This is a genomic window from Pseudomonas sp. NPDC085632 (assembly GCF_044541255.1).
Taxonomy (GTDB): domain Bacteria; phylum Pseudomonadota; class Gammaproteobacteria; order Pseudomonadales; family Pseudomonadaceae; genus Aquipseudomonas.
Window position 1 is genome coordinate 28,385 of the sequence record NZ_JBITSX010000024.1, and the last position, 42,721, is coordinate 71,105.

Here is a 42,721-nt window from a genome sequence, read left to right on the forward strand (position 1 = left end):
AACTTCAGCGCGTTACCACCGGTGGTGGTTTCCGGGCTGCAGAACATCACCCAGATCTTCATGCGGATCTGGTTGATGAAGATCACAAGGCAGTTCGCGATCTTGATGTTACCGGTGATATTACACAGCGCCTGGGACATCAGACGGGCCTGCAGGCCCACGTGCATGTCACCCATTTCGCCTTCGATTTCAGCCTTCGGTACCAGTGCAGCCACGGAGTCGACGATGATCACGTCAACCGCGTTGGAACGCACCAGCATGTCGGTGATTTCCAGCGCCTGTTCACCGGTGTCCGGCTGGGACACCAGCAGGTCGTCGACGTTGACGCCCAGCTTGCCGGCGTACTCAGGGTCGAGGGCGTGTTCGGCGTCGACGAACGCGCATGTCGCGCCGGCTTTTTGTGCCTGGGCGATCACGGACAAGGTCAGTGTGGTTTTACCGGAGGATTCCGGACCGTAGATTTCAACGATACGGCCCTTTGGCAGACCGCCAATGCCGAGTGCGATGTCCAGACCCAGAGAGCCAGTGGAGATAGCCGGGATCGCCTGACGGTCCTGATCGCCCATACGCATCACGGCACCCTTGCCGAATTGACGTTCGATCTGACCCAGGGCCGCAGCCAAGGCTTTCTTCTTGTTGTCGTCCATTAAAGTCCTCACGTAATCAATAAGGCCTGACGGCCAACACCTGTATAAGTAGCCAGTATTATTCCACAGCGTTCGCGGATCGCCTACCCCTGATTTTCGATTTCTCGTGCCGCTAGTCGCAGGAGCCCCTCTAGCGCGGCCTTCACCGTTTGTCGGCGGACTTCATCGCGGTTGCCGGGGAAGTGCTGAACCTCACTGGTGACCGTTTCGCCAACGCCCCAGGCCAGCCACACCGTGCCGACCGGTTTGTTCGGCGAGCCGCCGTCCGGGCCGGCCACGCCGCTCACCGCCACGGCAAATCGCGCCAGGCTTTTGTCCTGCGCACCACGCACCATGGATTCGACCACCTCGGCACTGACCGCGCCCACCGTCTCGAACAAACCGGAAGGCACATTCAGTTGCAGGGTTTTCTGCCGGTTGGAGTACGTCACGTAACCGGCTTCAAACCACGCCGAACTGCCGGGAATCCGTGTGATAGCTTCGGCTATCCCGCCACCGGTACACGACTCGGCGGTGGTGACGTGGGCATTGAGTACTTGCAGGCGTCGGCCAAGTTCAGCAGCCAATTGGGTGATCTCTTTCACGGCGCACTCCGGATCGTGTGGAATGCCTCCACCGTACACGAGCCGGTTGCGCTTTCAATACACAGACTCATTCAAAATGTGCAGGCGCCAGCGCTCTGACATAGGCCTGACACGCCTGCAAGGCAATCAGTCCGCGGTCACCGGTGTCGGTGATGGCGATAATTCGTTGAGCATGCGCCGGGTCAAGTCGGGCGCGTACGGCTGCATGATCCACGCCGCCGGCGCCGGCGGTGGCTGGCACGTTGCAGCCTGGGGCAGCGTCGCTGGCGTCGAGAAGGACTGACAGGCGCACATCAGCAGTGGCAAGACGATCGCGCAGGCGATCCTGATCACGTTGGGCATCGCTCAGCGCTCGGTAGTGGTTTTGTTCACTGGACGCGAGCCGTTGCTCCAGCGCCAGACGCTTATCCTGCTCGGCCTGTTGCGCGGTGGCGGCAGCCTGAGTCAGTTGATTGAGGGCTTCGGCGTTTAACCGGGCCTGGTCGGCCAATTGCCGTTCGAAGCGCCACTCTTGAAACTGCCAGGCCGCGGCAAAAGCACCTGCAGCCAGTAGCAGGACGCCGATCACTCGCCAGGGGATTGGCATAGCACCGCCCTCGCCCGCGCCCAGATTTCCAGGCGATCCTGCAGGCCGTTCAAGCCGCCGTTGATGCGACGGGTAATGGTGTTGAACTCGTCGCGGTCGGCCAGTGCGTTCAAACCTTTCTGCTCCCAGAACCATGCCGCGGACTCGGCGGCCCATTGCGGCTGTTCGAGCAGCTCGGGCAACGACAGCAGACGTTCATCGCCGAACAGACCGAGGCTGCACTGACGGTAATTCGAACGGCCGGTAATCTGAATCAACCCGCGCCCCCGATACTTTTGTCCGTCGCCGTCAGCCTCGGGGGTGTTACCCAGACGTAAGGCCAACGTACCGGTGTCGTATTTGCTCAGGTATTGGTTGTTGCCCAGTTCACGCACATAGCGCAATTGACCCGACTCGTGTCCAACTTGCGCGAGGAACGCCGCGATGCGTTTGGGCGAGTCGATATGGCGGCGAGTCATGGCAGTGTTGAGTGCAGAAACAAAAACGCCCGCTTGGGTGCGGGCGTTGGGCATGATGTCGATAAGGTCTTTTTCAATAATTTGCATAATGCTTGATCCTCCCTGGATATTGCCCTGATTGAATCATGGTTGACGGCCAATACCTGCCAGCCATTTATTTGCCAGAGTTTTCAGGGTGCCCGCTGCCGCCTCAGGTGTTTCGTCCAATGGCAGCACTTGCCCGCCCGATGACAGCCAAGCCTGATACTCAGTCCAGTCGCGATTGGTCGGATCCTGGGGGATGAATGCTGAATCCTCCACGCGCAATACGCCGCACGCTGTCAATTGGTATGTCATGTGTCACTCCTAGATTTCAGCGTCCGCTGTCCATTCAATCTGCAACCCGTTACCAGGCACGCTGTTGGGTGATGTCACCGTGCTAAGCGCGAAAGTACGCTGCGTCACACCGTGCACGAATGTTCCCGTACAGGCTGTTTGTACCGTGTAGTTCCAGACCTGATTACCTGTATTTGCAGGGCAATACAGCACGATGGTAGGTTGCACGCGCTTCAGTATCTGCATGTGGATGGCCAAGCCATATTGGCCAGCGTTGGCACCCGCCGACTGGCTAAACGAAAGAATGCACGTGCTGGTGCCATTGTTCGCCTGAACCGGTAGACGATTGGCGAAAGACTTCTCGAAATATCGCTGGCACAGCATCAACTCTTCAGCAACCGGACGGTATTCGAAAGGCGTGGAAACCGGCCCCTCTTCCAACTGGATCTGCGCCAGATCGACCGTCTGCACGACGTTGAGCGGCAGGTCGAATGCCAGTCTCAGGCAATCGTTCGTGCCAAGCATTTTCCCGGCGATGGTCGGCACCTGAAATGTTGCGCTGTACTGGGTCCAGGCAGTGTTCAGTTGAAAGGCGTCAACCGCTTTCGTCACCGGTTCCGAACCACTTGCGCCAAAAATTTGCGCGAATGCCACTTTCAGTGCGCGCGGAGCATCGGATCGCGCCCAGAAGGTAACGGTGGCTGTTTTACCGGCCAGGGTTCGAACCGACTCGATAGCCTGGGAAATTTTATGCTCCGTTGCACCGACGCCCGCCGTGGTCTGCTGCCAGCGCAGGAAATACGCCGGCTCACCGGCCACCTCGGTCTGCCCCGGAACGAAGCTCTGCCGGCTGATCGCTACAGCCGCATTACCGTTCCAGTCACAGCGAAACCTATCAGCCACGTAACCACCAATATTCGGTGCCTGATTGGTCGTCCCGCGTTGCCAGATATCGAATCCGCCGTTGATCAGCAGATTCTTGCGGTACACCTGCACCGGGAACTGCTGCAACGGATCGGGCTTCGACAACAGCCGAATCGCCTGCGCCAGTTGATTGGTCTGCTGTTCATCCGGAGTCAAACCGGCAGCAGTAATCGCACTGAGAATTTCCTCGGTAACGCTGTTTCCCCACCTGGCCGGGATCAGTGAGCCGGGCTTGCCCACAACCGGGTCTTCATCGACAAACTTGCCGTTCTCCAGGCCGGAGCCGGGAACGCTTTTTGGATAGTCCATGTTGATTCCTCAGCCGTTTGCCCGCAGCAGGCCTTCCAGCCAATCGGGCTCGACCGGACGCGACAGTGCGTTTGGAAAGTCCGGATCATTTGGCCAGTCACGCAGCGCTTGCCGGTAAGCCAGCAACTGCTTGAACTCTTCGGTGCGCAGGGTCGTTCCCTCACCCACTTCAAGCTCTTCAGCGTCGCGGAACACCAACCACTGGGTGTTTTGAAGCACCTGGTTGCGCCATGCGCGTTCACGGTTGGCCAGCTCAATCGGGGAATTGAGAGGATCGGTCAACACAGGCTGGCCAGAGTGACTGGCGCTGATGACTTTGCCGGCAGCTTGTCCCGCAAACAGCTCAGCGTATTGCGCCTGGGTAATTTCCACCGCCCCGTCAGGCACTTCGGGAAGTGCGCTATCGACTCGATCAAAGCCAAGACTTTGTGCATAGAAATAAATCGTCATGATCAATACCCCCAAACCAGAACGCGACACGAAATTCCCGGCTCAGCCTTTACACTTCCAGCCAGCACATTTCGGACCCGCGCAACCACTGTCGTTGTCGTGGAGTTCGCGCCGTCAAATGCCCAAACGGTTACGTTGGAGCTACTCCAGCCTGCCGGATAGCCTTCATTGGCGACACCGCCTAGAACAGCATTGGGAAATCTGATCGGCAACGACACCGTCATGTTGCCATTCGCATCGGAGCCCCCTGTTACCCATTGCACGATCAAACCGCTGGGAAACTTTTGATATCCCGATGTAGCGAACTGCGCGGCGTAATTGGTTGAGTACTTCAACGCAGCAGTGCCATAAACCACCCACACCCCAGACTCTCTGACGAAGTTCGCACTCTCACCATTGTTGATGACGATCGACGCCAGATAAGCCCCTTGCGGACTGATCTGCGCACCGGTTTTACTGGCCACGGTAACGGGCGCGCTATTACGGCAATGCAAGCTGATCGTGGCGCCGTTCGGCACCGAAACGGCATCCGGAAGCGTCACGGTATAAGCCACGTTACCGCCCAGACCGATCGAGCAGCCAACATCGGTCTGGGTCAACTGGGTGGCGGCGGATATACCGCGAGCACTGGCATAACTGCCCAGCGCCCGTTGCACAAACTCGGAAGTTGCTGCCGAGCGTCCGCCATCAAACTGCGGCGCCGTCGTGAACAATGTCGGGCTGCGCAAAGCCGCCAGCAACTGATTGTTCGACGATTCGTTCGGCGTCAGGCCGGCCGCCTGAACGACGTTAAGAATTTCTTGCGTGACGCTGTTGCCCCACGTCGCCGGGATCAGCGAACCGGGTTTTCCGGCAATGGGATCCTCATCGACAAACTGGCCGTTGACCAGGCCGACACTGGGCACATTTTTGGGGTAGTCCAATGTTCATCTCCTTGATTTAAATACAATGGGTGCACAGGCCTCAGCCAATCACACTGGCTAGCCAAAGCGGCGCTGACGGTCGGGAATCCGCTGCCGGAAAAAGCACCGAATCTGGCCAGTCGCGCAGCGCTTGTCGGTACTCGAGCAGTTCCAGATACTGCGCGGCCTTGAGCAAGGTTCCGCGTCCCAGTTCCTGCTCATCGCGATGGCGAGTGACCAGCCATTCGGTCGCTGAAAGGGATGCCTGACGCCAGCTACGTTCCGCTGCCGCAGGTGCTTGATCTGCAACAACCGGCGCCTGGAGGATCACCGGACTTTCCTGCGCAGGCAGTAGTCCGGCAGCTGTCGGCAACTGACTGATCGGCGCGCCGATTTCGACCGCCTGACCATCCGGCACTCGCACCATCGACTCGACAAAAGACGGCGCGAACAGTTGGCTGATTGCGTACTCACCGGTGTCGATTTGTTCGACGACCACGCCGTTCTCGATCCGTGCATAGATGGCCATTATTCGTACTCCCAGATTTCACAGAAGGCGTTGCCACCAGCACCGCTGCCGAATGAACTCGACGGATTTGACGAGCAAGAGCCGCTGCCTCCCGAGCCTCGGACGCCTGCGAAACCAGGATTGTGTACGCCCCTGTACGGGCCGCCACCGTCGAACGGACTCGCCGCTCCGCCTCCGGAGAGCATTCCCCAATTGCCGTTGAACATTGCGTAGCCACCGGTATGACCGCGTGCGTTGGCAAGATTGCCGCCCACGGCGTCTAGACCTCCAGTGCCGCCCTGAACGTAGCCTGAGGATGAGGTGGTTGTATCGATGTTCAGAATCTGTGCGCCACTACCACCTGCAACGCTCATGTAAGAGCCGAAGGAAGCCCCACCGCCAGCCAGGCCCATCGTAGTGCTGGCAGCTCCACCCGCACCCAAGGAAACGGGCACGCCGGCAAGCATCTGGGGCGTCACGTCATACAGACTCTCCGCATAGGCCCCCGATCCGCCGCCGCCACCGAGACGTAGGTTCCCGGAGGCGACAGGTGCACAACCGCCGCCAGATCCACCGGCCCCCACCAGTCGAACACGAATACGTTTGGCCTTGGGGTTAGGCTTGTAAACCGTGATCCCAACCGTTTCGAACTGCCGAACCCCCAGCAACCGCCCCACCGCATCGGTGATGCCGTAGCCACTCAAGGTCGTCGGGGTATTTTTCAGTTTGGTGAAGTCGACCAGTGCACCGATTGCACTGGCCAGTTGATCGGTTCTGGCTTCATCCGGCGTCAATCCGGCGGCCTTGATCGCATTCAGAATTTCTTGTGTGACGCTGTTGCCCCACGCGGCCGGAATCAACGATCCCGGTGTACCGGCAAGGGGGTTTTCATCGACGAAGCCGCCGTTGACCAGCCCCACGCCGGGAATGTTTTTTGGATAGTCCATTGCACTGTTCCCTGTGCTGAAGTCAGTTGGCTACGGCCGTGCCGGGTGCGACCGGCCAGGTAATTTCATCGGGGAAACCGGCCTGTTTTTCGATGCGGTTCAGCTCGACGCTGTAGAGCTTCCACTCGATCAGCAGCAGTTGTTCGTCACGGCTGGCATCGCCGATGTCTTCGGCGTATTGCAGGGGCGCGATGCGCAGCACGGCATCGCGTAGCAGTGCGTCGCGCTGATCGAGGCGTTGCTGTCTAACGCTCGCCAAGCGAGCCTGCTCATCCAATACCCAGGCGTTGTCGCGCCAGATATGGAACTCCCCTGGCCATGGCTCTGTTGTAAGGGTGTCAGGCAACTCTCCCAGTTCGGTCAATATTTGCCTGACGCCATCGTATTTGCGGTAAACCACACCGCGCCGGTCTGTCAGCTCTCGAGGAACATTGTTAACCAGTGTCCACACTCGCCCGCTTTCGGGCGACGGCAGCTCGAATGAAAGTTGAACGGCATTACTCGGCAGCTGAACACCAAGACCGGGGGTGACATCAAACTCGACAGGGCCGGTCAAACATCCCAGATGATCAGTCAGATAATTAAACATGGGCACCTCAGATAAGTTTGATTCGACCCGGATAGGCAATATTTCGAGGACGCGTGATACCGCCGTGGTTCAGCAGTTCTGAATCGGCAATTGGCGTAATCGGCGCAGCAGGTGTGATGTATTTGACGGTGGCGCCGGCGTAATCGGCGTAGTTGCCCATATCGAAACCCAACTGGGCCTTCTGGGAAATGATGTTTGTCGCAAACAAAATGTTGTCGGCGACGCCGTTGTCCCCCTGAACCAATGAACCTTTTTGCCAGGATCCCGCCGCACGACCGGTATCGACCAAACCGCCTTCGGCCAGGACGCGCAAGAATTCACCACGGGCTTCTGGCAGGCGAAAAGTGGTGGTGCCGTCTCCAGGCGTCCACGCACCGCCTCGATCCGCCTCAGAACGCAACATGCCTGACTGCTGCGCGTGATCCCAGAGCCAAGGCCATTCCGAGCGATTCAGTAAGGAACCATTCAGCGCGGCATAACCACCGGGCAATACAGCCAGTGTGGTTTCAAAGGCTATGTAGCCAAGTGAGGATCCATCCAGACGACCGACCGGCCACCAATTGCCCGCTGCATCGCTGCGTAAATGCCACCAGTCACCGGCGCCCATCAACACGAGAAACGGATAGCCCGAAGCATTCAGGTGGGTGTGAAACCTGATCACATCGCCGGTTGAACTTCTCACAACCAAGCGGTTACCGCTGTTATCGACTCGCCGCACAATGACGTCACGCACCCCCAGGCTGGCATTGGCTGGAGGCAGACTGACGGTCAGTGCGCTGGCCCCGGCGTCGATCAGAACCAAGCCCAACTCTTCAATGGTCAATGACCTGGACACTCCAACCAGAGTAATCACCGAACGCATCGGACTGGCATTGCCAACAATCGATTGAATCGCTTTGAACAACTGACCGGTATCGGTTTCGGAAGCCACCAGCCCGCCACGGGTAATTACACTCAGAATCTCCTGAGTCACACTGTTGCCCCACACAGCCGGAATCAACGATCCCGGCGTACCCGCCACCGGGTTTTCATCGACGAAGCGGCCGTCGACCAGGCCGACGCTGGGGACGCTTTTCGGATAATCCATAAGATGTTCGTTCCTTTGAAATGACAAATGACCTGCATCGGCAAAACGTTCTCCGTCTACCTGTCCCAAGGTCCGTTTTCTGAAAATAAAAAGCCCACAACGAAGTGGGCTTGGGTGACGCTGAACGGAGGCTTTTCGGCTTAGCTGGAAAGGCCGCTGGCCAATTCGCGAATGGCGACCAAAGCTTCGTCACCAGCGCTGCGCGCCAGATCCATGTTGCCTTTGGCAGCCTGCGCGCGAATTTGCGCTTTGGCCTTCAGGCGCAGCGTACGCAGCGTCAGCAGATGGTCGGTCAGCTGATCGGCCTTGTTCAGAATCTGCTCGGCGGCCTGTTTGGCGCTGCGCCCTTTGGCAACCCACGCTGCGACCGACAGTGGCACTTCCTTTTTCGGGTAACCGGCGTCCTGATAGGCCTGAGCGTCAGCGGCGGCCTGGGCGTATTCCATGGCTTTGAGCGGGTCGCCGGCCAACACGGTGCGCACGTTGTCGGCGGTGGCGTCGACTTTGGTACACAGACGTTCAGTTTCCTGCTCGTCCAGCACAGCCTGCTTATCGCCGTTCACGACCCACTTCTCACCGTCCCAGTCATGGGCGGCAGAAGGTTGAGGAAGGCGCATTTCGCCGTCGAACTGATGAAGCTCCTGAATCACGATCATCGAATCAACTCCCACTGCAACTGGACGTTCACGGCGTCCCCGAAATTGATCGCGATGCCGACGCTGTAGTCGGTCACCGGATGCGTCTTGATCCCCATGCTGAATAGCAATTCATCACTGTCCGCATTGGATTGACCCAGGTTGTGCTCAGCCTGATAAGACTGCCAGAGCGAGCGCAGATTGGCGTGATCAAAACTGGCAGTCAGCGTCGAGACCGTAACGTCATAAACAATGTTGTTGGTGAATATCACGCACGGTTGCAGAGTCGCCGGGTTCCAGCCTCCCGCATTATTGGAAACGCCCGTCGAAACGGGAGACAGGTAGCTGTAGTTGCCTCCGGTCCATCCAGCCGACGGAAACGCGACACTCGTTACGGCCGCCGATGAGGGCGTCGGATTGCCCACCACCAGCCGCGCCGCGCGCGCATGCGGGTCCAGCGGCAGAAACACTGCACCTGTGCCATTGACGGTCTGCGTCCAAGTCAAACGTGCGCGGTTGTATATCGCACGCATCGTCGGCACCGAGCCAGGCGCGCCGGTGACGACCCAGGCCAGACACATGTCCAACACCGAGCTCTGAAAACCACCGCCGGCAGCGCCGTTGGCCGCTCCTTTCAGAGTCTCGGGTGTCACGTCGTAAATCGTACCGCGCTGGGTATAGAAACTCAGCACACCACCCACCACCTGCGCCCGCAGAAAGTAGCTCGAGCTGGGCAGCAGGTCTGCACTGCTCCAGGCCTGGGTAATGAACGTCCGCGAACGTCCCAACTGACCCGTCACCACTTCCTGACCAATGCTGACGTATACGCCCGCCGGTACGGACACTCGCCCGCCACTGCTCGACACGGCGGCCGGCGTGATGGATAACCGGCCATCCGCCGTGGCAACGGTTGGCAAAGGCAAAGCCGATAGCGGCAACGCCAGATCCTGGTTCCAGCCCTTGGCCGTCACCGACTGAATCGCCTGCAACAACTGATCGTATTTCTTCTCGTCCGGGGTCAGCCCCCCGGCATTGATCACGTTGAGAATTTCCTGCGTAACCCCGTTACCCCAATCCGCCGGAATCAACGACCCCGGCGTCCCGGTCATCGGGTTCTCATCGACAAACTTCCCATTCACCAAGCCGGCGCTGGGCACACTGTTCGGATAATCCATGGCTCATTCCCTCCTAGTCATAATTGATGTGCACCTTGGTATGCGCCGGCGCACTGCGGTGGATCAGGCACTCCAGTGCCGAACCCGGGTTGACGCCAAAACGCTCACCCCAATAGCTCGCGCCGAAACGCCGACCCAGCAACAAGCGCCCGCCGGTGTTGAGCGTCCACATGAACTGCGCTTCCCAGGTGCCCCAATGCGCCGAGCCGAACCGCGAGCGGCCCATGCGCGGGGCTTCGAGTTCGGTGATGGTGGCGTTGGGATAGCCCTGGCTTTTGGCGATGTCGAGGTAATAGCCGATGGCCTGGCTACCGACCGCGAGCAAGCGTCGGCGTACGGCGAGGCGACGGTCGTCGAACAGCGGCGTGGTGCCCAGGCAGGGGTCGGGCAGGTTCATCACCCGCTCCCAGTCCGGCACCAGTTCGCTGACGCCGGCCGGGTCCATTTCGTTGAGCAGGTCGGCGGCGCGGGCATCGAGGCGGGCCAGTTCGACGGCGACGCCTTGCAGCACTTCTTCGAGTTCCGGCACGCGTTCCGGGTCCCACGCCGGGCCACTGGGCAGCAAAGCGCGCAGTTGCGCCTGATATTGCGCGGCGGTTCTTATGCCCCCCATACACAACCTCCGAAGGTCAGCAGTTCGCTGTCGTTGGCCGTGACGTTGGCGATGGGGGCTGTCAGCACGTGGTCGGTTTCACCGGCGGCGCTGCTGATGGCTTCGCGAATATGGCTGATCAGCAGATCCTCGCCGAGATCGGCTTCGCGGTTGTGCAAGTCGCGCAGTTGGGTCTCGACCGCAGCGCGCACGGCGCTGGTGTCGGGGGTCAACTTCAGGCGATAGGTAATGGGCACTTGAATCGGCGCACGCACATGCACTTCAGCCGTCACCGGACGCAAGGGTTCGATATAAGCCTGAACCTCGGCCAGTTGTTCGTCGTTCGGCACCGGTTGCGGGTCGTCGTCACGCATGATGTACACGCCGACGGTGCCCGGGCCAAGCAAGCCGCCACGGCACCACGCGCGGGTCACGCCCGGCACTTCCAGCGCCCAGGTCTCGTAGTCGCTGGCCGAGCCGCCATGGGGAATGACGCGGTAGGAACGAATCACCCGCGAGCGCAGCGATTCCAGACTTTCCCGGGCCACGCCGCCGCTGAGCCCCGGCGCAAGCACGACAAAACTGTTGCCGACCACACCGGCAATCGGCTGCACCGGCGTCAGCGCCAGCCCGGCGTCGGCATTGCCCAGACTGCCGGCATCGAGCGCGGCGATCGTGGTGGTGTTGCTGCCATTGACGGTGGTGCGTGCGGCGGTGACTTTGTAGGTGCGGCCGTCATTGGTTTGCAGCAGCGTATCGGCGTCGAGCACCGCGCCGGCAGTGGCGGTAAAACTCACCGTGCCGGTGGCCACTTGTGCCGGTTTGCGCGGTTGGTTCAGACGCAGAGCGGCGATGCGCTCCAGGGTCGATTCATCGGCCTTGTCAGGCAGGATCTGCTCGGCAATCCAGTCGAGATAACCGTACAGACCATAAGCTGCGCCACCGAGGGTACGAGCCAGCACTTGCGCATCGGACTGGCGCAGCGAATCGCCGGCCAGGTCGCTTTGGGTGCGCTTGATCAGCACCGGCAGCGAAGGGGTTTCAAACGGCATAGATCACCTGCCAACTGTTATCGGGGTTGATGTCCAGACGTTCGCCGTCGGCCAGGGTCAGGACCGTGCGCAGGTTCAGGCGCTGAGCGTCGAGGCGTTCGCTGATGATGTCGATGGCGCTGCAGTGGCCGTCGTCGATCAGCCACTGCAAGGCTTCGCGGGCATAGAACTCGGCGTCCATCTGTGTTTGTCGGGTCAGCTTGACCCGGCGCAGCAGCCACAGCCTCGAGCCGATTCGGTCGTCGGCGACGGTGGGAAAACTGTCGCCCCACCAGCCGAAACGCTCTTCGTCGTCGAGGGCGTCGTCATCGGCGGCGCGGCGCCAGGTGAACAGGCTGATGAGCACGGCGCGTGTCAGCGCGGTATGGAGGTTGGGGCTGATCAGCATCACTTGCCTCCTGCCGGCGCGCCGGTCTGGCCGTTGCCGGCCTGTACGCCGACATGTACGTGTTTGATCTGGCTGATGCCGCCGGCCAGCTGATCGCCGGTGGAAACGATCTTGCCGGTCTGATTGATCACCGGCGTGTCGAAGTTCACCGCGCTGCTGGCGCGGATGTTCAGCGTGGCGGTTTCAATGTCGATGATCCGCCCGCGCTTGAAGTGAATTTTGTCGCCTTCGTCGGTGTAGATCGCCACTTCGCCCGACGCCAGCGATTGCAGGCGGTAACGGCGATCGGCAATGACCAGGGCGATGGCGTGGGAACGGTCGCCGCCGATGAACGCGACGACACCTTCGGCACCGGCCAGTGGATGGCTGGTGAAACCGTAAGGTTCAAAGTGCTCCATGTCGTCGTTCACTTCACCGGCGGTGAGGCGCATTTGCAGCGATTGCAGCTTGGATGCCGAATTGGCGAGCACGACAGTGCCGCGCGCCAGCAGGCGTGTCAGTAGGCTCATGAATTGTCCTCAAGACTTTGCCAACACAAAACCTGTGGGAGCGGGCTTGCCCGCGATGGCGGTGTGTCAGGCAAAGAAGTGTTTGCGGTAACCACCGCTATCGCGGGCAAGCCCGCTCCCACAGGGGCAGGTAATGGCAGTCAGGTTTGGTGTCAGGCCGGGGTTTTTTTCGGGGGCGTTGGATCAGGATCGAAGGTATGCGGCGGCGCCACTTGCAGCGTGGTCACCGAACCTTGTGCCGACAACGAATACGTGACCTTGGAGATCAGCATGTCGCCATCAAACCCAAGCACCGGATCCGTGACTTTGACCAGCGTGTTGTGCCGCCAAAGATCACCGTTGGCCTGGCGCCAACCCTGCACCTGATACGTGGTGGTCTGCGCCCGCCCCATACGGGTGGCGCACTCCCACTGGGCGCGTTGCTGGGCCAGTTCGAACGTCAGCGCGGTGCCCTCGTTGATGATGGTGGTGCGTCGACGTTTGAAGCTCAGATCGGTCGCGCTGGATTCAACCTCGCTGACTGCCGCCCCGCTCTTCTTGTCCGAACCTTTCTGCTGGCCGATCACCCGGTATTCGGAGAACACCTGACTCTGATCCATGGGGGCGTTGGCCGACAGGATATTCTTGCCCAGTTCCAGCGCATCGCTGGCCCGACCACCGCTGCCGGGTTTGGCCAGCACCAGCCGGCCCTGCTCGTCATCGGTGGAAAACACCCGCAGCAACGAGAGCAAACGGTCGATCGACTGGAACACGGTTTCACCCGGCACGATCGTGTGCTTGGTCAGCCGTGCAGTCTCGGGGATTTCATTGACCACCATCAGCCCGTACTCCATCGCCAGCGCCTGGACGATGCTCAGCAACGGTTGCTCCTGCCACTGGTTCGGCTGGTTTCTGGCGGCGCAATCGACCAGATCCTGGGTCTTGGAACTGCCCTCAATGCTCAGGCTGATCTGGCGTCCGTCATAGCTGATCGGCGCCTTGAACACATAGCCGGTGAGCACCAGGTCCTGGCCGATTTTCACTTCGCAGGGGTCACCCGGCTTGATCCGCTGGTCCACCGTCTGCCCCGGCCACTGCCAGGTGATGTCAAGTTTGAACGTGCGGAACTGGCGCTCCAGATCGGCCGTGATCTCCACGCTTTTCCAGCCGCCGTATTCCATGTTGTTGACGGTCAACGTGACGCGGTTATCCATCTCGCTCATGGCTCACTCCCCGGAGACTTTCACATCGTTGGGCGAGAAACCTGGATGGTTCATCCCGTTGCGCTGGGTGATTTCAGTGACCCGTGTGGCATCGCCCAGATACTTGTAGGCCACCACCACCGCCGGAGCGCTTTCCTGGAAGGTTTTAGTGACCAAGCGCACACCGGACGACGCGACCGACTTGAGGTGCGCGACCGCCGCATCCTGCAGATCACTGATCAGTTGGTGGTGCGCAGGGCCGGCCTTGGTCTTCACCAGATTCAGGGTCTCGATCAGCGTCTTCTGAATCGCCTGCACATCATCGATGGCGGGCACGTCCGGACGATTGATCGGCTGGTTCGCCTGCTGATCGACGGAAGGTGTCGACGGCAATTTCACCGGTTTGGTGGCCACCGGCATGGATGCGATCCACTGCGCCGCTTTCACGATCAGCGTGTCCTGCACCAGATCGGCCATGGCCTGCGCCGCGGCGTTGGTGTCCTTGCCTGTGGTGATCTTCGGCGCATCAGCCTTGCGGATTGCTTCGAGTTGTTGCGACACGTCGGCAATCACGCCACGGTAGCCCTCCTTCGCGAATTCCTTGAGTTCCTTGATATCGCCGAGCAGGCCTTTGAACTCCGCCGCCACTTCCTTGGGTAACTCCTTGACCGCTTTGACCAGTTCGGTGATCTGCCGATATTGCTCGATCAGCGGTTTGAGCTGTTCTTTGATCACCTCATAAACGCCGGTCAGGCTGTTACGCAGATTGGCAATGCCGATCCGCGCGGCCTTGATCAGCGTCATCGCCTGTTCGAAACGTGCCACTGCCGACCCCAGCAACGTGTCTGCCTTGACCAGCAGCACTTTCTGCGTGCTGACGCTGGCAGTCGGGAACGGCAACGGCTGATCGGGATAGAACTTCAGGGTAAAGGTCACCAACCCGCCGTCCTGGCGGGTGTGGGTCATGTCGCATTCGCCGACCTTGACTTGCAGTCGTCCAAGCCATGGATGCACCAGTTCACCGCTGCCCGCCTCCAATGCCTTGAGCAGCTTGTCACGCTGTTCCAGGCAATCGGCGCCGATGATAAACGCCGTGACATCGTGAATCCTGGCCTGCTGGCCGAGGTCTTCGAAGTACGGCAGGTCACGTTGCGGATACTCGTGCAACTGACCTTTGCGACCGACCGGGGTTTTCGCCTGATCGATCCAGAAACCGACACCACGAAAGGATGCCGGCAACAAACGGTCACGCCAGTTCATTGGAACCTCCCATCGACAGCGAGCGATAGCCGATGCGCGAAGACAGCGCCAGGCCGGGTTGATTGGTTTGCGGTTGATCGGTGCGCAATCCGGCCGGCGCATTTTCGAAGCGCACGGTCAGGCCGCCTTCGAGTTGGGTGCGGTTGTTGATAGCGCTTTGTTGAATCAGCGCACCGGAAGTTTGTGGCAGCGTGCTGCTCATTCCTGGCGCCCCGGCAGGCGCCGCAGCGCTGCTGCCGGTGATCGTGGCGAAGAACCCGGAGAAATTGCCACCGAGCAGTTCTTTGACCTGTCCGAACATCCCTTGGAGTCTTGCCCACATATCACTGAACCAGTCGAGAACGGGCTGCCACTTCTGCTGGATAGATTCCAGCGGCGACTGACTGAACAGATCACCCAAGGTTGCTTTCACCGATTGTGCGTCCGTGTTCAGCGTTGCCCACAAACCGGAGAAATATTCAGTAACGCCATTCCACTTCGCCATGACCGCTTCCACGGGAGTGTTGCCAAACAAGTTCTGAAACTCGCTTTTCAATGGCTGGGCACCCGCCCGGAGAACGTCCCACAGCGCTGAAAAAACCGGTGCCAAGGGTTGCCAGGCGCTTTCGACCATAGCGGTCGGAGACCAGGAGAACGTCGATTTGAGTTGCTCCCAACCGTTCGCCGCCACACTTTGCATGTTGCCAACCGCATCGAAGACCGTGCTTTGCGCCGAACGCCAGACCGTCGACATGTTGGTTGTCAGCGTGCCGTCGAACAGCGATGTGATGCTCGACCAACCGGTTGCAACGCTGTTGCTCATATCGTCGATGGCCGTGAAGACCGCGCTTTGTGCGGAATCCCAAACGCCTGACATTTTTGCTGTCAGTGTGCCGTCGAACGCTGACTTGACCGACTCCCATCCGGCCAGTGTCGCCGCATAGGTACGATTCCAGTACTGGCTGACGACGTCATCAGCGGAGTTCCACAACGCAGTCATTTTTTCCAGTGGCGAGGTGTACAACCGGGCCTTGAGGCTTTGCAATCCAGCCGCAGTGCTGGCAGCTGCACTGTCCCAGTAAGCGCCGACGGAGGCGCGAGCCGAATCCCAGGTTTGTTCGATAAAAGCGCCGAATGCCTGCAGACCTTCGGACGCACCCGCCGCAAGACGGCTGGCACCGGCAATGGCGTCAGCGCGCATCTCCTGCCACTTCAGCGAAGCTGTGGCACTCATCGAGTCGAACCGTTGCCTTGCGCCCGTGACCATCTCATCCCAGCCCTGGCTTACGTCGTCGATGCCGCGACGTGTCGCATCGCTGATCGATTGCCAGTTCCGGCTGAAGAAGCCCGAAATCGCCCCCCAGTTGTTGGTGATCAAGCGCGCGCCGATGACAATGATCGCCACCGCCGCCGCAATCGCGGCGGCAATCAAACCGATCGGTGAGGTCAAAATACCCAACACACCCACCAGCCCCATCGCACCCACGGTGACCACCGTGAATGCGACAGCTGCTGCCGCCAGCCCTTCAACAAGAGAAGGATTGTTCGCCACAAACTGGCCAATCGAAGTAATCACTGGCGTGATTGCAGTGACGATGCCGTTCACCGCCGGCAGTAACGCGTTGCCAATGTTCAGCGAGATCTTGTCCAGCGCTTCGTTAAACTTTGCCAGGTTGGCCGAGGTTTCCCCCTGCACCACTTTGGGCAGTTTCAGGCCCTTGTTCGCCATGACCTTTTTTGCCAGCGCATCCTGCGCTTCGATGGCTTTCTTGATGCCGTCCTGAAACGGCTTGAGCAAGCCACCTTCGGAGATGAACCCGGCGACGTCCAGCGGCTCGAGACCGCTGTCCTCCATGCTTTTCTTGAATGCTGCGACCTTGCCGCGCAGCCCTTTCATTTCGGCTTCCATCTTCTCGGCGCCCTTGAGCACCACGAGCATGTTGACCGTGACAGGAAAGGTCTGCGGAATCAGGCTCAAATTTGTATTCGCCATCACTGCACCTGCTGCATCGCATTGATCCGTTGCGCGTGCTCCAGCGATTCGCGGAGCACATCCAGTGGCCTGGCCATCATCTGTTCGGGGTCAACCTTCCAGAACCAGGCCAGGTCATAGGCGACGGCGATCAGGTCGGTGATGGCGCCGACGCCGCACTCATGAAAAAACTCGCAACGGCCCAGCTCAACGCGTTGAGGTCAGCCAGGTCGAGCTGGTTGACCGACGACGGCGGAATGCCGGCGCACACGGCGATGTATTTGGCCGCCACGTCCATGTCGAGGCTGACTTCTTCGCTCTTGTCGATCTTGTACGGCAGCGCCTTGTTCGCTAGCACTTCCTGCACCGTCTGACGGCGCTGGACGATTTCGGTCTGGTGCTCGCCGTGAGCTTCGATCGCAACCTGAAGCTTCACGGCGCCGCTCATTGCCAGGTCCCCTTGATGCCTTCGAATTTCAGTTCGATGGTGGCGTCATCGCCTTTGGAGACCGGTTCTTCAACCAGATACGCACCGGCCAGCACGTAGACTTTGCCGTTGCTGAATTCGCAAGTGACGGTGATATCGGTGCCTTCAATCAGCTTCTTCAGCGGGAAGTCGGCGGTGTGCAGCGCGGTCACTTTGAACGACGGCGCGATGTCGGTTTCCTTGTAGAAACCCGGTACGACGGTTTCGCGTTTGACCGCCATCAGCGGGGCTTCGCAGCCGCCATTGATGGTCAGTTGTGCGCCGTCGACTTTGACGTAGCAGGTACCTGCAATCAGTTGACCCATGGTGTTACTCCCTTGCATAAAAAAGCCCACGCGAGGTGGGCTGAAAACTTGCCGTCAAACGCGCTGATCAAGCCGCGTCGTCGTACTGCAGACGGAACTGGTTGAGCAGTGCGAACACGCGCAGACCGTTGATGTAATCCGGCGGGAACAGCACGTTCACGCGGCTCGGGTCCTGCACGTCGCGCTCGACGATCAGGTGTTCGGCGAACAGCTCGGCGTTCTCCACGTGACCTTCCAGTTCGAGCTTGGCGTACTGAGCGATCAACTCACCGCGAATGGTCGCAGGCGTCACGATTGGCTGGCCGGCGCCGAAACGGGTGCCGTCGGAGGCCAGTTTGTGCCGACCGTATTTGCTGGTGATCACGCTTTGCAGACGACGCACGATGAACGCCGACTGGTGCATGGTTTCGCTGTCCAGATACGAATTGTCGGCTTGGCCGTAAGCGTTTTTCTGGTAAGTGGTGATCGAGCGCTGGATGCGCACGTAACCGCCCTCGTAGTAGGCGGTGGCGATGCCGTAGTTGAGCAGCGACTGACGCTCGGTCAGGGTGAAGCGCTCACTCGCCGGCGCCGGATCAACGCCCGGCAGGCTGCCGCTTTGCGTTGGACGGCTGGCGTCGGCGGAGATGAACACCGCGGTGCGTGCAGCCAGTGCGGCAGCTTGTACCCAGAACGGTTGCGGAACGCCCGCCTCCAGCGCCTGAATGGTCATGTGCTGATCGTTGCGTGCCTGGCCCGCAGCGACCAGCGTACCGACGGTGCCGCGTTTGGCGCTGTAGACGTGACCGAACAATTGCTTGGCCCACGACCAGCGACCGGTGCTGTCATCCATGACCGCTTGCCAGGTGTTGAGGGTCGACAGATCGGACCATGGCAGTGCGATGAATTCGAACGGCTCGTCACCCAGTGCGGCGATGGCTTCAACCTGATCCGGCACACCGGCGCCGCCGGTCATGGCGGTGATCGCAGTGGTCAGGCCGGCCGGGGTGTCTTCGCCATTGCTCTTGCCCAGGCGATTGAATTGCAGGCTGATGTCGTTGCCGCTGTCGCCAGTCCATTTGGCGTTCAGGGTGACCACACCTTCGGCAGCCGCAGCGCTCACCGGCAGATCGGCCGTGGCGTTGATTTTCTGCGCCAGTGCGGTGGCCGCTTGTGCGGCAGTAGCGCCGTTGACCACGGTGGCTTGCACACGTACGCCGCCAATATACAGATTGAGCACGCCGGCCTGAGTGGCGGTGCCGGTCAAGGTCAGCACGCCTTTGGCGATGGCGCCTTCGGTGTTGTGCAGCGGCAGGCACCAGATCTCGCCGATCGGGTCGGCCTTGCGGAAGGTCTCGTACATCGAGGCGAGCATCGAGCCTTGGCCGCCGATGCTCTTGGCCAGCGCAACGCTGGAGACCAGCACCAGTTTGCCGACTTCAGTCGGGGCAATGTTGTCGTTGACCTGAGCGACGATCAACCGACGCAGGGTCGAACTTGCGCTATTGGCAGCCGAGTTGTCCATTTCGGCATAGAACAGCGGTACACGAATGTCCGCAGGGATGTTGCTGAATCCGATCGCCATTATTTGGCTCCCTTTTGTTTGGCTGGTGCAGTTTTGAGGGTGATATCGCCGTCGGCCAGACGCCGGCGCCACCAGGCGCTGTCCAGCACTTCACGGCCTTCGACCGGCAGCAGATCGCCCGCCTCCGGGTCAGGTACGACGCGGCCGGCGGCCGGCAGTACGGTGATGCGATTGCTCATGGGGTTACGTCTCCAGAGAAAGTCATTTCCACGCGCCCATCGGGGCCCGGGCGTTTCAGGTTGGGGTCGGCCGGGTCGATCGCATCGACCCGCACGGTGGCCCCGGTAAAGGACGACAAACCGTCCAGTTCGCGTTCGTGCCAACTCTCCGCAGGCTGACTCGGCAGATTGCGGCCGAGTTGGAACTCGGCAAAAAAGCGCAGCCGGTAGAAGGCGCGGCTGCTGTTGATCGAGACCAATTCGCCGCCGTCGTAAACGATGGCGCTGTAGTCTTTGTCGGGCTTGAACCCCACCACTGCACGCCACAGTTCGGCGCGCAGGTCGTGCAACAGGTCCAGCGCTTTTGTCGCGTCGCTGGCGTCAAGCGCCAGCACGATTTCGAAGCGGTCACGGATCGGTTGGGTGGTGAGGTTTTGGGTGGTGCTTTCACTCGCCAAGTCGGCCAGTGGCAGCACATGGGCCGAGGGTGTCGGCAGATCGGCATTGCCTTGCAGCAACGCCAGATCGACGCCCACCGAAATATCATTGGCAAGGCTTGGGCATTGCCCACGCAATTGCGTGAGGATCGGGGTGATCTTCATGGGGTGTTCCAGAATGGAGTGAAATGCGGTTTGCAGGACACTGCAAAAACCTGTGGGAGCGGCGGTGCTGTGGCTAACGGTGAATCAGTCTTTGGCTTCGGCCTTGGGGTCGAGGCTGGTCGCCTCGATCAGGCAGCGATAGCTTTCCTCGCGCTTGCCGCTGGCGGTGACTTTCTCGATCGACCAGCGACCGCGCATGAAGTCTGGCCAGGTGTCATCGAGCATCAACAGGCCTTCGGCAGCCAGCAGCGGATCGCCCGGACAGGTGACCTTCAACTTGTATTTCTCGCGCAGCATCTTGCGCACTTCGGCTTCGCCGATGGCTTTGGCTTCTTCTTCACTGGCGTGTTTCTGGCGAATGACCTTGTAGGGCTCGGAACCGGTTACCACCTCTCGCAGTTTGGCAGCCGCGATGTCCCAGAAGCAGGTCTTGCAACCCTGGTTCTGGGTGCGAGCGGTCTCTTCCAGCGTGGCGCTGATGAAGGCGTGATCACCCGGTCGATTGTTGCTGGTCACCGACAGCCTGACGTCCGGTATGACCTGGCCCGACAGGTTTTTGAGCTGCGCCGGTTTGGCCAGGACGTAGAGGTCGTTAAACGGTTTGGCTACCGCGTCGTACTTGAGCGCCAGTCGCGTGATGAAGCTCATGTCGGTTTCGTTCGATTGATCAACATGAGCAATCCGAATCAGCGCCAGTTCGGGATCGACGCGCGGCGAAAAACCGTGCCGCGAGACCAGCTCGCGAAACAGTCCGCCAAGGGTTGTGGGGCCATGACTGGCCGTGCGCCGTTCCTTGAATCGGGTCTGATCATTGCCGCTGAAAGGCGCTGCGGTAGCGACCAGCGTCAGGCGCAACGGGAACAGCGTCGGGGTCAGTCGAGTCACCTTGAAATGGCCCTTTTCGACCAGCCCGGACTCCAGATAGCCAACCCGCAGACCGATTATTCCACCCAACGTTGGCAAGCCTTCGAGGCCTTCCAGGTCGAGCACCAGCGTCAGTTGATCAGACTCCATCCCGGCAGCATCAATATGCTCCCAACTGATCAGGCGCTGATTCAGCAATGCCTTGTTGGCCCCGTAGATTTCGATCGCCGGTGTAAATCCCTGTGCCATGCAACCTCCTTAGTCCCAGGCCAAAACCGGCTTGATCGCGGCGGGTCTGCTGTCGATTTCCGGCAGTGTCACCCAGACACCCGCCGGCAGAACCGGGCCGTACTCGGCCAGGGTCGCATTGAGTTTCCACAATGCTTCTTCGGCCTGATCGTCTGACCGACCCGACTCGCGGTAGAGCAGTAAATTGACGGAATCACCGGCCACGCTTCGGACCTTACGCATTGTTGAACTCCGCTAATTCGAGTACCCACTTGATCACCATTGCGGTGCCATCATCGATGACCTCGCTCTGGTTTTCCTGAACGCTGTTGATCCGCCACATACCCCAGTTGCGACCGATGCCGTCGATCAACGGCAGTGGTGCTCTCAAGGCTTGCAGCGCTCGCAGTTCATCGAGCCGTTCCATGGCCACGGCGTACATCGCGGTGCCACCGATGGTCAGGGTTTCGGGCTTCTGCCCGGTCTGATGGGACTTGGGTTTGCTGGTGAGGATCTGCAGATCAGTCCAGCCACCATCGGATTTGCGTGCCAGCGTGCTGTAGGCAAATTCGCGGGACAGGCTGAAGATAAAACTGCCCAGTGCCATTTGTTGTTTCATCAGGCGACTCCATCGGTCAGGGCTGCGTCACGGCGGGTGGCGAGGGGGTTGCTGGTCATCAGCGGTGTGAATTGGCTGTCGAACTGGCTTCGCAGGTGCTGTGTCACCAGCAGTCCGATGTTTTCCGAACTGCCCGGATCACTGCAGTACACCTGAACCGAAGGTGCGTAGGTGACATGCTGGTTGGCGGCCTGGGCGCTCGCCAGATCCTTGCTGACCTGGCCGGGCGCGGAGAGTGTGTCGGGAGCGAAGAACACGAGCCGATCACTCAATGCGGCTCCCGCATCTCTGTCCGAAGCCGGAGCAACCTGGGCAATGGTTTCCATGGCAACGCTCGGAGGCCCCAGGCGCGGCGTATTGAGCAAGGAGGAGGGTTCGCCGATGTCCATTTCCCTGGCAGTCGCGGGCGCCAGACTGGCGATCTCCACCACGGGCGCATCCGTTGGAAGCTGCACTGCAGAATCGCCGGTAGATGAAAGATCGGGAGGATTGCCCGGTGCGCCACCGGGTATCCGTTTGCCCAACCGCTCTTTCCCCTCCTCGACAGCGGTGTCCAACAACACATCGAATATCTTTTTCAAGGCTGTTCCGACAGTGATGATCACCGCAGCCGTCGTCGGATGGGCCTCGGCGAATTCACTCATCCTGTCGAGGCTGGCACCGGCAACACTCAGCGCTTCTGGAGAAGGCGCTACAGCATTGGCGCTGGCGATGGTCAATCGATCGCTTCGCGCATTCTGAGCGTTCCACTGTCCTTGCGGGGTATTGGAGAGCGCCAGTGCAGACTGGCGCACCGAACTCTGATCACCGACCTTCGACGTCGCGTATTGGTCTTTGTCCTCCACTTGCGAGAAGGCCTGATTGACGTCCCCAAGGTTCTGCGACAGCAACTGCACCGCATTACCGCCATCGGCAAAGAGTGTCTGCGCCAACTGGGCGCGTTGCTCGGCTGGTTGGGCGTTCAGCGCAGCCAGCACTGACAGTACCGCTCCCTGTGCACTTTGCTGGTCCGGGTCATGCATCGCCGCGGTCACGGCCGCGGGATCCAGCCCCAGTTGCTTCCAGGCGCCACGCTCGGTGGCGGACGCGTTGTCCCCCTTGTCCAGCGCGTGGGCAATGCGCTTCAACGCCTCGCCGGCATCGTCTTTTTTCGTCCCGCTGTTGAGCAAGGCTGCGGACAGCGCGGCGGCTTGCTCGGGTTGCAGGCCCGCCGCAATGGCCGCATCACCCGACTGTTTGAGAACGGCACCGACGTCTGCCGGTTTGGCACCACCCGGTATTTTGCCGAGCTGGTTTGTCGCATCCGCAAGGTCAAACGCCTGGTCGCGAGTGAGCTTCAGCGAAGTGCGCCACACTGCCATCATTTCGGCGACTTCCACAGCCGGGACTTTGAAGGCTGATGCAACGATCGCAGCGTCGCCAGCAAAGTTGAGCAATTCAAAGGGTTTGTCCGCCGCATTCGTCAGCTCATTGCCAACCCCTGCGTCAGCCGCCAGCGTAGCGGCCTTGAGCAACTCTTGACCGCTGGTGCCGCCCGCGGCCACCAATGGCTTAGTGGCTATGATCAGGCTCGACAGCGCCATTTCGTTGGTCTGCTTTGGCGGCAGTTGCGCGGCGATGCCCAACTCGGCAGCAGCCGTGTACAAGTCAATCGCTGGCTTGAGACTCTCAGGCACCTTGGCCCGCTCACTGGCCTCACCCGGCGTAGTAGGTTCGCGGGTCGACTCGCTCTTCGCATTGTTGTTCAGCGAAATCGAACGCAGGCTGGACAACGCCAGCCTCAATGAGTCGATCGCGGCCGTCAGCGAGCCGATCTTGATACTCGCGGTGATGAGCGCCTGACTCAGGCTGGAAATCTGCTCGCGGCCGATCGCTCCTGTACCGGAGCTCACCGCTGCCATGTTCAAACTGATATTGCCGGCCGCCGCAACGCCGCTTTCACCGGCATTTATCGGAGCATATTTGCTCTCTGCCATTGCCGCTCTACTCCTGTTTTACGCCAAGGCGAGTGATCGCTATGTCGTAGCGGCGCAACGCCTTTTCGGCGTCCCATTCCAGAATCTCCGCTTCACTTACCGGGTAAATGAGCGGGACGATATCGAGGATTACTTCGATGTCGCGTTCCGAAAGTAGGCCGCCGGCTGGTTTAAAAAATCGTCTATGCGCACCTGCAATTGCGTCCAGTCCGGGACGGTCATCAGGGCCAGATCGGGGATCATCAGGCCGGTGCAATGGGCGGTGATGAACTCGGCGCGTTCCTTGGCCGTTTTCAGTTTCTTCATCACTTTGGTCGCGCGCAGTGCCGGCATTTCCAGCGACAGCGAGGTCACGGTGCGGCCAGTCACAGCGAGCGGTTGCAGCAGCTGGACCTGATCGGGATCAGCGGATTTTTCCGCGTCTTCCACCTGCTCCAGAAAGTACGACGCGGGGCGTGTCGACATCTCGTGCACGTACTGGGCGATGCTCACGTAGTCCGGGCGTTTGAGCTGGTCGAGTTCCTTGACCGAGAGGCCGGTGGCGAGCAGCGCCAGCTCGAAGAACTGATCGTCTTCGTCATCGCCGGCGCGCTCCAGCGCTTCTTTTTGCGCGGCGTAGAACAGTGGCTTGAGCTGGATCTGGTTGATCTGCGAACCGTCGTCGCCGGTGATCGGCGACAGCAGGTCATGCTGGGGTGGCATCCACGACATGTATGAATTCCTTGGTGATTCTTGGGGGTTACTCAATTTCTGCCAGTCACACTGGCCCACTGTGGGAGCGAGCCTGCTCGCGAAAGCGGTGGTTCAGTCACATTGATGTTGAATGTGCCAAAGGCTTCGCGAGCAGGCTCGCTCCCACAGGTTTTGCGGTGTAACGGATTACGGCATCAACACCGCACGCCGGGCATCACCAAGGATGTCGACGCCGTTGAGCACGAATTTCTGGGTGCGCACGTCGATGTCGATCACCGGCACGCCGTTTTCCAGGCGGTTGTAGGTGCGGCAGGACAGCTCCAGATTGGTCTTGGGTTTTTCACCCATTTTCACGGCGGTTTCTTCCAGGGATTTCAGCTTGCCGCCGACGGTGTGGTAGGTGAACCAGGTGTTGCCATCCTGATCCTGACCGGCTTCACGCACGTTCAGCAGGATGTCGTCGCCCAGCTTCACACCCAGAGCGAGCATCACTTCGGCGCCGAGGCCTTGCAGGGTCAGCTTGGCGTTGAGCGCTTTGCCGCCCTTGGCCATTTCTTCGACGATGAAGCGGCCGCCACGCATCTCTTCCACATCGAATTCGATTTTCGGTGGGGTGAATTCTTCAACGGTCGCCGACAGCGGCAGGCCTTGCAGGGTGGCCGCGATGGCCTGTCTTACACGGTTGGTAAACATTAGAGAACGTCCTCCAGGAACTGCTCGATGATTTCATCGCGGGCGTTGAGTTGATAAACCATGTGTTCGTTCGGCGCGTAGCGGCCGTAGTCGATGACCACGTACCAGGTGCCGTTCTTGTACTTCTCGACGCTGTTCAGTTCCGGGTGCAGATACACGCTGCCGCCAGGAATGGTTTCATCGGCGACCAGGGTTTGCAGCCAGTCGTTGATGCGCTTGACCTCTTGATCCATGAACGACTTGGTGAGGTTTTTGGCCATGGCTTTCTGGCCGGCCTTGACCAGCTTGCGGCTGATCGCATCTTCGAGGCCGACGTAGCTGATGAACTTGCCGGTGATCGAGCGGTTGCCCAGCAACGAAAAGCCGCCGAGCACGGTGCGGGCGTAGTAGCTGACGCCGTAACGGTTGAGCAGATCGCCCTCGGTGGAGGTATCGAGAATGTTGTATTCAACGACCCGCGACACGTCTTCGGCGTAGGTCACCTGGTTGCCCGGGCTAGCCCACTGCTTGACCTTGGCCAGTGCGGCAATCGCCAGGCTGGACGGCGACAGGAAGACGTTTTTCTTCGCCGCTTTCGAATACACGGCCGGCATGTTGTGCACCACCAGGCAACGGTCGAAACCGAGATCGGCACCGCCCAGTTCCTGGCTGTACAACACTTGATCGGCGACCGAGGCGTCCTTGCCGTCCAGCACCACACGGGCCTTGATGCGCTTGCCGAACGAGGCGAACTCGCTGGCCACTGCTTTGGTGCCGGTGAAGCCCGGAGCACCGATGATGGTCAGGTCTTCCGGGACACTGCCCAGCGCGGCCAGACCGAGCTTGCGGCCGGTCAGTGGATCGACGCCGCCGATCACGTTGTTGACGGTGTCGGCCGGGGTCGCGCCCGCTTCGACGATGACCACGTAGACCGGCACCTTGACCACTTTGAGGATCTGGTAAACCGCGTGGTACAGCGTGCCCTCTTCGGAACCGGTCGGATCGAGCAGCGCGTGGGTGGTGAAGCTGTTGATGCGGAACGGTGCGTTACGCGGAATCAGCGGATCAGCTTTCGGCGCGGTACCGACCAGACCGATGACGTTGTCACCCAGGCCACCCATGGCCTCGGGGGATTCGGTGGCATTGACAGTAATGCCGTTGTGCTCGAAGTTCAGAACCTCAGCCATATTCAGTCAGCCTTCTTGGCAGCGGCCTTTTTGGCCTGGGTGGAGGGTGTTTTCAGTTCCAGTCGACCGGCGAAGTACAAGGCACTGGCCTCGACGTCGAGCAGATCAAGGTCTTGGCCGATGCTCGACCAGTGCCCACCGCCGGTGGGGAATGGGACGAGCACGGTGTAGGTTTGGCGGTTTGCCATTTTTCGTTTCTCCATAAACGGCCAAGCCCCTCTACGGGAGGGGCTTGGGGGGACAAGAAAACGCCCCGTCAGTGCGGGGCGTTTTTATTCAGGCAGGCTGGCGAGCCATTCCGGCGCAGCCGGGCGGTGTTCGCTCAAGGGCAACTCGCCCCCGACCGGCCAGATGCGCAGCACGTGGCGGTAGGTCTGCAACTCGATGTACTGCGCCGGGGTCAGCTGGGTCGGCCAACGGTCCACCTCGTCGCGATGACGGTTGACCACGGGATCAGTGAGCGCGATCTGCTGTTTGCGCCAGTAGCGTTCAATGCTCTCAAGTTCCGCAGGTGTTGGCCCCGGCAGATCAACCAGTACCGGATAGTTATCTTCATTCATGACAATCATCTTGCCGGTAGACAGCCCGTTCAATAACTCGCGCCAGTACTCACGCGAGATTTCAACAGCATCGCTTGGAATTTCTGTATGGATGGCGGGATCGTAAAAACCGCCCGTGGAGGGTGCATAAAACATAGGTTCTTCCTTGTTTGATTAACGACGACTCTAAAACCACCCTCGTGAGTTGTCAGATATGAAAACGCCCCACGGTGTGGGGCGTTTATTGAAGTGCTGAGGTGGGTGTAACTGGGGGCTTGTCTGGCCAACCGTCCTTGAGCATGGCATCGGTGTAGGTGCCGGCAACAACGCTTTCCGACAGAGCCCTTTCCCGGTCAAAGCAAGTCTGAACATGAGATCGAACAGCCGTTGCTACAGCAAGAATTTGCGAAGCAGTCAGTTCGACAAAGCCGTCCACAGCCTTGTAACTGCATTGATAAGCAGGATTCAACATCGCAGAAACGGCCATTCCAGCAATCAGCGACTGGCTGTCTCGGGAAGTATCGATAGCCACACCCTCGACCACGATTCCCGAACCTTCTCGGCGGAATCGTTCTGCAGTAATCAAGGTCAACTGGCGGCTTTTTACCAATTCGCCAGAAGCGAATCCAAATGCGTCTTCCAGTTCTTTTTCAGAGGGTTCATGGTCAAAAAGAATTTCGCCCTCTGCCAATGGCCAGTCAGTGGCAACACCTCGAAAGGCCGTTCCCTCTTTTGAGTACGCTCTCAACATGGGTATCCCCTAAAACGTGTATTGGGAAATATGGACGGAATTGGCTCGGGACAAAATTGAGTCCAATATGTAGTGAATCGTTTGTGGCGTGGTCATTACCAGGTCGGAGAATGAACCGAGAACACCCAACCCCAGCATCCCGCCAATACCGACAGTTTTTAATCCAGTCCCCACCGCATCAGATGCAAGTCCCAGATAACCACCCCCAGCGCTTTCAGCACTGCTGATGTAGTGAACATACCCGCCGACGGATTTTGCGTTTTTCGGAACAATCGACGCCAGGGAAACAGGCGTCCATGTCAAAGACGCCCCGTTAGACAAGACTTGCGCTCTGGGGATGGATATCGATCGTTGATGCTGAACACCGGTAACCATCAATCGATTGGTGTCGGTTTGCCAAACGCTGACCAGCGCGCTCGCGGTGTATCCGGCCGGCATGTAAGCACCGGAATAAACCTCAGGAATCAACGTCGAGGACGCATTGACGCCGAGTAGCTTGGCAATACGCAGCACAGGGTTATAGATAACGTAAATCCCGACACTGCCGAGCGCCGGGGCAACTCCGACATCCATCCCGCCAGCACCAATGGTCGTCAAATCTATAGATAGATTGACGCTCGACAGTTTGTATTGACCGGTACCGGGTTGCTCAACAATCAACTGATCAGCAGTCAGTGTCGCAACCGATGCCGCACTTGGAAGCGATACTCGCAAATTACGAGTTGCTCCGACCTCGGAACCGTTGAGCCGCCAACTTTTAATGTCTGCAGCCAACGCAGCGATATCGATACTTCCCTGATTGATCGGTGCATTCCAGGCTTTGATGCACCACATGACGGCGATGTTGCGGGGGCGGGTTTCAGCGCCTCCGGTACTGGCAATGTAGCTTTGAGGGCCGCCGCTGGACGCATATTGCGCACCAGTTCCCACCCTGTCACCGGCCGCCGAGTTGGTGATCCCCAGAACGGAGCCAGCGCCTACTGGACCTGTCGCGAACAGGGCATCGTGATAGTGGGATTTTACTTCGTCTCCCTGATAAATTCCGATCTGCCGCCCCGCATCCACACCGCGCCCATGATCCCAGCCGCGCAGGAACTCACCGCGTGATTCCGGCAATCGGAAGTTACCTGCGCCCTCATTGCCTTTGTTGTACGTGGTACCGAGATAGGCGGCCAGATCCGGATAAGTCGCAATGCTCTGCACACTGCCGTCCAGCTCCAGATAACCGGGTGCGACAATACCCGTCGGGAATGCCAGAACAGCGCCAATCGGAACGGCGGATTTGAGCCGTTCGACTTCCTTGGCCAGCGCGGCGACATCGATGGTTCCCTGATTGACCGGGGCGTTCCAGGCTTTGATGCACCACATGACGGCGATGTTACGCGGCCTCACAACTCCGCCATCCGCCAGTATCGATGAGGTAACAACCCCCGAAGTCGTGTACGTCCTGGCTACCCCAGGATAATCAGTGGATACGAATACATCGGCCTGTGCAGCCGCCACCGATGCCTGCACAACCTCGACCGTGAGGTTCGGATTCGGGTTGCTGTCGAAAGTAGTTACCGTACCCTTTTGGGTCGAGCCAACCACACGGCTAGCGTCTACGCCTCGCCCATGATCCCAACCACGCAAGAATTCCCCACGCGCCTCCGGCAAGCGGAAATTCCCAACGCCCTCATCACCCTTGTTGAACTTTCCGCCCAGATAAGCGCTCAGGTCGGGATACGTCGCACTGCTCTTGACGCTGTTATCCAGCTCCAGAAAACCCGGCGGCGGCGAATCAACCGGAAACGCGACAATCGACCCCACCGGCAACGCCGACGCCTTGGCAATCAACGCTTCAACTTCAGCCTTGGTGTACGAATCCTTGATGCCAAACCCGGCCAACGTTTCAGGGTTCGCACCGGCAGTCGCGCGGCCATATTCATCAACCGTCAGACTTTTGTATGTCCCGGCCGCAATCCCGGTACGCCCCGCCAGCATCTTGAACGTCAGCGCTGTGGTACCCAAAGTGATCGGCGCGTTAGTCGTGAGATGCCACAACGAATCACCGTTCGCCGTGCCCTCCTCGACCATGACCGTCAGGCCCGGCGTCACCTTGGCGCTGCTGTTGGCATCGGTCGCCCGCACCCAGTCACCATTGGCGACAATCCACAGGCCGTTGTCCTTGGCCAGCGTCTGATTCGCAACCAGCACGCGGTCACCAGCGATCACTGCGACACCGTCAATTTGCTGCGCACCGCTCAACACGATGTTGGTGGATGCCGCAACACGCGCCGACTGCTTACCATCCAGCTTGCCGAGTTCTTCGGCGAGGTAACTCATGACCCAGGCACGCGTGGCTTTAACCACGGTGTCATCAATCAACAACGTCACCAGCGACGCATTACTCGTCTCGAAAATCGAGCGAATGTAGAACTCTTTCCCCGAACCCGACGTGGCCAGAACCGGTTTGAACGACTCCGGATATTTGACGATGGCGTAGAGAACGCCAGTGTCAGTCCACAACCCGGCTTCACGCACATACCAGCCGCCAACATCCGGCGGAATGGTCACTTCGGCGAGCAGCCAGCTCGGATTTTTCTCGTCCTGGAACAGCGCATTGAGCGGCCCGCGCCAGACTTCGCGTTTCAGCGCAGTGGCGGTCGCGGCCGGGTTGTAGACCGAGCCGCCGCCGTCGCCGACAGAAATCTGCGTCAACTTGATCGGCGTGCCCGCGGCCTTGCACGCCGTTTCGTAGGCAATCCCTGCGTTGGTAAGCAGGGTGTAATAGTCAGCCATTCAGGCCCCCTGAGGATAAATAGTGGATGTTTCGACGGTGTACATGCCGGCGGCCATGAACGCCTCTCCCGAGGTTTCGAGCCCTTCGATGAACACTGGATAAACCGTGGTCAGCTCGCCGCAAAATGTCGCAGCGGCAACCGAGTGACTGCCGAATGCACTCAGGCCCACCGACACCGACAACACATCGCGCTCGCTCTTGGCGTCAGCCAGGCGTCGGTCGAGACGGGCATCGATTTCTTCGCTGTAGGGTTGGTCGCTGAAGGCGCGAACGGAAAAGCTGTACGGCGCGCCGGGCGGAGTCTGTTCGTACCAGGCACGGATTTCCGGGCGCAGTTGCAAACCCTTGGCGGCGTTTTCCAGCGCCTTGCGAGTGCCGGCCTGGCGCGCGGTGGGCCAGGCCAGTTCGACGGTCAGGCGTTTTTCCGCTTCCGGCGCGGCGGTGCTCCATTCGGCAACACCGCGATCCGCTGCCAGATACGGAAGAAACGCGACCGGCGTTTCGCTCGGGTTCATCAGTTCGGGGAACGGCGGCGCGATGCGATCGAGCAGCGCGCCGAAACCCAGATCCAGTCCACGTTCAAGTGCCGAGCTGTTTGCAGGCAGCAGCGTCGGACGCTGAGTTTGCTCACTCATAGCGTCAGCACCTCGACGTCGACTGCGGTGCAGTAAGGCGCTTGAAACGCCGTCGTCACGATCGGCGCCAGCGGTTCGAGAATCTGCAATTGCACGGCGCCGGCGCTGTGCAGCGTGTAGTCGATCCAGCTCGGATCGACCCGGCCTTCAAGACGATGGCAACTGTCGGCGTAGGCCTGTAATTGTTGTTGCGCGGCGACTTTGGTCAGGCCCGAGTCGGGGCCGGAATTGATCTTGGCGACCACGCGGATCTTGTAGCGCTGAATGTCGGCAGCCTTGACGGTGACAAGGTCGGTTTCCGGTCGTACATCCGCTCGTGCAAAGTGCTGACGTACGCCTTCAAGCAATGCCTGGGAAGGCGTGCCATCGCCATCGCGGGACAGCACAGTAACCTGCACTTCGCCCGGCGCGGTACGCCGACCATTGCCATCCTTGACCTGCGCGGCGAAGCCGTCCGGGTTGAAGGTGTAAGTGACATTCACCACACCCGCCTCGGTGGATTCGACCTGCACCGTCGGACGCTCGCCAAGAGTGAACACCTCACGGCGATACTGCATCCGCGACCCTGCTGCCGGGGCATGTGGCGCCAGGTAATAACGCAAACGCGCGTCGTCGTCGCTTTCATAAATCGCTGGCACCGGCGGGAATGCCGCCGGGTCGCCAGGGTCGAGCAATTGTCGCTCCAGGCCCATGTCCGCCAGCCGCGCATCAAGGTTGCTGCCCGTCGCCCACCACGCCAGCATCTGCTTGATGCGGGCATTGTATTTGCGCTCGTGGGTTTGCAACCGGACGCAGAAAGCTTCCAGCGCCAGGGTCAGCAGTTCGCTTTCGTTTTCCAGGCTGTTCTTGAGTTTTGCGGCACTGTCCGGCGAGCGCGCTCCGACGTATTCGATGACGAAAGCCTTGAATTCGGTAAGCAGGTCTTCGAAGGCTTCAACGGTGATCAGCGCGGGTTCGGCCAATTGGTTCTGGCCGGGGATCAACATGCTCATGTCACGACCTCGAAAGTTTGTTGACGGTTTTTCCAGGTGCCGGCGAAGCGCAACAACAGACCGGCGCCCTGACGGCTGGCGACGATCACTTGCGGCTGAAAATCGTCGATGCCGTTTTGCTTGTTGTAGAACGCTTGTGCGGCATGGCTCTGCGCCAGAAGCAGCACGTCGTCACCGAGGTTTTGCCCCAGCAACGTGGGTATCAGCGATCCGTACAAAGGCCGTTTTTGCCGGGTGCCCAGCGGCGTGGTCAGGGCCCGGGTCGCGCGCTGCACAAACTGCAGCCAGTCGTCGACCGTGGTTCCGTTGTCTCTATCGATTCCGATCATGGGAGGCTCCTGAATCAGGGACTGATGACGCGGCCCTGGTGATCGACCAATGGGCCACTGAAGTGCACGCCCGAGGCGTCGATGTTCAAGCCGACGGCGCCTAGTTGCAGGGTGATCAACTGTGGAGTCATCGCCAGTCGTGCCGGGCCGATGCTCAGTTCGAGCGATTCGCGTGAGCCGCTGAATGCTGCCGGGCCGTTCTGCCAGTGCAGGGTATGCGAGGCATCGTCGTAACCGCTTTCGCTGCCGTCCTGATGCACCCGACGGGTCAGCGTCGGCACGGTTGAGGCAGGTGGAAAACGGTCGCTGTTCAAACCAAACAACGCCACGCTCTGTGCGCCGCTTTCGCCGCTGCCATAGTTGAACAGCAGACATTGTTCGCCCACCGTCGGAATCCGCGATTCGCTTTGTGCACCTGCACTCGGGTTGAAGAACTTTATGGCCGGCGTGAGCAACCCTCCGTGGCTGACCTGGCAGGTATTGCTCGCAGCGTCTACGGTCTGGCAAATGCCGATGCGGCAGAAGCTTTCGGCGCGGCGGTGCAGGTCTTCGATTTCCGCTTCCATCTCGGCCAGGCGTTCGATGATCGGCCCCAGTTGCATGCGCAGTAATGCGTCGAACATGGGTCAGGCCTCCAGCGCGGTGTACTGGTCGGGGTCGTCAATGTTGCTGACTTCCCAGGTGCGAGCGAATTTCGGCGTACCCAGCGGGTCGTCAAGCAACGTCGGGCCGAGGTAGAGGGTCTGATCGAACGTCAGTGTCCAGGTCTTGTATGGCGGGTCGGCACGGACCAGCAGCGACGGCAAGCCATCAATGTTGATCGGCAGATCGCATTGACCGGCGGGCAGGCCCCAGCGGTTGTCGGTGATCAGGTTCTTCAGCACAGCAATCAGATCGCATGCTGCAAATGCACTGGCGGAAAGGGCCGGGATGACTTGCAGGGACAACGTCATGACATGAGCAATTCGCCCGTCAGCGGCGCGCACTCCCGACCCGTTCCGGTCGAAGTCGATCAACACCCAGGCCTGTTCACCCGGTGCAGTGAAATCGGCGTGATTGCCGACATTGAGGCCGAGACCGGCAGTGTTGCGCAGTGTTGTCGCGATGGCCGTGAACAGGTGCGACGGCTGCTGGATCGGTGTGGGCATACATGACCTCCTTTTCAATCGTCCACGCGCAGCCCTGCCGCCGAAATGGCGGCACGGAGAAACAGTCAGGGTTAAGGCTGGTCGCGGGGTGGAACTTCGCAGACGCCGATGCGCTTGGCGGCCCAGCGCTCATACAGACCGATGGCCACATCGGCCCCGGCCATAGCGGTCAGGCAACCGAACGCGCCAGCGGCCCAGATCGACATGCCAGCGGCATACAGCAGCATGATCGCCGACACGCCGCAGATCATGCAGGCGCCGGAGCGCAGGGCCAGGCGCCGCAGCAATGACCAGCCGCGTGCACCCTCCTTGTCGGCACGCCACATTTCGCCGGACACCCCGCCGACGACGGCAAGGAGGATGACCAGCCAGATCGGCATGTCTGCCAACGCTTGTTGCTCGTTTGTCATGTCACGCCTCCTGGTGTGATGGATGAATGGTGTGTGTTGGGTTCAATCGGTTTCTCTTGAGGTAGGCATTCCGAAAAGCCCGGCAGAAGCCGCCCGGGCTTTTCAGTAATGCACTCTCATTGACTTCAACTAGAAGGGAGCCACAGGCCAATTGATCGTGGATGGATACCCAGACTGATTGCGGACTTCGCTGACGTCGATCCAGTACTGCTTGTACAGCGCTAACGTCTCTACTTCTGCTGGCGCCGCGACACCAAGATCAACCTTGTATTGCAAGGGGTTGAAAACGATCCACTGCGCGGCGACGTCGAACCGTTCCTGCATCCGGGCATTGGTCATCTTGCGATGCTCTTGCTCAGTCGGTTCGACAAAGAGCAAACCTTCCGCATCCAGGTCAAAAACCTTCCATCCGACATAAGCGGTTGTATATCCGGTGATGTCATACCACCACCCATCCGACACGCCGTCCGGGAGTGTGGTGGGCATAGCGTCTTCCGTTTCCAGAATTTGCAGAGCTACTTGATAACCGGTTTTGTAAACAGTCCCGACCAAAACATATCGATTCATTGTCCTTGCCTCCGATTATTTCGAGTGTTCGAAGCGTCCGTTGCCTATCTCTTGAACGGCCACCAGGCAGTACATAAAGCCGGGCAACTTGCCGGGCATATAGAGATTCATTTGAAACGCCTCAATGTGTTGTCATTTCAGGTGGGTGCTGTGATGAAACCTGGCAGGCATTCCAAAAAGCCCGGCAATCCGCCGGGCTTTTCAGTAATGCGCTCCTTCGCCTTCCTTCCAATCCTGTGTTCAAGAAGGAAGCTGACTTTTCGGCGCTACTGGCGCGGTACGAGTCCGTTCAAATTGTTTTTCCGACCGCGGTCCCTGCCCGCCGGATAACTGCTTCTGGTGCTTTACGCTGCACACCCGGGTCAGTTGCCAACCCTCTGAACCGTTGAGGCCGGTTCATCGCTGCCTGTTCTTGTGGAACTAAAGAGCTTTCTTGCCAGCCGCTTTGTCGAGCGGCTTGGTGGCAAGGATATGCATGTATGCATACCCAGTCAATGCGCAAATGCATTTATCTATGCATGAAAAATGCGCAGATGCATGAAAGCCCCCGCAACTCAAGGGTTTGGCGGTTTCATCAAGGCGAAAAAAAACCCGCCAATGGGCGGGTTTTTCTGAAGAGGGTCGGGTTAGCGGGCGTACATGCCCCACCAGAAGACATGACCGAGGATGACAATCTGCTCTTCCTGGATTTCCTGGAAGCTGTAGTCCTCGTCCGGATGCTCATCGCGATTGAAGCTGCGCAGACGAATGCCCGTAGGCAAGCGATAAAGCTGCTTCACGCGCAACTGGCCGTTGTGATTGATCGCGTACAGGTCGCCATCAATGATGTCGCCGATGCCGCACTTGCCGGCGTTGACGCCGACGGTGGCGCCATCACGCAAGACCGGCAACATGCTGTTGCCACGTACGGTCACACATTTGGCCTGATCGAACTGCACACCGTTATGGCGCAGGCTACGCTTGCCGAAGCGCAGGCTAGAGCGCTCGCTCTCTTCGATGACGAATCTTCCTGATCCAGCAGCCAATTCAACCTCGCGAAGGAACGGCACAGACACTTCGTCATCATCGACAGGCGTATCGTCGTCCCACAGCATTATGTCCTTGAGTTCCGCGTGTACGTCATCACGCACGGCACCGGCCGACGGCACGACATCGGCGCGCCCGCGCAATTGATCGGTGCTCACGGCGAAGTACTCGGCGATCTTCGAGATGTGTTTATCCGAAGGATCGACGATCTTCCCGCTGAGAATCCGCGAGAGAGTGGATTGAGGCACGCCGGTGCGACGGTGGAGCTCCGTGGGGGAGATCCCGTGCTGGTCGAGCAGTGCTCTTAAGACGGAGGCTACGTTGCGTTTTTGCATAACGCGCATAGTGCTTGAAGTTATTCGCGAAGACAAATGCTGATTTGCATAATTAACGCATAAATATGAATACTGCCTCAAAATGATATTGCCGAGCCATCATCTTGAATGGAAAAACGACCCGGTTATAACTTGCGGTCAGCCTTTGACGCGACGGGCGGCAGCGTTGGCTTTTTTAAGTCGATCGGTTCTGGCCTTCCTGTCGTAATCGTCCTTGGCCCCCATGATTCCACCGGCAGCATGCACCCAGTCAGTGGCGGTACAACCAGAGATCAACACAGCAGAAGTGAAGACCGAAGCAAAGATAAGGATGTTTTTCATAGTCGATTTCCCGGTGGCACTGATGAGCACGTTGAATTGCAGAGTTGAAAAAAGAAACCCTGCTGCGGTTCGTTGGCGGTGGTTGATCCCTTACTCATCCATGAGCTTTTGCAGTTTTGTCTGAGCTCGTTCGAGCCTGGCCTCCTGTTGCCTGATGACTTTCACATCGCCGTACTGACGTGCGGCCTCCAGATAGTTCTGTCTGCGTCGCACTTCGGCTTCGGCCTTTTGCATGGCGCTTGAACGGTCATCTTGAGCGGAGGGTTCTTGGCAATAACGCTCGACGTTAGCAAGCGCCTGCTCTAAACCGGACTGGCGATAAACATTGTCCGCCGCCTCAGCGCGCTCAATCTGGAACACAAGTTCGGCGCGGCGCTGTGCGCAACTTTCTCGCGCGCCAGCCGATGAAATATCGATGATCAAAACGCTACCAATCAGCAGGGACAGATTGCAAAACAGACTCGGCCTCATGAGACAAACCCCAGATATTTTTTTTCTCCAGCGTGTCCACGGAAGTGGCTCACCCGAGACCACGCCTCACGGCTACATAGTGTTTCTTGTATACCAAAAAGTGCCGCCATCATCATGTCGTAACAGTGCGACCTGCACATCGGAAAGTTTTCGACCACCCACGCCACTGGTACGTAAACATGATCGAAACACAGCAGAACGGGAGTGCGATCACACAATGTGGAAACACTTACATCCTTTTCTTTTCCAGCAATCACCGCTGGCACAAACACAATACCTTCCCGGTTAATTGCAATTGAACGCTTCCAGGCGGGAGACTTAGTTCCATGAGAACTGCGCACGCAAAACCAGAGCATCTATAACGTTCCTCAACAGCCTAAACATCGTCATGTTATTCAAGGCAACTAAACAGCCGCACGGCGCTGACTCTCCGGCAGTCGCAGGGGCTGTTGGCTTGACTCGAATCAGATTAACAACGAAGGGCCGTCGAGGCCTTACTGGCGTCTTACTCAGTCTTACTTAGTCGCCCGGAGGCCTTTCAACCCGGGGGTTTGCGCTAGCGAGGGACGTGGCATACGCCATTGATCAGGTTATTGATGTTGTAGTAGTACTCGGCATCGGAGAAGTAATTGAACGTCACCATACCGCCTTGAAAGCCTCTTTCCATGAACGGAAGTTCATCGCCTGCGGTGTCCGCGTCAAACCTTACAATCGAACGCGTCTTGAACAGAAACCTCGAAGTGTCCAAATGAGTGAGAACAATGTCGAACTTTCGATCATAAGTATAGACTTTCCCCTCGGGCGTTTTGACAACGTAGTACACATAGAGAACGCCCTCCTTTGGATCGATCGTCATATCACCAACACCGTGCCAGCGAACGGTATGATCATGCGTATGGACAAAATCGATAGATGCAAAACACGGTGCGCGGGGAATATCTCGATTGATCAAATAAAAATGCTTAATAACCAGAACACCGAAGATGCATATGGACGAGACACCAAACAATGCGATTATTTTTTTCCAACGAGCTGGTAGTTCACGCATATGGCCTCCCCCTTACTTTCTGGCTTGATGCACTTGACCAGCAACTGGGAGAGTGGCTTTCGTACATAGTAGTTAATATCGGACAATACAATCGGTGGTTCGAATTCGCTGAGTGCTTTGACAATATCGTCCTTGGACATTTTTTCGCTTTCTTCTACATACAACTTCGCTTCGCCTTCTTGCCAGATGAGTTTCCACTCCTCCAGATCAGCGGGCTTTTTAAACACCAGATAAGCGTAAAAGACCGGAAGAGCAATCGCCGACACCAGGATTGCAGGCAAAAGGAAGCGCCAGTAACGACTGAATGGCTTTTTCACCGTGGGAGCGTCGACGATGGACGGTTCAGCATCGTTTACCAACGCAGGCGACGACTCAGAGGCTTGAGTCTGTGCGCTGACCAACCGGATTTCACACAACAGCACCACGCCACGGCGAGGCAAGGTCTTGAGACTGTCCCGAGGCAACCCGACGTCAGCGAAATGCGTGCGGAGCATGTGCAGGGTCTTGTAGTAGCTGCTGTCGGAAATCACCAGCCCCCGCTCCCCCCAGACCCTGGAGATGAGCTGTTCCTTATCGGTCACGCCGGCTATCAACGCCAGCAGCAGGTCGCTTTCATTGCTGCCCAGCAACGTTGACTGCTGCGCCCGGCTGAGGGTCATTTTTTCCGCATCGTAGTAACAATCGCTCGCTGACGCTTGTGAGCCGATGCCCTCTGACTGTTCCAAGCTGCGTCCTCAACTGATATGCAATCCTCGAATTCCGATCATTCGATAGCTTTTCGGCACTATAGGACACAATGCCAACCCCAGCGGCGGCGCGTTGCTGCATCCACCTCAAAAAAACTTCATACTCAGCCCCACTGAATCATCCCTCGGGCCGCATCGCTGGCAAACACTCGCCATTTTGAAGATGCGAACGACCCCGTTTTTTGTCTTGTCACTTTTTCCGGTATAGCTAAACCCCTGATGAATAAAGCCATTTCAGACCTGTCCTCCCACACACCGATGATGCAGCAGTACTGGCGCCTGAAGAATCAGCACCCGGACCAGCTGATGTTCTACCGCATGGGCGACTTCTACGAGATCTTCTACGAAGACGCGAAGAAGGCGGCCAAGTTGCTCGACATCACCCTGACCGCGCGCGGGCAGTCGGCTGGGCAGGCTATTCCGATGTGTGGCATTCCTTACCACGCGGCGGAAGGCTATCTGGCGAAACTGGTCAAGCTTGGCGAGTCGGTGGTGATCTGCGAGCAGGTCGGTGACCCGGCGACCAGCAAAGGCCCGGTGGAACGTCAGGTGGTGCGGATCCTCACGCCGGGGACGGTCAGTGACGAGGCGCTGCTCGACGAGCGCCGCGACAACCTGATTGCAGCCCTGCTGGGTGACGAACGTCTGTTCGGCCTTGCCGTGCTGGACATCACCAGCGGCAACTTCAGCGTCTCGGAAATCAAAGGCTGGGAAAACCTGCTGGCGGAACTGGAGCGGATCAACCCGGTGGAGTTGCTGATCCCGGATGACTGGCCAAGGGACCTGCCAGCGGAAAAACGCCGTGGTGTCAGTCGTCGTGCACCGTGGGATTTCGAGCGCGACTCGGCGCTGAAAAGCCTTTGCCAGCAGTTCTCCACCCAGGACCTGAAGGGCTTTGGCTGCGAGAACCTGACCCTGGCCATCGGCGCCGCCGGTTGCCTGTTGGCGTACGCCAAGGAAACTCAGCGCACCGCCCTGCCCCACCTGCGCAGCCTGCGCCACGAGCGTCTCGACGACACCGTGGTGCTGGACGGTGCGAGCCGCCGCAACCTTGAACTCGACACCAACCTGGCCGGTGGCCGCGACAACACACTGCAATCGGTGGTCGATCGCTGCCAGACCGCCATGGGCAGCCGTTTGCTGACCCGTTGGTTGAATCGCCCGCTGCGCGATCTGACCGTGCTGCTGGCACGCCAGACCTCGATCACTTGCCTGCTCGACGGTTACCGCTTTGAAAAGCTGCAACCGCAGCTCAAGGAAATCGGCGACATCGAGCGGATTCTCGCGCGGATCGGCCTGCGCAACGCGCGTCCTCGTGACCTTGCCCGGCTGCGTGACGCCCTTGGCGCACTGCCAGAACTGCAAGTGGCAATGACCGACCTGGAAGCGCCGCACCTGCAAAGTCTGGCGACCACCACCAGCACCTATCCGGAACTGGCGGCACTGCTGGAAAAAGCCATCATTGATAATCCGCCAGCGGTGATTCGCGATGGCGGCGTGTTGAAAACCGGTTACGACAGCGAACTCGATGAACTGCAATCGCTGAGCGAAAACGCCGGCCAGTTCCTCATCGACCTGGAAGCCCGAGAGAAGGCGCGCACCGGCCTCAGCCACCTGAAAGTCGGCTACAACCGCATTCACGGCTACTTCATCGAATTGCCGAGCAAGCAGGCCGAATCAGCCCCAGCGGATTACATCCGTCGCCAGACGTTGAAAGGCGCCGAGCGTTTCATCACGCCCGAGCTGAAAGAGTTCGAAGACAAGGCGCTGTCGGCCAAGAGCCGCGCCCTCGCCCGCGAGAAGATGCTTTACGAAGCGCTGCTGGAAGATCTGATCAGCCAGTTGCCACCGCTGCAGGACACCGCTGGCGCACTGGCCGAACTCGACGTGTTGAGCAACCTCGCCGAGCGTGCGCTGAACCTCGACCTGAACTGCCCGCGTTTCGTCAGCGAGCCGTGCATGCGTATCACCCAAGGTCGTCACCCGGTGGTCGAGCAAGTGCTGACCACGCCGTTCGTGGCCAACGACCTCAATCTGGATGACAACACGCGCATGCTGGTGATCACCGGCCCGAACATGGGCGGTAAATCCACCTACATGCGCCAAACCGCATTGATCGTGCTGCTGGCGCATATCGGCAGCTTCGTGCCGGCAGCCAGTTGCGAACTGTCGCTGGTCGACCGCATCTTCACCCGCATCGGCTCCAGTGATGATCTGGCTGGTGGCCGTTCGACCTTCATGGTCGAAATGAGCGAAACCGCCAACATCCTGCACAACGCCACCGAGCGCAGCCTGGTGTTGATGGACGAAGTTGGCCGTGGCACCAGCACCTTCGACGGCCTGTCGCTGGCATGGGCGGCGGCGGAGCGTCTGGCTCATTTGCGCGCCTATACACTGTTCGCTACGCACTACTTCGAACTGACCGTGTTGCCGGAAGCCGAGCCATTGGTGGCCAACGTCCACCTCAACGCCACCGAGCACAACGAACGCATCGTGTTCCTGCACCATGTTCTGCCGGGTCCTGCCAGCCAGAGTTATGGCCTTGCAGTGGCGCAGTTGGCCGGCGTGCCAAGCGAAGTGATCGTGCGTGCCCGCGAGCACTTGAGCCGACTGGAAGACACTGCATTGCCGCATGAAGCGCCGAAACCTGCGGCCAAGGGCAAACCAGCGACGCCACAGCAAAGCGACATGTTCGCCAGCCTGCCGCACCCGGTGCTGGATGAGTTGGCTAAACTGGATCTGGATGACCTGACCCCGCGTCGTGCGCTCGAAATGCTCTATGCACTGAAAAACCGGATATAAGCACTGAAGAAGCGGATATAACGCAAACGGCTTCAAGCTGTTAGAATCTCGCGCGGTTTGGGATGCTGCTGGCTAATAGCCTGGCCAGCAGGTATCGCTCCCGAACCTGGCGACCCCAACCGTGAAGGGGCAACGCTGCCGCCGCCTGAGGTGAAAATTAGAAAGGACCTTCGTCGTCACCGACAACTGCATCAAGTGCAAGTACACCGACTGCGTAGAAGTCTGTCCGGTGGACTGCTTTTACGAAGGCCCGAACTTCCTGGTGATTCACCCGGATGAGTGCATCGACTGCGCCCTGTGCGAACCGGAATGCCCGGCTGTAGCAATCTTCTCCGAGGACGAAGTTCCGGAAGAGATGCAGGAGTTCATTCAACTGAACGTTGATCTGGCTGAAATCTGGCCAAACATCACCGAGAAGAAAGAATCGCTGCCGGATGCCGAAGAGTGGGATGGCGTCAAGGGCAAGATCAAAGATCTCGAACGCTGATCTGTCGCGCGCTCGAATGAAAAGGCCCCTCGCGGGCCTTTTTGCTTTTCTGTGTTTTGCTTTTCTGCGGGCAAAAAAAGGGGCGGTATGACCCGCCCACATTTTTTCCCTATTCCCTGTATTCCTTTTCATCGTCCTGATGAATCGCGTCCTGCGATGTCCGTTCCCCTCTTCCTTGAAGGGCGTGTCTGTCCGTCGACACAACCCAGATACTAGAGAATTCCCCGACGAGAGCAATCGACCCCGAGACCGCAAAAGCGCTGTAATAAGCACTTCATATTAAAAAATAAATATATAAATCAATAAGTTAAATAATCATACCGAGGATAATCGACGTCTGCCGTCCTGTAAAAATAGTGAACACTTACGAAAGAGTAAGCCAAGGCTTACACCGCGAGACTACAAACGATGGAATTGCCAACCGTACGTCCGGCAATGAACAGGGATGCGAGGGATAGCCTAAAAATCCAGGCCAACAAAAAGCCCCGAACCAGTCGGGGCTTTCTGCGGGCGGACGTGAGAGGCGCTTACTGAAACAGCGACTCGCTCGACAGGCCATTCTTCTCGAGGATTTCACGAAGGCGCTTGAGGCCTTCTACCTGGATCTGCCGCACCCGTTCCCGGGTCAGACCGATCTCCAGGCCTACGTCTTCCAGCGTACTGCTCTCGTGACCGCGCAGGCCGAAGCGGCGTACAACCACCTCGCGCTGCTTGTCGGTCAGTTCCGACAGCCACTGATCAATGCTCTGCGACAGGTCGTCATCCTGCAGCAGTTCGCACGGATCGGTCGGACGATCATCAGTGAGGGTGTCCAGCAGGGTTTTATCCGAATCCGGACCCAGCGAGACGTCGACCGAAGAAACCCGCTCGTTCAGGCCCAGCATGCGCTTGACCTCGCCATAATTCCAGTAAAAGTAACTCAGACCAT

At 59.0% G+C, this 42,721-nt stretch carries 51 protein-coding genes and 2 pseudogenes; 2 read left to right on the forward strand and 51 right to left on the reverse strand.

The features are described from left to right. The 50 genes from recA to ACIF4X_RS16810 all read right to left on the reverse strand — a co-directional run. Positions 1 to 647, reverse strand: a 647-nt coding sequence (gene recA, locus ACIF4X_RS16565) for a recombinase RecA (RefSeq protein WP_397482956.1), incomplete at its 3' end; no start/stop codon positions are given. An 83-nt stretch (positions 648 to 730) separates the two neighbouring features. Further along, positions 731 to 1,231 carry a CinA family protein gene (locus tag ACIF4X_RS16570; RefSeq protein ID WP_397482957.1) on the reverse strand — a complete coding sequence of 167 codons (501 nt, stop codon included), beginning with the start codon at positions 1,229 to 1,231 and terminating at the stop codon, positions 731 to 733. A gap of 67 nt (positions 1,232 to 1,298) precedes the next feature. Next, the gene (locus tag ACIF4X_RS16575; RefSeq protein ID WP_397482958.1) at positions 1,299 to 1,817 is read right to left on the reverse strand and encodes a lysis system i-spanin subunit Rz; all 519 of its coding nucleotides are present in this window, start codon (positions 1,815 to 1,817) and stop codon (positions 1,299 to 1,301) included. Beyond that, complete coding sequence (locus ACIF4X_RS16580) at positions 1,796 to 2,362, reverse strand: glycoside hydrolase family 19 protein (protein WP_397482959.1); 567 nt, start codon at positions 2,360 to 2,362, stop codon at positions 1,796 to 1,798. Before ACIF4X_RS16580 ends, ACIF4X_RS16575 begins: the two co-directional genes overlap by 22 nt. A 36-nt stretch (positions 2,363 to 2,398) precedes the next feature. Further along, entirely contained in the window at positions 2,399 to 2,611 is a 213-nt protein-coding gene (locus ACIF4X_RS16585; RefSeq protein ID WP_242204818.1) for a hypothetical protein, read from the reverse strand. Between the two features lie 9 nt (positions 2,612 to 2,620). Next, on the reverse strand, positions 2,621 to 3,823 hold the full coding sequence (locus ACIF4X_RS16590; RefSeq protein ID WP_397482960.1) for a carbohydrate-binding protein CenC: 1,203 nt from the start codon (positions 3,821 to 3,823) through the stop codon (positions 2,621 to 2,623). Between the two features lie 9 nt (positions 3,824 to 3,832). After that, complete coding sequence (locus ACIF4X_RS16595; RefSeq protein WP_397482961.1) at positions 3,833 to 4,273, reverse strand: phage tail assembly chaperone; 441 nt, start codon at positions 4,271 to 4,273, stop codon at positions 3,833 to 3,835. A gap of 2 nt (positions 4,274 to 4,275) precedes the next feature. Continuing rightward, entirely contained in the window at positions 4,276 to 5,196 is a 921-nt protein-coding gene (locus ACIF4X_RS16600) for a phage tail protein (protein ID WP_397482962.1), read from the reverse strand. A 40-nt stretch (positions 5,197 to 5,236) separates the two neighbouring features. Further along, positions 5,237 to 5,704, reverse strand: a complete 468-nt coding sequence (locus ACIF4X_RS16605) for a phage tail assembly chaperone (RefSeq protein ID WP_397482963.1) — start codon at positions 5,702 to 5,704, stop codon at positions 5,237 to 5,239. Next, on the reverse strand, positions 5,704 to 6,630 hold the full coding sequence (locus tag ACIF4X_RS16610) for a hypothetical protein (RefSeq protein ID WP_397482964.1): 927 nt from the start codon (positions 6,628 to 6,630) through the stop codon (positions 5,704 to 5,706). The genes ACIF4X_RS16605 and ACIF4X_RS16610 overlap by 1 nt, the downstream gene beginning before the upstream one ends. Before the next feature lie 22 nt (positions 6,631 to 6,652). Then, the gene (locus tag ACIF4X_RS16615) at positions 6,653 to 7,219 is read right to left on the reverse strand and encodes a tail fiber assembly protein (RefSeq protein ID WP_397482965.1); all 567 of its coding nucleotides are present in this window, start codon (positions 7,217 to 7,219) and stop codon (positions 6,653 to 6,655) included. Between the two features lie 7 nt (positions 7,220 to 7,226). Beyond that, a complete protein-coding gene (locus ACIF4X_RS16620; RefSeq protein ID WP_397482966.1) occupies positions 7,227 to 8,306 on the reverse strand; it encodes a phage tail protein in 1,080 nt (359 codons plus the stop codon). A gap of 140 nt (positions 8,307 to 8,446) precedes the next feature. Further along, positions 8,447 to 8,962, reverse strand: coding sequence for a phage tail protein (locus tag ACIF4X_RS16625; RefSeq protein ID WP_397482967.1), 516 nt, complete (start codon positions 8,960 to 8,962; stop codon positions 8,447 to 8,449). Further along, positions 8,959 to 10,116: a phage tail protein gene (locus tag ACIF4X_RS16630; protein WP_397482968.1), complete on the reverse strand. Its 1,158-nt coding sequence runs from the start codon at positions 10,114 to 10,116 to the stop codon at positions 8,959 to 8,961. Before ACIF4X_RS16630 ends, ACIF4X_RS16625 begins: the two co-directional genes overlap by 4 nt. A 13-nt stretch (positions 10,117 to 10,129) precedes the next feature. Next, positions 10,130 to 10,729, reverse strand: coding sequence for a YmfQ family protein (locus tag ACIF4X_RS16635; RefSeq protein ID WP_397482969.1), 600 nt, complete (start codon positions 10,727 to 10,729; stop codon positions 10,130 to 10,132). Next, a complete protein-coding gene (locus ACIF4X_RS16640; protein ID WP_397482970.1) occupies positions 10,717 to 11,760 on the reverse strand; it encodes a baseplate J/gp47 family protein in 1,044 nt (347 codons plus the stop codon). The genes ACIF4X_RS16635 and ACIF4X_RS16640 overlap by 13 nt, the downstream gene beginning before the upstream one ends. Further along, positions 11,750 to 12,148: a phage GP46 family protein gene (locus tag ACIF4X_RS16645; RefSeq protein ID WP_397482971.1), complete on the reverse strand. Its 399-nt coding sequence runs from the start codon at positions 12,146 to 12,148 to the stop codon at positions 11,750 to 11,752. The genes ACIF4X_RS16640 and ACIF4X_RS16645 overlap by 11 nt, the downstream gene beginning before the upstream one ends. Continuing rightward, positions 12,148 to 12,657 carry a phage baseplate assembly protein V gene (locus tag ACIF4X_RS16650; RefSeq protein WP_397482972.1) on the reverse strand — a complete coding sequence of 170 codons (510 nt, stop codon included), beginning with the start codon at positions 12,655 to 12,657 and terminating at the stop codon, positions 12,148 to 12,150. The genes ACIF4X_RS16645 and ACIF4X_RS16650 overlap by 1 nt, the downstream gene beginning before the upstream one ends. A gap of 152 nt (positions 12,658 to 12,809) precedes the next feature. Beyond that, positions 12,810 to 13,859 (reverse strand): phage baseplate assembly protein, encoded by a 1,050-nt coding sequence (locus ACIF4X_RS16655; protein WP_397482973.1) that lies wholly within the window; start codon positions 13,857 to 13,859, stop codon positions 12,810 to 12,812. A 3-nt stretch (positions 13,860 to 13,862) separates the two neighbouring features. Beyond that, entirely contained in the window at positions 13,863 to 15,098 is a 1,236-nt protein-coding gene (locus ACIF4X_RS16660) for a DNA circularization protein (protein WP_397482974.1), read from the reverse strand. Then, positions 15,085 to 17,070, reverse strand: a complete 1,986-nt coding sequence (locus ACIF4X_RS16665; RefSeq protein WP_397482975.1) for a hypothetical protein — start codon at positions 17,068 to 17,070, stop codon at positions 15,085 to 15,087. The genes ACIF4X_RS16660 and ACIF4X_RS16665 overlap by 14 nt, the downstream gene beginning before the upstream one ends. 130 nt (positions 17,071 to 17,200) lie before the next feature. Further along, positions 17,201 to 17,497 carry a phage tail assembly protein gene (locus tag ACIF4X_RS16670; RefSeq protein ID WP_397482976.1) on the reverse strand — a complete coding sequence of 99 codons (297 nt, stop codon included), beginning with the start codon at positions 17,495 to 17,497 and terminating at the stop codon, positions 17,201 to 17,203. Then, a complete protein-coding gene (locus ACIF4X_RS16675) occupies positions 17,494 to 17,841 on the reverse strand; it encodes a phage tail tube protein (RefSeq protein ID WP_007908779.1) in 348 nt (115 codons plus the stop codon). Before ACIF4X_RS16675 ends, ACIF4X_RS16670 begins: the two co-directional genes overlap by 4 nt. A gap of 67 nt (positions 17,842 to 17,908) precedes the next feature. After that, positions 17,909 to 19,405 carry a phage tail sheath subtilisin-like domain-containing protein gene (locus ACIF4X_RS16680; protein WP_397482977.1) on the reverse strand — a complete coding sequence of 499 codons (1,497 nt, stop codon included), beginning with the start codon at positions 19,403 to 19,405 and terminating at the stop codon, positions 17,909 to 17,911. Beyond that, the gene (locus tag ACIF4X_RS16685; RefSeq protein ID WP_102902639.1) at positions 19,405 to 19,584 is read right to left on the reverse strand and encodes a DUF2635 domain-containing protein; all 180 of its coding nucleotides are present in this window, start codon (positions 19,582 to 19,584) and stop codon (positions 19,405 to 19,407) included. Before ACIF4X_RS16685 ends, ACIF4X_RS16680 begins: the two co-directional genes overlap by 1 nt. Beyond that, complete coding sequence (locus tag ACIF4X_RS16690; RefSeq protein WP_397482978.1) at positions 19,581 to 20,165, reverse strand: hypothetical protein; 585 nt, start codon at positions 20,163 to 20,165, stop codon at positions 19,581 to 19,583. The genes ACIF4X_RS16685 and ACIF4X_RS16690 overlap by 4 nt, the downstream gene beginning before the upstream one ends. A gap of 84 nt (positions 20,166 to 20,249) precedes the next feature. Next, positions 20,250 to 21,278, reverse strand: coding sequence for a phage late control D family protein (locus ACIF4X_RS16695; protein WP_397482979.1), 1,029 nt, complete (start codon positions 21,276 to 21,278; stop codon positions 20,250 to 20,252). Positions 21,279 to 21,287: 9 nt separating this feature from the next. Beyond that, positions 21,288 to 21,500 carry a tail protein X gene (locus ACIF4X_RS16700; RefSeq protein WP_397482980.1) on the reverse strand — a complete coding sequence of 71 codons (213 nt, stop codon included), beginning with the start codon at positions 21,498 to 21,500 and terminating at the stop codon, positions 21,288 to 21,290. Then, a complete protein-coding gene (locus tag ACIF4X_RS16705; protein WP_397482981.1) occupies positions 21,493 to 21,876 on the reverse strand; it encodes a phage tail protein in 384 nt (127 codons plus the stop codon). The genes ACIF4X_RS16700 and ACIF4X_RS16705 overlap by 8 nt, the downstream gene beginning before the upstream one ends. Continuing rightward, the gene (locus ACIF4X_RS16710) at positions 21,876 to 23,852 is read right to left on the reverse strand and encodes a phage tail tape measure protein (RefSeq protein ID WP_397482982.1); all 1,977 of its coding nucleotides are present in this window, start codon (positions 23,850 to 23,852) and stop codon (positions 21,876 to 21,878) included. Before ACIF4X_RS16710 ends, ACIF4X_RS16705 begins: the two co-directional genes overlap by 1 nt. A gap of 129 nt (positions 23,853 to 23,981) precedes the next feature. Then, entirely contained in the window at positions 23,982 to 24,563 is a 582-nt protein-coding gene (locus ACIF4X_RS16715) for a phage tail assembly protein (protein ID WP_150792499.1), read from the reverse strand. A gap of 168 nt (positions 24,564 to 24,731) precedes the next feature. Next, positions 24,732 to 25,238, reverse strand: a complete 507-nt coding sequence (locus tag ACIF4X_RS16720) for a phage major tail tube protein (RefSeq protein ID WP_016985055.1) — start codon at positions 25,236 to 25,238, stop codon at positions 24,732 to 24,734. Then, entirely contained in the window at positions 25,238 to 26,404 is a 1,167-nt protein-coding gene (locus tag ACIF4X_RS16725) for a phage tail protein (protein WP_397482983.1), read from the reverse strand. Before ACIF4X_RS16725 ends, ACIF4X_RS16720 begins: the two co-directional genes overlap by 1 nt. 2 nt (positions 26,405 to 26,406) lie before the next feature. Beyond that, positions 26,407 to 26,592: a hypothetical protein gene (locus ACIF4X_RS16730; protein ID WP_397482984.1), complete on the reverse strand. Its 186-nt coding sequence runs from the start codon at positions 26,590 to 26,592 to the stop codon at positions 26,407 to 26,409. Positions 26,593 to 26,676: 84 nt separating this feature from the next. Next, on the reverse strand, positions 26,677 to 27,099 hold the full coding sequence (locus ACIF4X_RS16735) for a phage tail protein (RefSeq protein WP_397482985.1): 423 nt from the start codon (positions 27,097 to 27,099) through the stop codon (positions 26,677 to 26,679). Positions 27,100 to 27,184: 85 nt separating this feature from the next. Next, positions 27,185 to 27,694: a DUF4376 domain-containing protein gene (locus ACIF4X_RS16740; protein WP_397482986.1), complete on the reverse strand. Its 510-nt coding sequence runs from the start codon at positions 27,692 to 27,694 to the stop codon at positions 27,185 to 27,187. A 9-nt stretch (positions 27,695 to 27,703) separates the two neighbouring features. After that, the gene (locus ACIF4X_RS16745) at positions 27,704 to 30,475 is read right to left on the reverse strand and encodes a phage tail protein (protein WP_397482987.1); all 2,772 of its coding nucleotides are present in this window, start codon (positions 30,473 to 30,475) and stop codon (positions 27,704 to 27,706) included. Then, entirely contained in the window at positions 30,476 to 31,111 is a 636-nt protein-coding gene (locus ACIF4X_RS16750; protein ID WP_397482988.1) for a phage tail protein I, read from the reverse strand. Further along, positions 31,108 to 32,103 carry a baseplate J/gp47 family protein gene (locus tag ACIF4X_RS16755; protein ID WP_397482989.1) on the reverse strand — a complete coding sequence of 332 codons (996 nt, stop codon included), beginning with the start codon at positions 32,101 to 32,103 and terminating at the stop codon, positions 31,108 to 31,110. Before ACIF4X_RS16755 ends, ACIF4X_RS16750 begins: the two co-directional genes overlap by 4 nt. Next, positions 32,100 to 32,432: a phage baseplate protein gene (locus ACIF4X_RS16760; protein WP_322846087.1), complete on the reverse strand. Its 333-nt coding sequence runs from the start codon at positions 32,430 to 32,432 to the stop codon at positions 32,100 to 32,102. Before ACIF4X_RS16760 ends, ACIF4X_RS16755 begins: the two co-directional genes overlap by 4 nt. Positions 32,433 to 32,446: 14 nt before the next feature. Further along, a complete protein-coding gene (locus tag ACIF4X_RS16765; RefSeq protein ID WP_397482990.1) occupies positions 32,447 to 33,055 on the reverse strand; it encodes a phage baseplate assembly protein V in 609 nt (202 codons plus the stop codon). Positions 33,056 to 33,058: 3 nt separating this feature from the next. Continuing rightward, positions 33,059 to 33,580, reverse strand: coding sequence for a hypothetical protein (locus ACIF4X_RS16770; protein WP_397482991.1), 522 nt, complete (start codon positions 33,578 to 33,580; stop codon positions 33,059 to 33,061). Positions 33,581 to 33,651: 71 nt separating this feature from the next. Beyond that, positions 33,652 to 33,990 (reverse strand): phage holin family protein, encoded by a 339-nt coding sequence (locus tag ACIF4X_RS16775; protein WP_007908817.1) that lies wholly within the window; start codon positions 33,988 to 33,990, stop codon positions 33,652 to 33,654. Between the two features lie 129 nt (positions 33,991 to 34,119). After that, on the reverse strand, positions 34,120 to 34,557 hold the full coding sequence (locus ACIF4X_RS16780; RefSeq protein ID WP_397482992.1) for a tail fiber assembly protein: 438 nt from the start codon (positions 34,555 to 34,557) through the stop codon (positions 34,120 to 34,122). A 626-nt stretch (positions 34,558 to 35,183) separates the two neighbouring features. Next, positions 35,184 to 35,918, reverse strand: coding sequence for a helix-turn-helix transcriptional regulator (locus ACIF4X_RS16785; RefSeq protein ID WP_397482993.1), 735 nt, complete (start codon positions 35,916 to 35,918; stop codon positions 35,184 to 35,186). 138 nt (positions 35,919 to 36,056) lie between these two features. Next, a complete protein-coding gene (locus tag ACIF4X_RS16790; RefSeq protein ID WP_007908822.1) occupies positions 36,057 to 36,239 on the reverse strand; it encodes a hypothetical protein in 183 nt (60 codons plus the stop codon). A gap of 90 nt (positions 36,240 to 36,329) precedes the next feature. After that, positions 36,330 to 36,710: a DUF1090 domain-containing protein gene (locus ACIF4X_RS16795; RefSeq protein WP_397482994.1), complete on the reverse strand. Its 381-nt coding sequence runs from the start codon at positions 36,708 to 36,710 to the stop codon at positions 36,330 to 36,332. Beyond that, positions 36,707 to 37,066 (reverse strand): hypothetical protein, encoded by a 360-nt coding sequence (locus ACIF4X_RS16800; protein WP_397482995.1) that lies wholly within the window; start codon positions 37,064 to 37,066, stop codon positions 36,707 to 36,709. The genes ACIF4X_RS16795 and ACIF4X_RS16800 overlap by 4 nt, the downstream gene beginning before the upstream one ends. A 200-nt stretch (positions 37,067 to 37,266) precedes the next feature. Then, positions 37,267 to 37,758 carry a hypothetical protein gene (locus tag ACIF4X_RS16805; RefSeq protein WP_397482996.1) on the reverse strand — a complete coding sequence of 164 codons (492 nt, stop codon included), beginning with the start codon at positions 37,756 to 37,758 and terminating at the stop codon, positions 37,267 to 37,269. Continuing rightward, positions 37,725 to 38,483 (reverse strand): transcriptional regulator, encoded by a 759-nt coding sequence (locus tag ACIF4X_RS16810; RefSeq protein WP_397482997.1) that lies wholly within the window; start codon positions 38,481 to 38,483, stop codon positions 37,725 to 37,727. Before ACIF4X_RS16810 ends, ACIF4X_RS16805 begins: the two co-directional genes overlap by 34 nt. Before the next feature lie 252 nt (positions 38,484 to 38,735). On the opposite strand from ACIF4X_RS16810, the gene mutS reads away from it, so the two are divergent. After that, complete coding sequence (gene mutS / locus ACIF4X_RS16815) at positions 38,736 to 41,306, forward strand: DNA mismatch repair protein MutS (protein WP_397483009.1); 2,571 nt, start codon at positions 38,736 to 38,738, stop codon at positions 41,304 to 41,306. Between the two features lie 166 nt (positions 41,307 to 41,472). Continuing rightward, positions 41,473 to 41,793 (forward strand): annotated as a pseudogene (gene fdxA / locus ACIF4X_RS16820) (ferredoxin FdxA); the annotation flags it as partial. A gap of 527 nt (positions 41,794 to 42,320) precedes the next feature. On the opposite strand, the pseudogene ACIF4X_RS16825 reads toward fdxA, so the two are convergent. Then, a pseudogene (locus tag ACIF4X_RS16825) lies at positions 42,321 to 42,721 on the reverse strand (sigma factor-like helix-turn-helix DNA-binding protein); the annotation flags it as partial.

Bases quoted from the DNA above. Each gene is read 5' to 3' on its own strand.
- ACIF4X_RS16685 (WP_102902639.1), bottom strand. From the start codon at position 19,584: ATGAGCAATCGCATCACCGTACTGCCGGCCGCCGGCCGCGTCGTACCT.
- ACIF4X_RS16795 (WP_397482994.1), bottom strand. From the start codon at position 36,710: ATGAGGCCGAGTCTGTTTTGCAATCTGTCCCTGCTGATTGGTAGCGTT.
- ACIF4X_RS16665 (WP_397482975.1), bottom strand. From the start codon at position 17,070: ATGGCGAATACAAATTTGAGCCTGATTCCGCAGACCTTTCCTGTCACG.
- ACIF4X_RS16805 (WP_397482996.1), bottom strand. From the start codon at position 37,758: ATGCGTGAACTACCAGCTCGTTGGAAAAAAATAATCGCATTGTTTGGT.
- ACIF4X_RS16660 (WP_397482974.1), bottom strand. From the start codon at position 15,098: ATGAACTGGCGTGACCGTTTGTTGCCGGCATCCTTTCGTGGTGTCGGT.
- ACIF4X_RS16675 (WP_007908779.1), bottom strand. From the start codon at position 17,841: ATGGGTCAACTGATTGCAGGTACCTGCTACGTCAAAGTCGACGGCGCA.
- ACIF4X_RS16645 (WP_397482971.1), bottom strand. From the start codon at position 12,148: ATGCTGATCAGCCCCAACCTCCATACCGCGCTGACACGCGCCGTGCTC.
- ACIF4X_RS16745 (WP_397482987.1), bottom strand. From the start codon at position 30,475: ATGGCTGACTATTACACCCTGCTTACCAACGCAGGGATTGCCTACGAA.
- ACIF4X_RS16725 (WP_397482983.1), bottom strand. From the start codon at position 26,404: ATGGCTGAGGTTCTGAACTTCGAGCACAACGGCATTACTGTCAATGCC.
- ACIF4X_RS16595 (WP_397482961.1), bottom strand. From the start codon at position 4,273: ATGACGATTTATTTCTATGCACAAAGTCTTGGCTTTGATCGAGTCGAT.
- ACIF4X_RS16730 (WP_397482984.1), bottom strand. From the start codon at position 26,592: ATGGCAAACCGCCAAACCTACACCGTGCTCGTCCCATTCCCCACCGGC.
- ACIF4X_RS16720 (WP_016985055.1), bottom strand. From the start codon at position 25,238: ATGTTTACCAACCGTGTAAGACAGGCCATCGCGGCCACCCTGCAAGGC.
- ACIF4X_RS16635 (WP_397482969.1), bottom strand. From the start codon at position 10,729: ATGGGGGGCATAAGAACCGCCGCGCAATATCAGGCGCAACTGCGCGCT.
- ACIF4X_RS16755 (WP_397482989.1), bottom strand. From the start codon at position 32,103: ATGAGCATGTTGATCCCCGGCCAGAACCAATTGGCCGAACCCGCGCTG.
- ACIF4X_RS16790 (WP_007908822.1), bottom strand. From the start codon at position 36,239: ATGAAAAACATCCTTATCTTTGCTTCGGTCTTCACTTCTGCTGTGTTG.
- ACIF4X_RS16785 (WP_397482993.1), bottom strand. From the start codon at position 35,918: ATGCAAAAACGCAACGTAGCCTCCGTCTTAAGAGCACTGCTCGACCAG.
- ACIF4X_RS16670 (WP_397482976.1), bottom strand. From the start codon at position 17,497: ATGAGCGGCGCCGTGAAGCTTCAGGTTGCGATCGAAGCTCACGGCGAG.
- ACIF4X_RS16640 (WP_397482970.1), bottom strand. From the start codon at position 11,760: ATGCCGTTTGAAACCCCTTCGCTGCCGGTGCTGATCAAGCGCACCCAA.
- ACIF4X_RS16760 (WP_322846087.1), bottom strand. From the start codon at position 32,432: ATGATCGGAATCGATAGAGACAACGGAACCACGGTCGACGACTGGCTG.
- ACIF4X_RS16780 (WP_397482992.1), bottom strand. From the start codon at position 34,557: ATGAATCGATATGTTTTGGTCGGGACTGTTTACAAAACCGGTTATCAA.
- ACIF4X_RS16695 (WP_397482979.1), bottom strand. From the start codon at position 21,278: ATGGCACAGGGATTTACACCGGCGATCGAAATCTACGGGGCCAACAAG.
- ACIF4X_RS16615 (WP_397482965.1), bottom strand. From the start codon at position 7,219: ATGTTTAATTATCTGACTGATCATCTGGGATGTTTGACCGGCCCTGTC.
- ACIF4X_RS16765 (WP_397482990.1), bottom strand. From the start codon at position 33,055: ATGTTCGACGCATTACTGCGCATGCAACTGGGGCCGATCATCGAACGC.
- ACIF4X_RS16800 (WP_397482995.1), bottom strand. From the start codon at position 37,066: ATGCTCTGGTTTTGCGTGCGCAGTTCTCATGGAACTAAGTCTCCCGCC.
- ACIF4X_RS16585 (WP_242204818.1), bottom strand. From the start codon at position 2,611: ATGACATACCAATTGACAGCGTGCGGCGTATTGCGCGTGGAGGATTCA.
- ACIF4X_RS16705 (WP_397482981.1), bottom strand. From the start codon at position 21,876: ATGAAACAACAAATGGCACTGGGCAGTTTTATCTTCAGCCTGTCCCGC.
- ACIF4X_RS16605 (WP_397482963.1), bottom strand. From the start codon at position 5,704: ATGGCCATCTATGCACGGATCGAGAACGGCGTGGTCGTCGAACAAATC.
- ACIF4X_RS16580 (WP_397482959.1), bottom strand. From the start codon at position 2,362: ATGCAAATTATTGAAAAAGACCTTATCGACATCATGCCCAACGCCCGC.
- ACIF4X_RS16775 (WP_007908817.1), bottom strand. From the start codon at position 33,990: ATGACAAACGAGCAACAAGCGTTGGCAGACATGCCGATCTGGCTGGTC.
- ACIF4X_RS16630 (WP_397482968.1), bottom strand. From the start codon at position 10,116: ATGGATTATCCGAACAGTGTGCCCAGCGCCGGCTTGGTGAATGGGAAG.
- ACIF4X_RS16740 (WP_397482986.1), bottom strand. From the start codon at position 27,694: ATGTTGAGAGCGTACTCAAAAGAGGGAACGGCCTTTCGAGGTGTTGCC.
- ACIF4X_RS16575 (WP_397482958.1), bottom strand. From the start codon at position 1,817: ATGCCAATCCCCTGGCGAGTGATCGGCGTCCTGCTACTGGCTGCAGGT.
- ACIF4X_RS16680 (WP_397482977.1), bottom strand. From the start codon at position 19,405: ATGGCGATCGGATTCAGCAACATCCCTGCGGACATTCGTGTACCGCTG.
- ACIF4X_RS16750 (WP_397482988.1), bottom strand. From the start codon at position 31,111: ATGAGTGAGCAAACTCAGCGTCCGACGCTGCTGCCTGCAAACAGCTCG.
- ACIF4X_RS16700 (WP_397482980.1), bottom strand. From the start codon at position 21,500: ATGCGTAAGGTCCGAAGCGTGGCCGGTGATTCCGTCAATTTACTGCTC.
- ACIF4X_RS16625 (WP_397482967.1), bottom strand. From the start codon at position 8,962: ATGATCGTGATTCAGGAGCTTCATCAGTTCGACGGCGAAATGCGCCTT.
- ACIF4X_RS16620 (WP_397482966.1), bottom strand. From the start codon at position 8,306: ATGGATTATCCGAAAAGCGTCCCCAGCGTCGGCCTGGTCGACGGCCGC.
- ACIF4X_RS16715 (WP_150792499.1), bottom strand. From the start codon at position 24,563: ATGTCGTGGATGCCACCCCAGCATGACCTGCTGTCGCCGATCACCGGC.
- ACIF4X_RS16735 (WP_397482985.1), bottom strand. From the start codon at position 27,099: ATGTTTTATGCACCCTCCACGGGCGGTTTTTACGATCCCGCCATCCAT.
- ACIF4X_RS16650 (WP_397482972.1), bottom strand. From the start codon at position 12,657: ATGAGCCTACTGACACGCCTGCTGGCGCGCGGCACTGTCGTGCTCGCC.
- ACIF4X_RS16610 (WP_397482964.1), bottom strand. From the start codon at position 6,630: ATGGACTATCCAAAAAACATTCCCGGCGTGGGGCTGGTCAACGGCGGC.
- ACIF4X_RS16690 (WP_397482978.1), bottom strand. From the start codon at position 20,165: ATGAAGATCACCCCGATCCTCACGCAATTGCGTGGGCAATGCCCAAGC.
- ACIF4X_RS16590 (WP_397482960.1), bottom strand. From the start codon at position 3,823: ATGGACTATCCAAAAAGCGTTCCCGGCTCCGGCCTGGAGAACGGCAAG.
- ACIF4X_RS16770 (WP_397482991.1), bottom strand. From the start codon at position 33,580: ATGCCCACACCGATCCAGCAGCCGTCGCACCTGTTCACGGCCATCGCG.
- ACIF4X_RS16710 (WP_397482982.1), bottom strand. From the start codon at position 23,852: ATGGCAGAGAGCAAATATGCTCCGATAAATGCCGGTGAAAGCGGCGTT.
- ACIF4X_RS16655 (WP_397482973.1), bottom strand. From the start codon at position 13,859: ATGAGCGAGATGGATAACCGCGTCACGTTGACCGTCAACAACATGGAA.